The 56,008-nt window shown below is 71.2% G+C and carries 53 protein-coding genes and 1 tRNA gene (2 of these 54 only partly in view); 32 read left to right on the plus strand and 22 right to left on the minus strand.

Going from position 1 to position 56,008, the window contains the following annotated elements; translation table 11 throughout:
- The 3 genes from K6T25_RS07875 to K6T25_RS07885 all read left to right on the plus strand — a co-directional run.
- Positions 1-78: the 3' end of a hypothetical protein gene (locus K6T25_RS07875; protein ID WP_222912982.1), read on the plus strand. Its footprint begins 261 nt before the window's first position; 78 of the gene's 339 nt are visible here — the last part of the coding sequence; its start codon lies beyond the left edge, outside the window; it ends in the stop codon at positions 76-78.
- A gap of 86 nt (positions 79-164) precedes the next feature.
- Positions 165-2,153 (plus strand): ABC transporter ATP-binding protein, encoded by a 1,989-nt coding sequence (locus tag K6T25_RS07880; RefSeq protein WP_222912984.1) that lies wholly within the window; start codon positions 165-167, stop codon positions 2,151-2,153.
- Between the two features lie 370 nt (positions 2,154-2,523).
- Positions 2,524-3,876, plus strand: coding sequence for a cytochrome P450 (locus K6T25_RS07885; protein ID WP_222912986.1), 1,353 nt, complete (start codon positions 2,524-2,526; stop codon positions 3,874-3,876).
- 26 nt (positions 3,877-3,902) lie between these two features.
- On the opposite strand, the gene K6T25_RS07890 is transcribed toward K6T25_RS07885, so the two are convergent.
- Together K6T25_RS07890 and K6T25_RS07895 are read right to left on the minus strand one after the other, a co-directional pair.
- A complete protein-coding gene (locus tag K6T25_RS07890) occupies positions 3,903-4,481 on the minus strand; it encodes a 2'-5' RNA ligase family protein (RefSeq protein ID WP_222917942.1) in 579 nt (192 codons plus the stop codon).
- A 5-nt stretch (positions 4,482-4,486) separates the two neighbouring features.
- A complete protein-coding gene (locus tag K6T25_RS07895) occupies positions 4,487-4,669 on the minus strand; it encodes a DUF7554 family protein (protein ID WP_222912988.1) in 183 nt (60 codons plus the stop codon).
- Positions 4,670-4,730: 61 nt separating this feature from the next.
- Here K6T25_RS07895 and K6T25_RS07900 point away from each other — a divergent pair, with 61 nt between their 5' ends.
- From K6T25_RS07900 to K6T25_RS07915, 4 genes are all read left to right on the plus strand, one after another.
- Positions 4,731-6,032, plus strand: a complete 1,302-nt coding sequence (locus K6T25_RS07900; RefSeq protein WP_222912990.1) for a helix-turn-helix transcriptional regulator — start codon at positions 4,731-4,733, stop codon at positions 6,030-6,032.
- Positions 6,033-6,150: 118 nt separating this feature from the next.
- Positions 6,151-7,275 (plus strand): hypothetical protein, encoded by a 1,125-nt coding sequence (locus K6T25_RS07905; protein ID WP_222912992.1) that lies wholly within the window; start codon positions 6,151-6,153, stop codon positions 7,273-7,275.
- Positions 7,276-7,527: 252 nt separating this feature from the next.
- Positions 7,528-8,529 carry an SPFH domain-containing protein gene (locus K6T25_RS07910; RefSeq protein WP_225917842.1) on the plus strand — a complete coding sequence of 334 codons (1,002 nt, stop codon included), beginning with the start codon at positions 7,528-7,530 and terminating at the stop codon, positions 8,527-8,529.
- Positions 8,530-8,624: 95 nt separating this feature from the next.
- Complete coding sequence (locus K6T25_RS07915; RefSeq protein WP_222912994.1) at positions 8,625-9,755, plus strand: 60S ribosomal export protein NMD3; 1,131 nt, start codon at positions 8,625-8,627, stop codon at positions 9,753-9,755.
- An 84-nt stretch (positions 9,756-9,839) separates the two neighbouring features.
- Here the strand turns inward: K6T25_RS07915 and K6T25_RS07920 are convergent, their stop codons facing one another.
- Together K6T25_RS07920 and K6T25_RS07925 are read right to left on the minus strand one after the other, a co-directional pair.
- On the minus strand, positions 9,840-11,774 hold the full coding sequence (locus K6T25_RS07920) for a helicase C-terminal domain-containing protein (RefSeq protein ID WP_222912997.1): 1,935 nt from the start codon (positions 11,772-11,774) through the stop codon (positions 9,840-9,842).
- 103 nt (positions 11,775-11,877) lie between these two features.
- Positions 11,878-12,099 (minus strand): DUF7561 family protein, encoded by a 222-nt coding sequence (locus K6T25_RS07925; protein WP_222912999.1) that lies wholly within the window; start codon positions 12,097-12,099, stop codon positions 11,878-11,880.
- Positions 12,100-12,242: 143 nt separating this feature from the next.
- Here K6T25_RS07925 and K6T25_RS07930 point away from each other — a divergent pair, with 143 nt between their 5' ends.
- A complete protein-coding gene (locus tag K6T25_RS07930) occupies positions 12,243-13,121 on the plus strand; it encodes a YkgJ family cysteine cluster protein (RefSeq protein WP_222913001.1) in 879 nt (292 codons plus the stop codon).
- Positions 13,122-13,205: 84 nt separating this feature from the next.
- Here K6T25_RS07930 and K6T25_RS07935 read toward each other — a convergent pair whose 3' ends face one another.
- Positions 13,206-13,376, minus strand: a complete 171-nt coding sequence (locus tag K6T25_RS07935; protein ID WP_345778214.1) for a DUF5786 family protein — start codon at positions 13,374-13,376, stop codon at positions 13,206-13,208.
- 124 nt (positions 13,377-13,500) lie between these two features.
- Between K6T25_RS07935 and K6T25_RS07940 the strand changes: the two genes are divergently transcribed.
- Positions 13,501-14,541 carry a DUF5784 family protein gene (locus K6T25_RS07940; protein WP_222913003.1) on the plus strand — a complete coding sequence of 347 codons (1,041 nt, stop codon included), beginning with the start codon at positions 13,501-13,503 and terminating at the stop codon, positions 14,539-14,541.
- Between the two features lie 114 nt (positions 14,542-14,655).
- On the opposite strand, the gene K6T25_RS07945 is transcribed toward K6T25_RS07940, so the two are convergent.
- Positions 14,656-14,940: a DUF5789 family protein gene (locus tag K6T25_RS07945; RefSeq protein ID WP_222913005.1), complete on the minus strand. Its 285-nt coding sequence runs from the start codon at positions 14,938-14,940 to the stop codon at positions 14,656-14,658.
- A gap of 218 nt (positions 14,941-15,158) precedes the next feature.
- Between K6T25_RS07945 and K6T25_RS07950 the strand changes: the two genes are divergently transcribed.
- Both K6T25_RS07950 and K6T25_RS07955 read left to right on the plus strand, forming a co-directional pair.
- Entirely contained in the window at positions 15,159-15,974 is an 816-nt protein-coding gene (locus K6T25_RS07950) for a PHP domain-containing protein (protein ID WP_222913007.1), read from the plus strand.
- Positions 15,975-15,999: 25 nt separating this feature from the next.
- Entirely contained in the window at positions 16,000-16,173 is a 174-nt protein-coding gene (locus K6T25_RS07955) for a DUF6757 family protein (RefSeq protein ID WP_222913009.1), read from the plus strand.
- A gap of 37 nt (positions 16,174-16,210) precedes the next feature.
- On the opposite strand, the gene K6T25_RS07960 is transcribed toward K6T25_RS07955, so the two are convergent.
- Positions 16,211-16,708, minus strand: a complete 498-nt coding sequence (locus K6T25_RS07960; RefSeq protein WP_222917947.1) for a DedA family protein — start codon at positions 16,706-16,708, stop codon at positions 16,211-16,213.
- 149 nt (positions 16,709-16,857) lie between these two features.
- Between K6T25_RS07960 and K6T25_RS07965 the strand changes: the two genes are divergently transcribed.
- From K6T25_RS07965 to K6T25_RS07980, 4 genes are all read left to right on the plus strand, one after another.
- On the plus strand, positions 16,858-17,451 hold the full coding sequence (locus K6T25_RS07965; RefSeq protein WP_222913011.1) for a class I SAM-dependent methyltransferase: 594 nt from the start codon (positions 16,858-16,860) through the stop codon (positions 17,449-17,451).
- A 79-nt stretch (positions 17,452-17,530) separates the two neighbouring features.
- Positions 17,531-18,511: a porphobilinogen synthase gene (gene hemB, locus K6T25_RS07970; protein ID WP_222913012.1), complete on the plus strand. Its 981-nt coding sequence runs from the start codon at positions 17,531-17,533 to the stop codon at positions 18,509-18,511.
- A 275-nt stretch (positions 18,512-18,786) separates the two neighbouring features.
- The gene (locus K6T25_RS07975; protein WP_222913014.1) at positions 18,787-19,911 is read left to right on the plus strand and encodes a hypothetical protein; all 1,125 of its coding nucleotides are present in this window, start codon (positions 18,787-18,789) and stop codon (positions 19,909-19,911) included.
- A 27-nt stretch (positions 19,912-19,938) separates the two neighbouring features.
- Positions 19,939-20,304: a DUF5518 domain-containing protein gene (locus K6T25_RS07980; protein ID WP_222913016.1), complete on the plus strand. Its 366-nt coding sequence runs from the start codon at positions 19,939-19,941 to the stop codon at positions 20,302-20,304.
- Between the two features lie 25 nt (positions 20,305-20,329).
- On the opposite strand, the gene K6T25_RS07985 is transcribed toward K6T25_RS07980, so the two are convergent.
- Positions 20,330-20,830, minus strand: coding sequence for a DUF367 family protein (locus tag K6T25_RS07985; protein ID WP_222913018.1), 501 nt, complete (start codon positions 20,828-20,830; stop codon positions 20,330-20,332).
- Between the two features lie 129 nt (positions 20,831-20,959).
- Here K6T25_RS07985 and K6T25_RS07990 point away from each other — a divergent pair, with 129 nt between their 5' ends.
- Positions 20,960-21,319 carry a nuclear transport factor 2 family protein gene (locus tag K6T25_RS07990; RefSeq protein WP_222913020.1) on the plus strand — a complete coding sequence of 120 codons (360 nt, stop codon included), beginning with the start codon at positions 20,960-20,962 and terminating at the stop codon, positions 21,317-21,319.
- A 47-nt stretch (positions 21,320-21,366) separates the two neighbouring features.
- Here the strand turns inward: K6T25_RS07990 and serS are convergent, their stop codons facing one another.
- Both serS and K6T25_RS08000 read right to left on the minus strand, forming a co-directional pair.
- Positions 21,367-22,746: a serine--tRNA ligase gene (gene serS, locus K6T25_RS07995; RefSeq protein ID WP_222913022.1), complete on the minus strand. Its 1,380-nt coding sequence runs from the start codon at positions 22,744-22,746 to the stop codon at positions 21,367-21,369.
- 530 nt (positions 22,747-23,276) lie between these two features.
- On the minus strand, positions 23,277-24,434 hold the full coding sequence (locus K6T25_RS08000) for a thiolase family protein (protein WP_222913023.1): 1,158 nt from the start codon (positions 24,432-24,434) through the stop codon (positions 23,277-23,279).
- A gap of 148 nt (positions 24,435-24,582) precedes the next feature.
- Here K6T25_RS08000 and K6T25_RS08005 point away from each other — a divergent pair, with 148 nt between their 5' ends.
- The 4 genes from K6T25_RS08005 (at position 24,583) to K6T25_RS08020 (ending at position 29,707) form a co-directional block, all read left to right on the plus strand.
- Positions 24,583-25,962, plus strand: a complete 1,380-nt coding sequence (locus K6T25_RS08005) for an ATP-binding protein (RefSeq protein WP_222913025.1) — start codon at positions 24,583-24,585, stop codon at positions 25,960-25,962.
- 8 nt (positions 25,963-25,970) lie between these two features.
- Positions 25,971-26,795, plus strand: a complete 825-nt coding sequence (locus K6T25_RS08010) for an MBL fold metallo-hydrolase (RefSeq protein ID WP_222913027.1) — start codon at positions 25,971-25,973, stop codon at positions 26,793-26,795.
- A 78-nt stretch (positions 26,796-26,873) separates the two neighbouring features.
- Positions 26,874-28,256: a PQQ-dependent sugar dehydrogenase gene (locus K6T25_RS08015; protein WP_222913030.1), complete on the plus strand. Its 1,383-nt coding sequence runs from the start codon at positions 26,874-26,876 to the stop codon at positions 28,254-28,256.
- Positions 28,253-29,707, plus strand: a complete 1,455-nt coding sequence (locus K6T25_RS08020; RefSeq protein ID WP_222913031.1) for an aryl-sulfate sulfotransferase — start codon at positions 28,253-28,255, stop codon at positions 29,705-29,707. The genes K6T25_RS08015 and K6T25_RS08020 overlap by 4 nt, the downstream gene beginning before the upstream one ends.
- A gap of 180 nt (positions 29,708-29,887) precedes the next feature.
- Here K6T25_RS08020 and K6T25_RS08025 read toward each other — a convergent pair whose 3' ends face one another.
- Positions 29,888-30,853 carry a DUF5787 family protein gene (locus K6T25_RS08025; protein ID WP_222913033.1) on the minus strand — a complete coding sequence of 322 codons (966 nt, stop codon included), beginning with the start codon at positions 30,851-30,853 and terminating at the stop codon, positions 29,888-29,890.
- A 136-nt stretch (positions 30,854-30,989) separates the two neighbouring features.
- Here K6T25_RS08025 and K6T25_RS08030 point away from each other — a divergent pair, with 136 nt between their 5' ends.
- The 4 genes from K6T25_RS08030 (at position 30,990) to K6T25_RS08045 (ending at position 35,215) form a co-directional block, all read left to right on the plus strand.
- Positions 30,990-31,757: a DUF6517 family protein gene (locus tag K6T25_RS08030; RefSeq protein WP_222913035.1), complete on the plus strand. Its 768-nt coding sequence runs from the start codon at positions 30,990-30,992 to the stop codon at positions 31,755-31,757.
- Positions 31,758-31,848: 91 nt separating this feature from the next.
- On the plus strand, positions 31,849-33,075 hold the full coding sequence (locus K6T25_RS08035) for a threonine synthase (protein ID WP_222913038.1): 1,227 nt from the start codon (positions 31,849-31,851) through the stop codon (positions 33,073-33,075).
- Positions 33,076-33,429: 354 nt separating this feature from the next.
- Positions 33,430-34,185: a coenzyme F420-0:L-glutamate ligase gene (locus K6T25_RS08040; RefSeq protein ID WP_222913040.1), complete on the plus strand. Its 756-nt coding sequence runs from the start codon at positions 33,430-33,432 to the stop codon at positions 34,183-34,185.
- A 43-nt stretch (positions 34,186-34,228) separates the two neighbouring features.
- Positions 34,229-35,215 (plus strand): 5,10-methylenetetrahydromethanopterin reductase, encoded by a 987-nt coding sequence (locus K6T25_RS08045; protein WP_222917948.1) that lies wholly within the window; start codon positions 34,229-34,231, stop codon positions 35,213-35,215.
- A gap of 38 nt (positions 35,216-35,253) precedes the next feature.
- On the opposite strand, the gene K6T25_RS08050 is transcribed toward K6T25_RS08045, so the two are convergent.
- Positions 35,254-35,493, minus strand: coding sequence for a DUF8024 family protein (locus K6T25_RS08050; protein ID WP_222913041.1), 240 nt, complete (start codon positions 35,491-35,493; stop codon positions 35,254-35,256).
- A 119-nt stretch (positions 35,494-35,612) separates the two neighbouring features.
- Here K6T25_RS08050 and K6T25_RS08055 point away from each other — a divergent pair, with 119 nt between their 5' ends.
- Complete coding sequence (locus K6T25_RS08055; RefSeq protein ID WP_222913043.1) at positions 35,613-35,879, plus strand: DUF7573 domain-containing protein; 267 nt, start codon at positions 35,613-35,615, stop codon at positions 35,877-35,879.
- Positions 35,880-35,889: 10 nt separating this feature from the next.
- On the opposite strand, the gene mutL is transcribed toward K6T25_RS08055, so the two are convergent.
- A complete protein-coding gene (gene mutL, locus K6T25_RS08060; protein ID WP_225917709.1) occupies positions 35,890-37,578 on the minus strand; it encodes a DNA mismatch repair endonuclease MutL in 1,689 nt (562 codons plus the stop codon).
- The gene (mutS, locus tag K6T25_RS08065) at positions 37,575-40,436 is read right to left on the minus strand and encodes a DNA mismatch repair protein MutS (RefSeq protein ID WP_222913045.1); all 2,862 of its coding nucleotides are present in this window, start codon (positions 40,434-40,436) and stop codon (positions 37,575-37,577) included. The genes mutL and mutS overlap by 4 nt, the downstream gene beginning before the upstream one ends.
- Positions 40,437-40,729: 293 nt before the next feature.
- Between mutS and K6T25_RS08070 the strand changes: the two genes are divergently transcribed.
- From K6T25_RS08070 to K6T25_RS08090, 5 genes are all read left to right on the plus strand, one after another.
- The gene (locus K6T25_RS08070) at positions 40,730-41,749 is read left to right on the plus strand and encodes an AAA family ATPase (RefSeq protein ID WP_222913048.1); all 1,020 of its coding nucleotides are present in this window, start codon (positions 40,730-40,732) and stop codon (positions 41,747-41,749) included.
- Between the two features lie 2 nt (positions 41,750-41,751).
- Positions 41,752-42,873 carry a DUF58 domain-containing protein gene (locus tag K6T25_RS08075; RefSeq protein WP_222913049.1) on the plus strand — a complete coding sequence of 374 codons (1,122 nt, stop codon included), beginning with the start codon at positions 41,752-41,754 and terminating at the stop codon, positions 42,871-42,873.
- Positions 42,870-45,224 (plus strand): transglutaminase TgpA family protein, encoded by a 2,355-nt coding sequence (locus K6T25_RS08080; protein ID WP_225917711.1) that lies wholly within the window; start codon positions 42,870-42,872, stop codon positions 45,222-45,224. Before K6T25_RS08075 ends, K6T25_RS08080 begins: the two co-directional genes overlap by 4 nt.
- Positions 45,225-45,340: 116 nt before the next feature.
- The gene (gene yciH, locus K6T25_RS08085) at positions 45,341-45,634 is read left to right on the plus strand and encodes a stress response translation initiation inhibitor YciH (protein ID WP_073307091.1); all 294 of its coding nucleotides are present in this window, start codon (positions 45,341-45,343) and stop codon (positions 45,632-45,634) included.
- A 196-nt stretch (positions 45,635-45,830) separates the two neighbouring features.
- Positions 45,831-47,984: a CARDB domain-containing protein gene (locus K6T25_RS08090; protein ID WP_222913051.1), complete on the plus strand. Its 2,154-nt coding sequence runs from the start codon at positions 45,831-45,833 to the stop codon at positions 47,982-47,984.
- On the opposite strand, the gene K6T25_RS08095 is transcribed toward K6T25_RS08090, so the two are convergent.
- The 7 genes from K6T25_RS08095 to K6T25_RS08125 all read right to left on the minus strand — a co-directional run bounded on the left by K6T25_RS08095 (position 47,973) and on the right by K6T25_RS08125 (position 53,692).
- Complete coding sequence (locus K6T25_RS08095; protein WP_222913054.1) at positions 47,973-48,347, minus strand: rhodanese-like domain-containing protein; 375 nt, start codon at positions 48,345-48,347, stop codon at positions 47,973-47,975. The genes K6T25_RS08090 and K6T25_RS08095 overlap by 12 nt on opposite strands.
- A gap of 80 nt (positions 48,348-48,427) precedes the next feature.
- Positions 48,428-48,940: an NUDIX hydrolase gene (locus K6T25_RS08100; RefSeq protein ID WP_225917844.1), complete on the minus strand. Its 513-nt coding sequence runs from the start codon at positions 48,938-48,940 to the stop codon at positions 48,428-48,430.
- Positions 48,941-49,053: 113 nt separating this feature from the next.
- On the minus strand, positions 49,054-49,455 hold the full coding sequence (locus K6T25_RS08105) for a hypothetical protein (protein WP_222913057.1): 402 nt from the start codon (positions 49,453-49,455) through the stop codon (positions 49,054-49,056).
- A gap of 31 nt (positions 49,456-49,486) precedes the next feature.
- Positions 49,487-50,014, minus strand: coding sequence for a DUF5809 family protein (locus K6T25_RS08110; RefSeq protein WP_222913059.1), 528 nt, complete (start codon positions 50,012-50,014; stop codon positions 49,487-49,489).
- Between the two features lie 56 nt (positions 50,015-50,070).
- Entirely contained in the window at positions 50,071-50,517 is a 447-nt protein-coding gene (locus tag K6T25_RS08115; RefSeq protein WP_222913062.1) for a DUF5810 domain-containing protein, read from the minus strand.
- 101 nt (positions 50,518-50,618) lie between these two features.
- A complete protein-coding gene (locus K6T25_RS08120; RefSeq protein WP_225917712.1) occupies positions 50,619-51,209 on the minus strand; it encodes a GNAT family N-acetyltransferase in 591 nt (196 codons plus the stop codon).
- Between the two features lie 497 nt (positions 51,210-51,706).
- A complete protein-coding gene (locus K6T25_RS08125; protein ID WP_222913064.1) occupies positions 51,707-53,692 on the minus strand; it encodes an aconitate hydratase in 1,986 nt (661 codons plus the stop codon).
- A gap of 229 nt (positions 53,693-53,921) precedes the next feature.
- Between K6T25_RS08125 and K6T25_RS08130 the strand changes: the two genes are divergently transcribed.
- Positions 53,922-54,380: a deoxyuridine 5'-triphosphate nucleotidohydrolase gene (locus tag K6T25_RS08130; RefSeq protein WP_222913066.1), complete on the plus strand. Its 459-nt coding sequence runs from the start codon at positions 53,922-53,924 to the stop codon at positions 54,378-54,380.
- Positions 54,381-54,698: 318 nt separating this feature from the next.
- Here K6T25_RS08130 and K6T25_RS08135 read toward each other — a convergent pair.
- Positions 54,699-54,806, minus strand: a tRNA-Lys gene (locus K6T25_RS08135).
- A 111-nt stretch (positions 54,807-54,917) separates the two neighbouring features.
- Between K6T25_RS08135 and K6T25_RS08140 the strand changes: the two genes are divergently transcribed.
- On the plus strand, positions 54,918-56,008 hold the 5' portion of the coding sequence (locus K6T25_RS08140) for a M20/M25/M40 family metallo-hydrolase (protein WP_222913068.1). Its footprint extends 220 nt past the window's final position; 1,091 of the gene's 1,311 nt are visible here — the first part of the coding sequence; it begins with the start codon at positions 54,918-54,920; its stop codon lies beyond the right edge, outside the window.

Consider the following 56,008-nt stretch of genomic DNA (forward strand, 5'->3'; position numbering starts at 1 on the left):
TACTCCAACAACGGCACGAACGCGGGCGGACTCACGGCGGTTCCCGTCGACCAGACGCGCCTGCTCGACGACGGCTGAGACGGGTCGCGTGCCGACCTCCCGGCCGTCCTGTCGACGTTCCGACTCCCGTGGGCCTTTGTATCGGCGGCGTGTTTCGATTCGTAATGAGCGACGCGGAAGACGACCACGGCGACTTCTCCTCGATACGCGAGTCCGTGGACGGCAATCCGATGACGGGCTTGCTCCGGTACTGCGTGCCGTACTGGCCTCGGCTGTCGGTGGGGCTGGTGGCGGCGATCACCACCCGGCTCGCCCGGCTGCTCCCCTCGCTGTTGGTCGCGGCGGCCATCGACCGCGTCATCCTCGGGAGCGGCGAGCCGGGGCTGCTCGCGCAGGCGGGCCTGCTGCCGGGCGGCACCATCGCGGGCGACGCCGCACGGTTAGCGTTCCTCCAGCGCCTCGTCGTCATCGCGGCGCTGGCGTACCTGATCCGATCGGTGACGCGGTTCGCCTCGCGGTACCTGTTCCAGTCGACGGCCCAGAAGGTGCAACGGGACCTCCGGAACGACACGTACGACCACATGCAGCACCTCTCGCTGGGCTTCTTCGCGGACCACCAGACCGGCGCGATGATGTCGGTGCTCAACCAGGACGTGAACCGCCTGGAGCAGTTCCTCAACACGGAGATACGACAGGGGATCCGCGTCGTCGCGACCGTCGGGGGCATCGCGGCGATCATGTACACCTACTCGCCGAAGCTCGCGCTCGTGGCGCTGGCGCCGGTGCCGATCATCGGTCTCGCCTCCAGTCGCTTCCTCACGTGGATCGAGCCGAAGTATCGCGGCATCCGCGAGACGGTCTCGCGTCTCAACTCCCGGCTGGAGAACAACATCGGCGGCGCCCGCGTGATCAAGGCGTTCAACCGCCACGACTTCGAGTTCGACCGCGTCGCCGCCCAAAGCGAGCGCTACCACGACGAGAAGGTGGAGGCGATCCGCGCCCGCCGGGCGTTCTTCTCTGGGCTCCGACTGCTCACCGGCGTCGTCTTCGTCGCCATCCTCTGGATCGCCGGCAGCGACATCATCCGCCACGGCCTCGGCAACACCGACCCCGCGACGCTCACCGCCGGCTCGGTCGCGCTGTTCTTCCTCCTGCTGCGCCGGCTGTACTCCCCGATGCGCCGCGTCGGCAAGACCGCGAACAAGTACCAGCTCGCCAAGTCCAGCGCCGAGCGCGTGTTCGGCCTGCTCGGCTACGATCCCGAAGTGACCTCGCCCGAGAACCCCTACGTCCCCCAGTCGGTCGAGGGCCGGGTCACCTTCGACGAGGTGCGGTTCGGCTACACCGACGACGAGGAGGTCATCTCCGGCATCGATCTGGACGTGGAGCCGGGCGAGACAGTCGGCCTCGCGGGCACCACCGGCGCCGGGAAGTCGACCCTTCTCAAGCTCATTCCCCGCTTTTACGACGTGGATTCGGGCGCCGTCGAGGTCGACGGCGTCGACGTGCGCGAGTACGACCTCACGGAGCTCCGCGAGCACGTCGGCATCGTCGAGCAGAACCCCTACATGTTCTCGGGGACCGCCGCCGAGAACATCGGTTACGGCGACCTCTCGGCGCTGGACGAGGGCAGCGAGGCCGCCGACGGCGACGCCGAGACCGGCACGGACGTCGGCGGCACCGACACCGCCGACGACGCCGGCCCGAGCGAACGCATCGTCGAGGCGGCGAAGGCAGCGGAGGCCCACGAGTTCATCACGGACCTCCCGCACGGCTACGACACCCAGATCGGCGAGCGCGGTGTGAAGCTCTCCGGCGGCCAACGCCAGCGCATCGCCATCGCGCGCGCCCTGCTGAACGACCCGGAGATCATCGTTCTCGACGAGGCGACCTCGGACGTCGACACGGAGACGGAGGAGCTGATCCAGCGCAGCCTCCGCCGGCTCATCGCCGACCGGACCGCGTTCGTCATCGCCCATCGGCTGTCGACCATCCGCGACGCCGACCGCGTCGTCGTCATGGAGGAGGGCCGCGTCGCCGAGCAGGGCACCCACGACGACCTCGTCGCCGCCGACGGCGACTACGCGGCCCTGTGGGCGCGGCAGGCGGGCGAAGACGAGGAGACGGAGGCGTTGGCGGCGGCCGACGATTAAGCCGAGGTCGGCCGAAGTCCTCGTGAGCGGAGTCGTTCGAAAGGCGCGACGCGCCTTTCGTGATGCCGTCAGGTCCGACGGATCTGACTGCTGACCAGACGTCTCCGGCGTCTGGTAATGACGAGACGGCTTCGCCGTCTCGAACCACGAACGAGGGCACGCGAGACGAGCGGAGCGAGTCTCGCGGAGGGGGACCTCGGCAGAACGGCGTTCACAAATCGCTGCGCGATCTGTGTGCTCACGACACCGCAGGTCTCGTGAACGGCGTACGTCCCCACGGAGCCGGAACACGAATGGCCGGAGACACTGCCTCGCACGCGCGCCCGCGCTCGCCCGAGGGTATTTCCGGCTCGCAGCCGTGTCTCCCTTCATGAGTACACGACCCCCGGGTCCCCGCGGCGAACCCCTGCTCGGCAACGGCCGGCGGTACGCCCGGGACCCGTTCGCGTTCATGACCGCCGTCGCCGACGCGTACGGCGACGTCGTCCGCCTCGATCTGGGTCCGCGGGAGACGTACATGCTCACGAACCCCCGCGACGTCGAGCGCGTGCTCGTCTCCGAGTGGGCGGCGTTCGGCAAGCCGGCCCTCGACGACGCCGTCGACGACCTGCTCGGCGACGGCCTCCTCATGAGCGGGGGCGACCGGTGGCAACGCCAGCGCGACCTCGCCAATCCCGCCTTCCACGCGCGCCGTATCGCGGGCCTCGACGACGCGATCGTCGGCCACACGGAGGAGGCGATGGCCGGCTGGAGCGACGGCGACCGGGTCGACGTACAGCTCGAGCTCGCCCGGCTCACCGTCCGGGTCATCGTCACCGCGATGTTCGGCACCGACATCACCGAAGAGCGGGTTCGAACCGTCCAGGAGAACCTCGAGCCGCTCGGCCAGCGGTTCGAGCCGGATCCGATGCGCGCGGTGATCCCCGACTGGGCGCCCACCCGGGAGAACCGCCAGTTCCACGACGCCGTCGCGACGCTGGAGGGGGTCATCGACGACCTCGTCGCGCGCCGGCGCGGCACCGAGGAGACCGCCCCCGACCCCGCCGGCGACGCCGTCGACTCGCCGATGCCGATGGACCTCCTCTCCATCCTGCTTCGCGCGCACAACCGGGGTGAGCAGAGCGATCAGGACCTGCGCGACGAGTTGATGACGATGTTGCTGGCGGGCCACGACACGACCGCGCTCGCGCTCACGTACACCTTCTACCTCCTCTCGCAACACCCCGATGCGAAGGCGCGCTTCCGGCGCGAGGTCGACGCCCTCGACGGCGCTCCGACGGCCGAGGACGTGCGCGGGCTCGAGTTCACCGACCGCGTGCTCTCGGAGGCGATGCGGCTGTACCCGCCCGTCTACACGCTGTTCCGCGAGTCGAAGGTCGATACCCGGATCGCCGGCTACCGGATCCCCGAGGGGTCGCTGATCATGCTTCCGCAGTGGGTGATCCACCGCTCCGACCGGTGGTACGACGACCCGCTGGCGTTCGACCCCGACCGCTGGGCGCCCGATCGAGCCCGTGAGCGCCCGCGATTCGCGTACTACCCGTTCGGCGCCGGCCCCCGCCACTGCATCGGCAAGCAGTTCTCGCTGTTGGAGGCGAAGCTCATCCTCGCGACGGTCGGGCGCGCGTTCGACTTCGAGTACGAGGGTCCCGACCTGGATCTGCGCGGGTCGCTGACGATGCATCCCGGTCACCCGATGCCGCTGCGACTCTCCGAGCGCTGAAAAGGGGACGGACGCTCGCCCCCGACTCACCCCCGAAGCGGCACCCGCGCGGCGATCTCCTTGTACTCGCGCGTCCAGACGCCCAGTTCGTCGACCGTCCAGCGCACGTCCTCGAGCTCGCGATCGCGCAGATACGCGATCGCATCTCCGGGGTCGCTCACCCCGTCCCACCCCCGCGCGAGCGTGACGTGGGGCACGTAGTCCGCCTGCTCCAGTCCCTCGACCGGGCCGAACTCTCGGACGAGCCGGTCGTGGATCGCCCGCAGCGGGTCCGCCCCGCCGTCGCCGACGCCGCTGCCGTCGCCGGTTCCGTCGGTACCCGCGGCCACCGCCTCGACCCCGAGGTAGACGACCGGTGCGTCTCCCAACGGGGGATCCTCGAACGCGTCGACGCCGGTCACGCGAACCTCGAACGGCGCGACGCCGCGGAGGGCGGGGCGGAGGCGCTCACGGATCCGATGGAGGTCGTTCAGGTCGCGGCCGTCGAGGCGCTTCACCACGAGCGTGTGTCGGTCGCGGATCGACGCGAACTCGGTGAGATCGGGTTCCAGCGACGCGGCGAGCCGCTGGACCGCCCAGGGGACGGGGACGTTGACGCTGTACACGTCGCTCAGAGGTTGTCGGTCAGCCACAGGACGATGAGCACGACGATGACGATCCCGATGACCCCCTTCAGCGGCCCGGCGACCAGTCCGAGTGCGAACCCGAGCACCCCCGTGACGATCTCGACGATGAGCCAGACTACCACGAGCAGCAACACGATCTTCAGCAGATCCTCCACGTCGAGTTGCATACTCCCGGTTGACTCGCCGCCGACGAAAACCGTTTTGGGCGCCCCGGCGGTGGAAGTGGGTATGCGACGCCCCGCCGCGGCCATCGCGCTCGCGTTTCTCCTCGCGCTCGCCGGGGTCACCCCGGCGCTCGCGGCCGCGACGGCGTCCGGCGCCGGTTTCTCCCCCGCCACTGCTTCCCCGTCCGCCGCTGTCACTCCTCCCGCCGCGCTCGACTCCGCCGCCGCGTCCCCGACCGACCTCGGCGACGGGTTCGCCCAGACCGGCGACATCGCCGCCGACACCGTCGTCCTCCGGGCGGAGATCGCTCCCGACGGGGACGCCCGGTGGCGTATCGCGTACCGGATCGAGTTGAGCGACGAGAACAGGACCGCGGCGTTCGAGAGCCTCCAGGCTGACATTCGCGAGAACACGTCCGCGTACGTCGCCCGCTTCGAAGGTCGGATGGGAACGACCGTCGCGGCCGCCGAGAACGCCACCGGACGGGAGATGGCCGCCTCGAACTTCTCGGTGACCGCCCAGCGCAACCCCTTCCCGACCAGCACCGACTACGGCGTCGTCGCCTACACGTTCACCTGGGAGGGGTTCGCCGCGACCCAAGGGCAGCGCGTCGTCGCCGGCGACGCGTTAGCCGGCTTATACCTCGACTCGGGGACCGTTCTCACGATCGCGTGGCCCGAGGAGTACGACGCCCGCTCGGTGTCGCCGCCGGCGGACCAGCGCTCGGAGACGGCCGTGACGTGGCGCGGCGAACGAAACTTCGGGCCGGACCAACCCCGCGTGACGGTCGCTCCGGCGTCGGCGCTGCCGGTTCGTCCCGTCTACCTCGCGGCCGCGGCGGTCGTGCTGGCGGGCATCGCCGGCGCCGTCCTCCTCCGTCGCCGCGGGGACCTCCCGATCGGCGCCGGCGACGACCTCGGGTCGCTCGCGAGCGATGAGAGAGACGCCGCGGCGACGGACGGCGCTGCGGACGACGACCGGAGTGCGGGCGGCTCGACCCGGGACGCGGACGACTCGGCGTCCGTCGAAGGGGACGCCGACGACGCCGAGGGGGTCGCGGTCGACGAATCCGCTGCGGGAGCCGCCGCCGCCGACGCCACGACTCCACCGGACGAACTCCTCAGCCCCCACGAGCGGGTGCTCCGGCTCGTGACGGACAACGGCGGGCGGATGAAACAGGCGGACGTGACCGACGCGCTCGACTGGAGCGCGGCCCGGACCAGCCAGGTCGTGGGGGACCTGCGCGACGAGGGTGACATCGAGAGCTTCCGGCTCGGGCGCGAGAACGTTCTCCGCATCCCGGACGCGGACGACGAACCCCACCCCGGGGAGACGGACCCCGGCGGCGACGAACCGGGCGAGTGACGGATCGCCCGGGTCCGCGAAGAACTGCCGGACTGCGGCGACTTAACGTCGCTTAAGCGGGGTGAATCCGAGGCGAGCGAGTGGACGGTATTAGTGGGTGGACCCCGTTGCCGAAGACATGAGTCGGACCACCGTGCTCCTGATGGCCGCACTGCTCGTCGCGGCGGGGGTTCCCGCGACGGCCGCGTTCGCACAGGAGTCGTCGAGTGAGCGGCCGGGGGCGACGTTCGCCGGCGTCGTGGGGGTGCAGGGGGCGGAGGTCGAGGGCGAGATCGCTCAGCGATCGCTCGATCGGCGCCTCGCCGACGCGGAGTCGAACGCCTCGAAGGCGGCCGTCGTCGCCGGAGAGACTGAGGACGTCCGCCGACAGCTCTCGGACCTCCGCGAGCGCCGCGAGACGCTGGACCAGCGGTACGAGTCCGGCGAGATCACCCGCGGCGAGTACCGCTCCAGGCTCGCACAGATCGGCGCCCAGATCCGAACGCTCGAACGCCGCCTGAACGCCACCGCCGCGGCCGCCGAGGGGATCCCCGAGGAGACGCTGCGCGAGCGCGGCGTGAACGCCTCCGCGATCGACGAACTGCGACGGAACGCCTCGGAGATGTCCGGTGGCGAGGTCGCCGAGGCCGCGCGTGGCATCGGCGGCGCCGATACCGGACAGGGACTCGCCGGCGACCCGGGCCCGCCTGAGAACGCCGGGCCGCCGAGCGACGCCGGCCCGCCGGGAAACTCCGGCAACGGAACCGGCGGTCCGCCCGCAGACGCCGGGCCGAACGACGACGAAGACGGGGAGGACCGCGGCGAGGGCGCCGCCGGTCCACTCAACGACGACCGCGGGAACGCGAACCGAACCACAGGCGCCGGCGCGGGCGCCGAGAACGGGACCGACGGGAGCCCGCCGGGTGCCCGGGGCGACACGAACGGGTCCGACGACGACCGCGGCAACGCCGGCGACGCCGCCGACGGCGCGAACGGGTCGGAGAACGCAAGCGACGGGTCCGCCGGGAGCGCAGATACCGGGAACGCCCCCGGCGACGCGGGCGACGGGACCGGCTCCGAGAACGCCGATACCGGGAGCGGGTCGGAGAAGGCGGGCGACGGGAACGGCTCCGGGGACGCGAGCGACGGGAACCGGGGGAACGGAACCGGCTCCGCCGACGACGGCGCCGCGACCCCGACCGAGACGCCCGAGGACGGCGGCGCCCGTCGCCTGGGCGACGGGCGGTATCTCACGATTCGGTGAGATCCTCCACCCCGGCGCCGACTCCCTCCCGACCGTCGGGATCGACCCGACGCCGTTCGGTTCTACGAAACCTGTAAGTAGCCTGTCGTCCAACTCGAAGGCATGAACGACGCCGGCGGTCGGTTCTTTCGAACCTTGGGTCGCATGAGCGCCGGCGAGGTCGGTCTCCCGGACCTGCTCCCCGACGACGGCCGGTTTCAGATCGGCCTCGGCGTCGTGCTCGCCGTCCTCGCGTGGATCCTCCTCCCGACGATGTACGCCGTCGGGGGGATGGTGCTCGTCCTCGCGCTGGTCACGCTGCTGTCGACCGTCGAGATCGTCCAGGCCTACGAGCAGCGCGCGCTCACCGTGCTCGGCTCCTTCCGCGGGCTCCTCGACCCCGGGATCCACCTGGTCCCCCCATTCGTCTCCCGGACCTACCGGTTCGACAGGCGCGTCCAGACGATCGACGTGCCGACCCAGGAGGCGATCACCCGCGACAACTCGCCGGTCACCGCCGACGCGGTCGTGTACATCCGCGTCGTCGACGCAGAACGGTCGTTCCTCAACGTGGAAGACTACCGTCGGGCGACCGCGCTGCTCGCGCAGACCTCCCTCCGGGCGGTCATCGGCGACATGGAACTCGACGAGACGCTCTCGCGGCGCGAGGAGATCAACCGCCGGATCCGGACGAGCCTGCAGGGGCCGACTGACGACTGGGGCGTCGACGTCGAGATGGTGGAGGTGAAGGAGGTGTTGCCCACGCGGGGCGTCCTCGACGCCATGGAGGAGCAGACCTCCGCTGAGCGCCGCCGCCGCGCCATGATCCTGGAGGCGCAGGGCGAGCGCCGCGCCGCCGTCGAGTCCGCCGAGGGCGAGCGGACGGCGAACGTCCTCTCCGCGCAAGGCGAGAAGGTCGCCTCGGTGCTGGAGGCACAGGGCGACGCCATCTCCACCGTCCTGCGCGCCCGGTCCGCCGAGTCGATGGGCGAGCGCGCCATCGTCGACAAGGGAATGGAGACGCTGGCGTCCATCGGACAGGGCGAGTCCACCACCTTCGTCATCCCGCAGGAGCTGACGAGCCTGCTGGGTCGCTACGGCCAACAGCTCTCGGGGTCGGACGTGCAGAACTCGGCGGCGCTCGACTCCCTGGAGTTCGACGACGACGAGCGGGAGCTGCTCGGGCTGGACTCCGTCGCAGAGATGCTCGAACCGGAGGCCGAGCGCGGCGCGGAGACGGCCCCGGAGTGGGAGTCGACCTACGAGGGGGAGTGACGGGGTCGGGAGCTCGCCCGGACGTGCCCCGCCCGCGGCGGGGCCCGGAGCGCCAGTCGCGCCGCTTAACCGGCTCTGTCGACAACTGCGGAGCAATGAGCGAGACACGCGACACGCGGGACTTCTGCCCGCGCTGCGGCGACTCGGTTCCGGAGCGCGAGGAACCGCTCCCGGGCGAGCCGCGCGAGCGCGACCGCGTGCTCTGTAACGCCTGCTACTTCGAGGACTTCGAACTGGTCGACGCGCCCGATCGCGTCGAGGTGACCGTCTGCTCGCACTGCGGCGCGGTCCACCGCGGCAACCGCTGGGTCGACGTCGGCGCGCGCGACTACACCGACGTGGCCGTCGACGAGGTGTCAGAGGCGCTGGCGGTCCACCTGAAGGCCGAGCAGATCCAGTGGGGCGTCGAGCCCGAGCAGGTCGACCGGAACACGATCCGGATGCACTGCACGTTCACTGGCGTCGTTCGCGGGACCCACGTCGAGGAGGAGGTCGTCGTCCCGGTGAAGATCAGTCGCGGCACCTGCGACCGGTGCGGGCGGATCTCCGGGGGCAGCTACGCCGCGGAGGTACAGATACGGGGTCGCGACCGCGTCCCCGACCCCCAGGAACAGTCGACGGCCGTCGAGATCGCCGAGTCGCTCGTCGCCGAGCGCGAGGCCGACGGCGACCGCGAGTCGTTCGTCACCGAGGTTATCGACCAGCCCGAAGGGACGGACGTGAAGCTCTCCACCAACAAGCTCGGGAAGGCCGTCGCGACCCAGATCACCGAGGAGTTGGGGGGAAGCTACTCGGAGGCGCCCACCCTCGTCACCGAGGACGGCGACGGCAACGAGGTGTACCGCGTGACGTTCGCGGTCCGTCTCCCGAAGTTCCGCCCCGGCGACGTGATCGACCCAGGGGACGGCGAGGGGCCGGTGCTCGTGCGCTCGGTCCAGGGGAACCTCAAGGGCGTGCGCATGGCGACGGGCGAGCCGTACGAGGCACGCTTCGAGGAGGGGGAGACGCCGGACGCCGAGACGGTCGGACACGTCGACGACGCCGTCGAGACGACCGTCGTGGCCGTCGAGGACGCCAACGCGGTGCAGGTGCTCGACCCGGAGACGTACGAGGCGGTGACGGTGGCGCGCCCCCCGAGCGTCGACGAGGGTGCCGCGACCGTCGAGGCGGTGAAAACCGACACGGGGCTGTACGTGGTACCGTCGGAGTCGACCGCGGCGGAATGACCGCTCCTGACGGACGGCGTCGCCGACGGCTCGCGGCTCACGTGATATACGGACGTACTCGGACCGTCGCGCGGATCGACGGGGCTACTCTCCCCACACGTCCGACAGCGGGTGGTCCGCCATCGGGTCGTCGCCGTCGCCCCCGTCGTCGTCCCCAGTGGGTCCCGAGGACCGCGTCGACTCGGACCGCGAGGAGGCGGACCCACGCGATCCGCCGGACCCGCCGCTGAACCCCTTCGACGTGCTCGACCCGCCGCCGGTTCGGTTCGACCCGCCGGACCGGTTCGCGCCGTCGGCCGCGCTCGATCGGCCGCGACCGACGCCGTGGCCCGCGCCGGAACTGGGGCCGGGGTCGGCGTCCATCCCGGCCATCGCGGCGTCGGGGTCGAACTCGGGCAGATCGGGGGTCGACATCCGGTCGATCTGGTCGCGGAACCACGGCGGCGTGTCGGCCTCGGCGCGCTCGAAGAGGTCCAAGAGGCTCGAATCCGCGAGGTAGGTCGCGCCGTGGTCGTCGGGCGCGCGGACGACCCGGCCGCACGCCTGGATGACGGTGCGGAGCGCGGCGCGGTGGTACCACGGCCACTGGCCGTCCTCCAGTCTGGCGGCGACGCGGGAGTCGCCGGTGTTGAGATACGGCGCCTTACACAGCACCTGCCAGCGACACAGGTCGCCGTGCAGGTCCAGCGCCTCCTCCATCTTCACGGAGACGAACACCTCCGGATCGTCGCTGGCTTTCCACGCCTCCAGTTGCGCGTCGCGGTCGTCGCTGTCGTGGCGGCGGACGCGCGCGGCGACGCCGAACCGGTCGAACCGCTCGGCGAGCTGCCGCGCGATGGCGTAGCTGTGGGCGTGGATCAGCCCCTTCTCGTCGGGGTGGCGCGCCATCAGGCGCAGGCACAGCCGCGCGACCTTCGGGAGCGTCTCGTCGCGGTGTTCGTACGTCATCTTCCCCTGCGTCACGTCGTACAGGGGGCGATTCTCGACCGGGAAGGTGTGCTCCACGTCCACGAGCGCGACCTCGTCGGGGTCGAGGCCGACGCCCCGGCAGAACGACTCCTTGCTGAGGATCGTTGCCGAGAGCAGGGCGAAGCGGTTGCCGCGGTCCCAGACGGTGTGTTTGAGGTACTTCTCGGGATCCAGCGGCTTGATCGTCACCGCCCCGCCCTCGCCGTCGGGCTGGTCGACGACCCACGTCGTCGCCGACTGCGTGTCGCGGTAGTCCTCGAGGAACCACTTCAGCTCCGAGATCAGCTCCTGGAGGCGGTCGCGCCGCGCGGCCTCCTCGGGCGTCAGGTCGCCCTGCCGGAGCAGCTCGTCCTTCTCGTCCGAGCAGACGCCGAGCAGCGCCTTCGCGAACCGAGCGGTGCGTTCGAGGGGGCCCACCTCGTCGTTGTGGACGTCCGGTACCCCCACGTCGTCCCACACGGGGACGGTCTCGGGCGACAGTTCGATCGTCGCGTACATCTCCGCCCACTCTGCGAGGCCGTGCGCCTCGTCGACGACGACCACGTCCCGCTTCCGAAAGACGTCCGAGCCGGCGGTCTGCATGAAGTACGCCAGCGTCATGGCGGCGATGGGGCGGTTCGAGGCGATGGCGCGGTCGGAGTAGTACGGACAGCGATGCTTCACCGAGCAGTCGTAGCCGCGCTGGCGGGCACACGGGGCGCGGTTGACCGGCGTCTCCTCCTCGCCGGGGAGGATGCAGGTGTAGTTGGACTTCCCCCGGATCACGTTCAGGTCGTCGAGCAGGCCGTCCTCCGCCACGTCGTCGAGTTGGGACACCTGCGGCGTCGTGTAGTACGCGCCCGTCGCCTCCGAGGGGCTCGCCTCCTCGACGCTCCGCCCTGCGCCCGCGATGGCCCGCGCGAGCAGCGACTTCCCGCTGCCGGTCGGGGCCCGCACGAGAACGACGCGGTTTCCGGCGGCGAACGCGTCCGTGATGTCCGACAGCGCCCGCTCTTGGGCGCCGCGAAACGAGGGCGCGGGGAACTCGGAGCCGATCCGGTCGGGGTCCACGGTCGTCAGACCGGATCGGCGGCCGGCGGGTAAGCGTGTCGGATGGTAGTACCGTGGTGATCCGATGCCGATCGCGACCCGGGCGACCCGCCGGTGCGGACGGTCACTCGTCGTCGTCCTTCGGGAGCGCCTCGACGTGCGCCCGCGTGACCTCCTCGTCGTCGGGCAGGGCCTCGATGCAGTCGTAACACAGGAAGTGGTCGGAGCCGTCCGCCAACTCCAGCGTCAGGCCGTCGGTGCTCCCGGTCTGGAACGACCAGAGGTCGCCGATGCCCCCGCCGAGACGGACGCGCCGGTCGCAGCCGTCACAGCGCTGTTTGCTCATGACATCGCTCGGAGGGCCGCGGCGATAAGCCCCCGGCTCCGGCGTCGTTGGGCGGATCCCTGCGTCCCGTTCGCGGCCGCGTCGCCGACGCGGTGCCGGCCGGGGACAGCTTCTTGCCCGGTGGCGGCGTCGCTAGCGCTGTCATGGAGGTGAACTGTGAGGGCTGTGCCGGCTGCTGTCTCGACTGGCGGCCGCTCGGGGCGCCCGACGACCGCGAGCGCGAGGGCCGCTACCGCGCGCTCGACGACACGTATCACCTCGTTCCGCTCTCGCGCGACGAGATCCGCGAGTTCGTCGAGTCGGGGCTCGGCGACGCGCTCGTCCCGCGGCTGTTCGCGGCCGAGGGCGACCGGACGGCGACGATCGACGGACACGAGGTCGCCGCGATCGGCGGTCGCCCCACCTTCCTCGTCGGTATCCGCAAGCTCCCGAAGCCGGTCGCCCCGTTCGACGGCGAGCGCGTCTGGCTCGACACGTGCGCCTTCCTCGACCCGGACACGCTGAAGTGCCGGATCCACGGCACCGACCGCTATCCGGACCGCTGTCGAACGTACCCCGGACACAACCTCGAACTCGACGCCGAGACCGAGTGCGAGCGGGTCGAGCGCGTCCACGGCGACGCGGGCGAGCGCCTCGTCGACGACGCGGTTCCCGAGGAGCTCCCGCCGCCGCCGCTGGGCCGGGGAGCCCTCGGCTCGACGGTGTTCCTCCATCACGACCCCGACGCCCTCGCCGACTCCGGCGCGGTCGGTCGACTCGTCGACGGCGCGGCGACGCCCGCCGACCGCGCGACGTTCGTCGCCGCCGCCGCGGCGTCGGCGCCGGGGACGGCCGCGGTGAACGCCGATCGCTACGATCGGGCCCGAGCGCGCGTGCTCGCGGCCGACTCGTGGGTGGGTGCAGCCGACGACGAGTGGCGAGCGGCCGCGGAAACCCGCGGCGCCGCGGTCGCCGATGCGCCCGATCCTGACCGGGTGGAAGTCGCTCGCGGCGCGCCCGAGACCACCGACTGGAACGAGTGAGCGCGAGCGTCGCGGGCGACTCGGCCGTCGCTGGCGGTCGGACCGCACGGAGAAGTCGACACGGTAGACGGCCGCAGGAAATCGTTAGTCGCCTTTGATCGTCTTGAACTGGTCGAGGAGTGCCTCGGTCGACTCGCCGGAGTCGTAGGTGACCCTGCCGCGGTACTCGCTTCGTTCCTCCGCGAAGTCACCGTCGACGCGCGTCTTCTCCTCGCGGCGTTCGTGCTCCTTCTCGTCGTAGGCACCCATTGACATGGTACAGTGTCACATAGCAAATTCTGTGTAATATATGTATCGGTTGTTCACGGATCGCGGCATCCTGTCGTTCGTTCGTCCTCGCGAGCGGTGGGTTCAAACCGGTCGGCGGTCGATATCCGATGTGGCACGCCCCTTACGGTTCAGATACGCGCCCGGTTCGTGGTCCGCGTCCCGGGTCCACGACGACCTCTACCGGCCGCTCGACTCCAACCTCGGGGCGACCGAGCGCGACCCGTGGTTCGCGCCGCCGGCCGGCTACGAGGGCCGGCGCTTCGACATGGACGACGGGAGCCTCGCGCTGTTCTGCTGGACGGACGACGGCGACGGGCCGGCGGGCGTCGACGGCGGCCCCGGCGCCTACTGGCTCGGGAACACGGAGACGCCGTCGACGCTGTGGCGCACCGAGAAGTACGCCCTCGCGGACGTGCCGTTCCCGGTGACTCGGTGGGCCGAACGCGAGTTGACAGCCGTCCTCTACGAGGAGGAGCCGTGGCTCGAGGACTTCCCGCACCTCGCGTGGTACTTCCTTCCGGTGCTGTGCTCGAAGGACGGCGCGGAGACGACGCGCGAGTTCTTCCGCGAGCACGCGGCGGGGTTCCCGGACGCCGACCGGTTCGACGCGCTCGGCTTCTACGAGCAGTTCCTCGCGACGGGCGTGCTCGACGACGACCGCGAGGAGATGGCGAGCAAGCTCGGCACCAGCGAGTACATGGACCTCACCCGGATGTTCGCGACGATGGGCGAGTTCGACGTGGCGCGGCTGCTGGTGAACGCGGGCTACGACATCGAGCCGGAGATCGAGGTGTCGACCGACCACGTCATCGACTTCCGCGCGACCCACGGAGACGGTCGCTCGACGCTCGTGGAGGTGACCCGGCCGGTCGCGCCGAACAAGCGCTCGGCGGGAACGCCCTCCGCGGCCGTGCGCGACACCGTCCAGACGAAGACGAGCGGACAGCTGGAGGCCCACGGCGGCGGCGTCACGCTGTTCGTCGACTGCTCGTCGTTCCCCGACGACGACTGGTTCGCCGTGCGCGGGGAACGGCCCGAGGTCGGCCACCGCCCCGCGGTCGTGTTCCGGTCGCGCCCGGACGGGTCGACGGAGGCGTACCGCAAGGGGAGCGTTCCGCTGGACCTGGACGCGGCGCTGGAGTGGGTCTGAGGCGACGATTCTCAGAAAGTACGGCCCCGGAGTACGGGTGACTGAGCCGGCCCGGAGCCGGCGGCATGGCAGCGATAGGTGTCGCGGCGGTGGCGGACCGCCGCGGGGATCCGGTCAGAACGAGATCTGGTCCGGTCCGTCCTCGCCGACCGTCGGCGCGTCGCGGTCGCTGTAGAAGCGCCGGCCGACGGCCTCGTGTCCGACGCCGCCGCGGAGAGTCATCCACACGTCGTCGGCGGAGTGGAACGTCTCCGAGCCCAGGCGGCCGAGTACCGCGCCGATCGTTTCGCTCCCGTCCTGCAGTTCGATACGGGTGTCGCCGTACGCGTCGATGAGTTCGTCGCTCGTCGCGGGGTACTCGTGGGCGGATAGCTCGTCTTCCGTGCCGTTCAGGCGCATCAACAACTCGAACGGGAGCCGGGTATGTAACGATTGTCCATGTACGACCTTCCTGAGAACGGTAGAATATAACGTATTATAATAGCCTTTCATCACGCGGTCATCGTCGCCGATGGAGCCGTCGTCGCCGGCGTCGCGGCCGGCATCGTCGCCGTGCCCACCGTCACGACGCGTGGCCGACCGGAACGCCCTTGCGCGCTGCGGCCCCCGATCCGGCAATGGTAGTCGCGGACCTCCACGCGCACACGACCGTCTCCGACGGGACGTTCACGCTCGACACGCTGATCTCGACCGCGCGAACGGCCGGCCTCGACGCGGTCGCCGTCACCGACCACGACCGGATCCACCCCGAACTCGAGGCGCCCGTCGTCGACCGCGACGGCCTGACGGTCGTCCGCGGCATCGAACTGCGGGTCGAGACGGAACCGGGCGACGGAGGCGGCGAACGCGTCGATCTCCTCGGGTACGGCGTCGGCGACGACCCGGATCTGCGCGCCGAGTGCGACCGATTGCAGGCGGACCGGCGCGAGCGCGGCCGGCGGATCATCGAGCGCGTCGAGGAGCGCCTCGGCGTCGATCTGGGTCTCGAACCGCGGGCGGGCCTCGGCCGGCCGCACATCGCCCGCGCCATCGACGAGAGCGACGCGGACTGCGACTACGAGGGCGCCTTCAGGGAATTGATCGGGCACGACGACCCGTGCTACGTGGCTCGCGCCGTCACGCCCGTCGAGCGCGGCGTCGACCTCCTCCGGGGCGCCTGTGCCGTCGTCGGGTTGGCACACCCGTTCCGCTACGACGATCCGGCGGCCGCGCTCGACCGCTGTGTCGAGTACGATCTCGACGCTGTCGAGCGATTCTACCCGTACGCCGACGCGGTCGACGACGACCCGGAGGCGGTCGAGGCGCTGGCGAGCGAGCACGACCTCCTGTTGACGGGCGGGACGGACGCCCACGGCGAGGACCTCGCGGTCGACGGGCTCGACGCCGCCCACTGGACCGCGGTGCGCGAGCGCCTGCCGGAGGCGCGGGATTAAGTACGAGCGAGCCCCCCGATCGGGTATGCAGTGTCACTACTGCGATCGGGATGCGGCGTACGGCGCCGAGCGCGGCGGCGTCACGGTCGGCCTGTGCGAGTCACACTTCCGCGACCGCGTCGAGGAGCTCGCCGACAGCGAGGGCCTCGACGCCCTCCGAGAGCAGGTCGACGTGACACAGACCGACCGGGAGTCCTGAACCGGGCGCCGGTCGATCCCCGCGACTCGTTTCCTCCTCACCACAGCAGGTCGACGCCGAACACGTACAGCCCCGCGAGCGCCGACTCGAACACCAACGTCCCGAGCGCCGACAGCACGACGAACTGCCGGCGGTCCATCTCCGCCAACCCCGCGGGGACGGTGAGCATCCCGCGAGTGAACAACAGCGCGTTCGAGACGGGCACGACGAGCGGCCCCCAGCGATCGAACCACCCGTCGAAGCGGTCGAGGCTGTCCTCGCTCACGCGGAACCACCGCTTCCGCAGGAGCCACTCGCGACCCCCGCGCTGGGCGAGCGTGAACAGCGCGACCTGCCCGACGGTCGCGCCCAGTACGGCGATCCCGAGCACGAGGAGGACGGTGTCGGGCGAGTGCCCGAACAGGATGAGCGATCCGGGGACGATCAGCTCGCTCGGCATGAAGTACATCAGCATCGCGCCCTCCAGCACGAAGACGGCGAACAGCGCGAGGTAGGCGTACTCCGAGGTCAGCATCGACTCCAGCCACGGGGGCATCGCGCCGACCTGGAGGGGCGACAGCGTCACGGGAGCGGATTGCCCGGCTCCGGATATATGGCTTGTGTCATGATCCGTTCGCCGCCGGAACCGAGGGTCGCCGGCGGCCGGGTCGAACCTGTTTTCGGTGCCGGATACGGAGACGGGATATGGATCGGTTCCGGAACACGGGCCAGCCGGATTGGGACTGGTGGGGCCGACTGTGGCCGACGCCGGGAGAGACGCTTCGGGATCTGGGCGTCGCTTCGGGGGACTCCCTCGCCGAGATCGGCAGCGGAAACGGATACTTCGCGCTCCCGGCCGCCCGGATCGTCGACCCGGCGACGGTGTACGCGCTCGACGTCGATGAGGCGTTGCTCGCCGAGCTGTCGACGCTGGCCGACCGGGCGGGGATCGCGAACGTCGAGCCGATCCACGGCGACGCCAGGAGGCTCCACGAGCACCTGCCCGGGCCCGTCGACGTCTGTCTGCTCGCGAACGCGTTTCACGGGATCGCGGAGCCGGACCCGTTCGTCGAGGCGGTCGCGGACGCGCTGGCTCCCGGCGGGCGGTTCGTCGTCGTCAACTGGATGGACCGCCCGCGCGAGGAGACGACCGTCGCGGGCGAACCGCGCGGGCCGCCGACGGAACTCCGGCTCTCCCCGGCCGAGACGGAACGACGTATCGCGGGCGCGAGCGACTTCCGTACGGCACGCCGAGTCGACCTCCCGCCGTACCACTACGCGCTCGTCCTCGAGCGATAACGGCGCCGCTGCGGGTCCGCCGCCGGCGGGCCGCGCCGCGAGCGTCGGCTTTACCTCCCACGCGGGCCGACGCTCACGCATGTTCCCAACCGACCGTCCGCGTCGCCTGCGAACGGACGGCGTCCGACCGCTCGTCTCCGAGACGGAGCTCTCGGCGTCCGATCTCATCGCGCCGGTGTTCGTCGACGCGACGACCGACGAGCGCGTCGCCATCGAGTCGATGCCCGGTCACGACCGCGTGCCCGTGAGCGAGGCGGTCGACCGCGTCGAGGAGGTGCTGGCGACGGGCGTGGAGGCGGTGATGGTGTTCGGCATCCCCGAGTCGAAAGACGACACGGGCTCGCGAGCGTACGCCGAGGACGGCGTCGTTCAGCGTGCCGTCCGCGACATCACGGCCGAAACCGACGCGTACGTGATCACCGACGTGTGTCTCTGTGAGTACACGGACCACGGCCACTGTGGCGTGCTGGAGGAACACGCGGCCGACGATCCGACGCTCACCGTCCGCAACGACGAGACGCTGGACCTCCTCCGGAAGACGGCGGTCTCCCACGCCGAGGCCGGCGCCGACATGGTCGCGCCCTCCTCGATGACCGACGGGATGGTCGGCGCCATCCGCGAGGGACTCGACGATGCGGACTTCGCCGAGGTGCCGATCATGAGCTACGCGGTCAAATACGAGTCGGCCTTCTACGGGCCGTTCCGCGACGCCGCCGACGGCGCGCCCGCCTTCGGCGACCGGCGGCACTACCAGATGGACCCCGCGAACCGCCGCGAGGCGCTCCGGGAGGCCCGCCTCGACGTCGAGGAGGGCGCGGACGTGTTGATGGTGAAGCCCGGCCTTCCGTACCTCGACATCGTTCGGGACGTGCGCGAGGAGTTCGACCTCCCGGTGGCCGCCTACAACGTCTCCGGCGAGTACGCGATGCTCCACGCCGCGGCCGACCGCGGGTGGCTCGATCTGGAGGCGACGGCCCACGAGTCCCTCCTCTCGATGAAGCGTGCCGGCGCGGACCTCATTCTCACGTACTTCGCGGAGGACATCGCCGAGTCGCTCTGAGCCGGGGACCGAACCGATCCTCGACACCCCGCCGCGGCACGGGGGGTGTCCGTGACGCGACGGACTTGGAGAACCGCCGGGGCGACGACGCTCGACAGGGGATGGGGTGGGACTGAAAGGGGCCGTCCGCTCGCGGGGGCTTTCGGGGTAGTTGTCGACGTCGTCACGGCGTCGCGGTTGCTGCCTCCGTACTCGTCAGCAACGACGACCCACACGGATCGAACCGATCGAGAGAACACGAACCCTTAACCCGGAAACCGACCCACCCACCCACAATGCACCGCCCGGCGGTTCCCGACGCCTACATCGAGGAGGTCGCCGAGCGCACGGACTTCGCCGTCGACGACGTGCGCATCGGGCTGCGCGTCCTCCACGACGCCGTTCAGGAGCGACTCGTCGAGCAGTACCGCCGCGCCCGCGACGAGGCGACGCCGAACCACCTGCTGACCGACGGCGCCGAGTCCGCGTGGTTCGCGTTCGCCTTCGCCGACCTCCGGTCGGAGTTGGAGGCCGCCGGCTACGAGATGGACGCCGACCTGCTCGCGGCCGTCGCCGCCGTCAACATGACTGTCTTCCAAGAGGTTTACGACCGGACCGTCTCGTTCCCCCGCGACCTGGCGGACGCCAGCGACACGCCGTTCTTCTACCCGATCTACGTCGAGAAGCCCGACTGGTGGCGCGAGTCGGAGACGAGCACCCTGCGCTCGCTGATCGGCCTGTTGGAGTCCGGGTCGTCGCCGGCGGCCGCGCTCGATGCGTGGGCCGTCGACGCCGCGGGCGCCGACCCCGACGAGTGGGCGGCCGTTCGAGGGGTCGACCCCGATCGCGTCCGGTCGAACGCCGCCGCCGCGCCCGATCCGGCGCCGGAGGCGGCCGACGGGCTCCGGGCGGAGGCGCGCGACGGCGTCCCCGACGGGCCGTACGACCCCGAGACCGACCGGCTGTTCGTCCCGACGACGGACCAACTGGCGACCGCGCGGGAGGTCCGCGCCGACGACGAGGGCCGGACGGACGAGGCGGTCGAACCGAACGGCGACACCGACAGCCCGGACGCGGGCAGCGACACCGCAGATCCGGATACTGCCGGTGACGCCGACGGCAACGCGGCCGGCGACGACACCGACGACTCGGACCCCGACGACTCGGATCCCGGCGACGACACCACTGTCTCGGATCCGGACCGGCTCGCGGAGATCGACCCCGACGATCTGCTCTCGGGAGACATCGAGGCCGCCGACCTCCCGGAGTACGCAGTCCAGGGCAGCGACGATACCGATTCTGACGGCGACGAGGACGGTCGGTTCATCGACGGCGCGGACGCCTTCGACCGGGGAACCGACCGCGCCGACGGCGATCGGAACGACGACCGCGACCGGGAGACCGATGCCGACGACAAGTAGATACCGCCGTCGCGCGTACGTCCGGGCATGACAGACTGGCGTGCGGTCGCGTGGGGGGCGGCGGTGTTCCTCGTGATCGCGGCGTTCGGCACGGCCATCCCGATCGTCGGGCAGCTCGGCGCCGGGCTCGTCGGCGGCGCCGTCGCGGGTTACCTCGCCGGGGGTGGACTCGGTAGCGGCGCGTACCACGGCCTGCTCGCGGGGTCGGTGACGGGGATCGCCTACACGCTGCTGTTCGCGCTGGTGGGCGGCGCGCTCGGACTCGCGGGGGGCGGTCCGTTCGGCGGGCTCGTCGGCGGCGTGGGGATACTCGTCCTCGGCGTCGTGATCACGCTGGTGTTCGCGCTCGAATCCGCCGTCGCCGGCGCTATCGGGGCCGTGCTGGCAGAGTAGTTCGAGGCGTCACGGTTGCCGGCGGTCAGCGGTCGAGATACTCCTGCTGGATCGCGACCACGTCCGACGAGTCCTCGCACTCGCTGTACCGGCGGAGCGGCTCCTCGTTGAGTTCGAGGAACGTCTCTCCCCAGGTGAACTTGGAAAGCACTCGGTTCGCCCGCTTCGGTTCGCCGAGGATATGGAGCGCGGCCGCGAACGCCTCCACCGTCGTCAACTGCATCGGCCGGCCGAAGTTCACGGGATTGGCAGCGACCAAGTACGGGAGCGCGCGATGCTCCCCGGGGAGCGAGAACATCGCCTCCCCGGCCGACTCCCACGAGCAGTCGAGCGCGACGAGCGTCTCCCCGTCGGCCACCTCCCGGTCGGCGGGCGAGAGCGCGCGCTCGGCGTGCGGGTTGAGCACGACGCCGTACGGCGTGGCCGCGTCCGAGCGGTGCAGCTCCGCGAGGTCGAAGCGTGCGAGCTTCCGCGCCGTGCACTTGTCGGGGTCGTCGTCGCCCTCGTACCGGACGTGCAGGTCCACACCGTATCGGAGTCCGCGCGAGCGAATAAGCGCCCCGGAGCGGCGGCGATACTGTGCCGCGCCGACGGTGTCGACGCTGGGACCCCACCGGCCGACCGATTCAAGCCCGTCGGCGCTCGCGGGTGAGGCGTGTCACACGAGGCGACCGCCCGAGCCTACTACCGCGCCATCGACGCGGCGGACGACGACGCGCTCGCGGACCTGCTCGCGCCCGGATTCGCCCACGACCGGCCGGACCGGACGCTGTCGGGGCGGGAGACGTTCGTCCGGTTCATGCGCGAGGAGCGACCGCGGACGGACACTGAACATCGAATCGACGCGGTGTACGTCGAGTCGGCCGACGCGAACGCGGAGCCGGAGGTCGCCGTCCGCGGGCGACTCCTCGGCGACGACGGCGGGGAGCTGTTCGGTTTCGTCGACGTGTTCGAGTTCGCGAACGGCGACGACGCGGACGCGACCGTCGATCACCTCACGACGTACACCGACTGAGGGACGGGGCCGAGGGCGACGATCGGATGCTCGTCGTGGCTCGCCGACTACTCCTTCTCCCCGGCGCCGACGGCGCTCTCGCCGACCTTTTCGCTGCCCTCGATGACTTCGCACCCGCCCATGTACGGCCGGAGCGGTTCGGGCACGTCGACGGTACCGTCGTCGTTCTGGTAGTACTCGAGGATCGCGACGACGACGCGCGGAACCGCAACACCCGAGCCGTTGAGCGTGTGTAGGTACTCCGCGCTCTCGTGGCGCTCGGGGCGGAAGCGCAGCCCGGCCCGCCGCGCCTGGAAGTCGCGGAAGTTCGACACCGACGAGACCTCCAGCCAGCGGCCGCCCCGCTCGGGGCCGCCGTCCATGTCGTCGCCGGGAGCCCACACCTCGATGTCGTACTTCTTGGCCTGCGTGAACCCCAGGTCGCCGGTACACATCTCCAGGATGCGGTACGGAAGCTCGAGGCGCTTGAGCACCTCCTCGGCCTCCTCGACGAGGCGCTCGAAGCGCTCCTCGCTGTTTTCGGGGCGTACGAAGTTCACCATCTCCACCTTGTTGAACTGGTGGACGCGGACGATCCCGCGCGTTTCGGTGCCGTGTTCGCCCGCCTCGCGGCGGAAGTTCGGCGAGTACGCCTGGTGTTTGATCGGGAGGTCGTCGTCCAGCAGGATCTCGTCGCGGTACATGTTCGTCACCGGAACCTCCGCGGTCGGGAGGAGCCAGAGGTCGTCGTCGTCGATCTCGTCGACGTTCTCGTCGCCGACGCGGTAGGCGTCCTCGACGAACTTCGGGAACTGGCCGGTGCCCTCCATCGACTTCGAGTTCACGGGGATGGGCGGGAACACGTCGGTGTACCCCTGCTCGCGGTGGATCTCGAGGAAGAACTGGATCAGCGCGTGCTCCAGCATCGCGCCCTCGCCCTTCGCGAAGTAGAAGCCCCCGCCCGACACCTTCGCGCCGCGGTCGAAGTCGAGGATGTCCAGGTCCTCGCCCAGATCGTAGTGGGGGATCACGTCCTCGGGGAGGGCCCGGAGGTCGTCGAACCCCTCGCGTCGGACCTCGACGTTCTCAGACTCGTCGGCGCCGACGGGCACGTCGTCGTCGGGGATCTGTGGGAGGTGGAGCATCGCCTCGTTGAGTTCCGCCTCCAACTCGTCGGCGCGCGCTTCGATCTCTTGAAGCTCGTCTTTGAGGTCCTGGCTCCTGTCGATCGCGTCCTGTGCCGCCTCCTCCTTGCCGTCCTGTTTCAACTGACCGATCTTCGACGAGACCTCGTTGCGCTCGTGGCGCAGCGTGTCGCCGCGGCCCTTCAGGTCGCGCCACTCCTCGTCGAGTTCGAGAATCCGGTCGAGGTCGACGTCGACCCCCTTGTTCTCGATCCCCTCGCGAACCTCCTCGGGGTGCTCGCGGAGGTACTGCCTCGAGATCATTGTCTGTCGGTTCCGGCGGTTCCGCCTAAACCGTGTCGGGTCCGTGTGATGGATTGGCTGTGCCCGTGGTGGGTACTTCTGTCGGCGAGGCGGTCGGGACAGCGACGGTCGGGCCACAGTTCCCGAAAGCCCCCGGCCCCTTTCAGTCCCACCCGAGGCTCGGACGGGACCAGCGTCGAGCCTGTTTTCCCGGTGTGTGCGATACCGCTGTCGCGGTGGCGCGCGTCGGCGGGCCTCCGTGCCCGCCGACCGCGCGAGGGGCGAGCGAAGGAGCGAAGCGACTGAGCGAGACGGTTGGGGAGGGCGAGGTCTTGGGTGGACTGAAAGGGGCCGCTTCTCTCGGCGATGGCGCGGAGCGGTGAGCACCGCAGCGTGAGCGGAACAGAGTGGAGCGAACGCGAGGAGCGCGCCGCCCGCACCGAGTCGAGAGAAGCGGGGGCTTTCTGGGACTGTTTCCAACGGACTCTCTCACGGGTCAGACAGCTATCCCCGGGCAGCCGTCCGGATAAAACAGCAGATCGAATCGCGACCTATCGACTGAACTCGATCGCCGCGCCCTGCCCGAAGCCGACACACAGCGACGCCAGCCCGCGGTCCACGTCGCGCTTGATCATCTCGTGGATCAGCGTCACCGGCAGGCGCGCGCCGGAGGCCCCCAGCGGGTGCCCCAGCGCGATCGCGCCGCCGTTGACGTTGAACTTGTCCTCGTCGACGCCCAACTCGCGACGCGAGTACTCACACTGGGAGGCGAACGCCTCGTTCACCTCGACGAGCCCGTAGTCGTCGATATCGCTCTCGGCGCGCTCCAGCAGGCCCCGCGTGGCCGGGACCGGGCCGATACCCATCACGGTCGGGTCGACGCCGGCGACGTTGTTCGTGCCGACCTCCGCGAGCACCTCCAGTCCGTGCTCGTCGGCGAACTCCTTCGAGCAGACCAGCGTCGCCGCCGCCCCGTCGGTGAGCTGCGAGGAGTTGCCCGCGGTGACGCTGCCGTCGCCGGTGAACGCCGGCGGAAGCTCCGCGAGCGCCTCCGCGGACGTGTCCGGGCGGATCCCCTCGTCCTCGTCGACGACGCCGTCTTCGCGTTGCGTCTCCGACGCAACGCCCGTCTCGACCGGGACGATCTCGTCGTCGAAGCGGCCGGTCTCGGTCGCCTCCGCGGCGCGGTGGTGCGAGCGCGCGGCGAACTCGTCTTGTGCCTCGCGGGACACCTCGTACTCCTCGGCGACCTTCTCGGCGGTCATCCCCATCTGGAGCTGGAAGACGTTGTACTGCTCCGACAGCTCGGGATGGAGGTGCTGGTAGGAGTCACCGTCCATCGGCACCCGGCTCATGTTCTCGACGCCGCCGGCGATGATGCAGTCGCGGTTGCCCGCGGCGACGGCGTCCGACGCGGAGATGATCGCCTGCATCGAGGAGGCACACCAGCGGTTGATGCTCGTCGCGGGCGTCCCCTCGCCCAGTTCCGAGAGGAGCGCGATGACGCGGGCGACGTTGTTGTCCTGCTCGCCGCGCTGCTGGGCGACTCCCCACATGAGGTCGTCCACGTCGTCGGCCCCGAGGTCGTGTTCCTCGAGGATGTGGTCGATGAGCGTGACGGAGAGGTCCTCGCTGCGCGTGTCCGCGAAGACGCCGTCCTGCTTCCCGAACGGGGTCCGACATGCGGCCGCGATGACGGGTGTTGCCATGGTACTGACTCGGCGGTCCTGCCTGATAAATCCGGGAGAACCGATCGGACGTGGTCGGCGGTTGTTCCCGTCCCGTGTGTGCGTTCCTCAATGCGGCGCGTCCGGCCCTTCGACGGGCTTAACAGCCTCCGCGGGCAAGCCATTGGGGATGAGTGACCCGGCAGAGGACGTGGTCGAGCTTCTCGTGACCGTCCACCGCTACAACGAGGACCGCGACCTCGACGCCGACGATTTACCGCCGCGGTACCGCCGCGTCTTCTGGAGCGAGTCGTCGGAGGACGAGGAGAGACCGGGCGGCGTGGACCGCCCGCTCCACGTGACCGAATCGACCGCAAAGACCGCAACCGGAGTCGAACGCCCGTGGGAAGCGATCTCGGATCTGCTGTTCACGCAGCGCAAGGAGTTCTCCGGGGAGGTGTCGCTGTCGCAACCCGAGATGGCCGTCGAGTGGCTCCTCGACCGCGTCGACGACGACGACCTCCTGAGCAACCCCGTGCTCGCGGCGATCGCCGAGGATCCCGAGGTCGACCACGACGCCGACTTCTCCGTTTCCCACGAGGAGGCGCGCGGGGAGAACCGCCCCGTCCGCGCCGACCGCGTGTGGATCGACGCCCTCCTCGGGGAGTACTTCGACGAGGAGGAGGACGCCGAGATGCTCGATCTCGTCACGGTGAAGGCGCCCGAGGAGATCGAGATGACGCTGCACGACCTGGTGCTCACGACCGACCAGGAGGGCGAGATCCGCAAGCTGATGAAGGCGATCGAGCACCGCCAGTACCTCGCGGACATCGGCCTGCGCGAGATCGGCAAGCTCCTGTTCGTCGGCCCGCCCGGCACCGGGAAGACGACCGCCGCCCGCGCGCTGGCACACGAGCTGGGCCTCCCGTTCGTCGAGGTGAAGCTGTCGATGGTGACGAGCCAGTACCTCGGCGAGACCGCAAAGAACGTCGAGAAGACGTTCGAGGTCGCCAAGCGGCTCGCGCCGTGTATCCTGTTCATCGACGAGTTCGACTCCGTCGCCAAGACGCGCAAGTCGGACGAACACGCCGCGCTCAAGCGCGCCGTCAACACGCTGCTCAAGAGCATCGACGAGGTGTCGCTGGTGCGCGACGAAGTGCTGCTCATCTCGGCGACGAACCACCCCGACCAGCTCGACGCCGCCGCCTGGCGCCGCTTCGACGAGATCGTCAACTTCCCCAAGCCGGACCGGCAGATGCGCTCGGACATCCTCCGGGTCATCACCCGGCAGATGGAGATCGCCAAGTTCGACCCCGACGAGGTCGCCGATCGCACGGAGGGGCTCACCGGGAGCGACCTTCGGCTCGTGCTCCGGGAGGCCGTCCTCGAGGCGCTTACCGACGACCGCATGGAGATCACCCAGGAGGACATCATGGACGCCGTCCAGGACTTCGAGGAGCGCGACAACCTCAAGAACATGGACATGATCGACGGCGAGGGCGCGGAGGTCGTCGGCGACGGCGGCGACGGGCACGATCACGACCACGATCACTCCGACCACGAGCACTGACCCGCCGGATGCGCGTCACCCTCCTCGGCACGGGCGACACCACCGGCACGCCCACCGTCGGCTGCGACTGCGACACCTGCGAGGAGGCCCGCGACCGCGGGATCGAGCGCTCGCGCTTCTCGGTGCACGTCGAAAACGAGCGTACCGGCGAGTCGCTGCTGATCGACTGCTCGCCGGACTTCCGCCAGCAGTTTCTCACCCACGACGTTGCGCTGCCGGACGCCGCGATCGTCTCGCACATCCACTTCGACCACCTCGACGGCCTCGGCAACGCCTACCGGCTGTTCGACGACCTTCCGGTGTACGCCGCCGACGAGGTCGACCCCCTCACCGGCGAGTCGGTCGCCGACACGATCCGCTCGAAGTACGACTACCTCGACCGGGTTACCGTGGAGGACGTCACGCCGTTCGAGCCGGTCCGCGTGTGCGGCCTCGACGTGACGCTCGTTCCGGTCGACCACCCGCCGCTCGTCTGCTACGGACTCGTCGTCGAGGACCCCGAGACGGGCGCGACGCTGTCGCTGTCGGGCGACACGAGCTACGACGTGCCCGCCGACTCGCGGGCGGCGCTGGCGGATCCGGACCTCCTGCTCGCGGACGGCATCGTCCCGGCGGCGTTCTGTGAGTACCACCCGATGGGCGGGAAAGACGAGGGCCCCGACGGCACGCCGTACACCTTCGGGACGAAGCACATGACTCGCGAGGGGGCGCTGGCGCTGGCCGAGGAGCTCGACGCCGCCGAGACGCGGCTGGTCCACCTCGCACACTACTACCCGCCCGAGGAGGCGTTCGTCGAGCCGCTGGCGGTCGACGGCGAGACGTACGACCTGTGAGCCGCCGGGGCCGCGGCCGTCCCCGTGGACACGAAAAATACCCGAAGACACTTGCGGACGTGTTCGCTTCCCACGGACATGACGAACACTTGGTCCCGCCGTCGGGCCCTCGCGGCCGCCGGTGCGGCGCTGCTGGCCGGCTGTAGCGGCTCGCCTCCCTCCGACGGTTCGCCCGGCGGCGACGCCACCGACGATCCGACCGACGGAACGACGAGCGGCACCCCGACACCGGAGCCGACGCCCGTCCCCGACCCCGACGCGTCGTTCACGCCCGAGGAGTGGAGCGCCCCGGCCGACGCGCCGACCAGCGAGGTGGAACGGACGGTCCTCGTCGAGAACCTGGAGGTCCCGTGGGACGTCTCGGTCGCATCCAACGGCGACCTGTTCGTCACCGAGCGTGTCGGCCGCGTCAGCCGCGTCGCCGGCGGCGACCTCGACACGGTGTTCGCCCCCGAGGACGCGATCGACGCCGGCTCGATCGCCGCCGAGCCGCAGGAACAGCAGTGGTGGGTCAAGGGCGGTGAAGGCGGCACCCTCGGGGTCGCGGTCCACCCCGACTACCCGGACGTGGAGGTGCTGTACGTCTACTACACCGCGGGCGTCGGCGACGACGAGCGGGTGAACCGCGTCTCGCGGTTCGACCTCTCGGCCGACGACCCCGCCGCGACCGAGCGCCTCGTCGTCGGCGACATGGCCGCGAACAACTACCACAACGGCGGCCGGATCGCGTTCGGTCCCCGGGGGTACCTGTGGATCACTACCGGCGACGCCGGCGAGGAGGCGATGGCGGCCGACCCCGGGGAACTCCCCGGGTCGGTGCTGCGCGTCACCGTCAACGGCGAGCCCGCGCCCGACAACCCAGACATCCCGGGCGGCGACCCGCGGGTGTTCACGTACGGTCACCGCAACCCGCAGGGGCTCGTCTGGCTCCCCGACGGCACGCCCGTCGCCACCGAGCACGGCCCCGCCGGCCGCGACGAGGTCAACCGGCTGGTTCCCGGCGGAAACTACGGCTGGCCGGACGTTCGGAACGCCGACGAGTACCGCGGGCTGTCCGAGGACAGCGACGTTCGCCGCCCGCTGGCCAACACCGGCGGGAGCACGTGGGCGCCGACCGGCGCGCTGTGGTACACCGGTGATGCCGTCTCCTCCTGGCGCAACCGGCTGATCATCGGCGGGTTGGGCAGCCAGCAGCTGATCGTCGTCACGCTGTCGCCCCCGGAGGCGGAGGTGCCTCCCCTGGGCGAGCGGGGGCGACGATTCGACGCCGACTGGCTCGACGACGCGTTCACCGCCACCGCCCACCCGATGTTGACGGACGAACTCGGCCGGATCCGCCACGTCGAGCAGGGCGTCGACGGCGAGCTGTACGCGATCACGTCGAACCGCGACGGGCGATCCAGCGAGCAGTTCCCCAAGGAGAACCACGACGTGCTCGTGAAGTTGGAGGCGAGCGAATGAACCGCCGCCGAACCGGCGGGCTCGCGCTCCTCGCGGCGCTCGTCCTCGTGATCGCGGGCGTCGCACCCGTCGTCGGGGCGGCGGCCGCCGGCGGTGCGACCGACGGCGCCGACGCCGTCGGCGAATCCGCCGCACCCGCAGCCCAGTCGGACGGCCTCAACCCCTGCGTCGGCACGATCGACGAGGAGCGCCGTCCGGAGACGACGACGCTCGTGTCGATCCAGGGCGCCCGCGCCGGCGACAAGACCGCCGCGATGCTGGTCGGCTTCGCGCCGAACGGCTCGGTCCACGGCGTCCACAACGACACCGCCGACGGGCGCTGGTGGTCCTACGACGTGGACCCGCTCCCGAACGGCGAGCTGCTGATGGCGACGACCGAGCCCGGCATCTCCGTGATCGAGCGGATCGATCCCGCGACCGGCGAGACCACCGACGTGACCCGCCTCGAGAACGTCGAGGACGCCCACGACGTCGACTACCTCGGCGACGGCGAGTTCGTCACCGTCGACAAGGGCGACGAGCGCAACCGCGTGGTGATATTCGACGACTCCGGCGAGATCGTCTGGCAGTGGCGCTTCGGCAACCACACCGACCGCTTCCCCGAGAACGGCGGGGGTCCGTACGGAAAGGACTGGACCCACGTCAACGACGTGGACCCCATCGGCGACGACACGCTGCTGGTCTCCGTCCGCAACTTCGACCAGGTGATCGCCATCGACCGCGACACCAAGGAGGTGAAGTGGACGCTCGGGGAGGACGACGACTACGACATCCTGAACGAGCAGCACAACCCCGACTTCATCGAGGGCGAGGACGGCCGCACGACCGTCATCGTGTCCGACTCCGAGAACGACCGCGTCGTCGAGTACAGCCGGACCGACGGCGGCGAGTGGGAGCGCACGTGGTCGCTCTCGGGCGGCGGCCTCCACGAGCCGCGCGACGCAGACCGACTCCCCAACGGCAACACGCTCGTCACCGACCGCCGCGGCCACCGCGTGCTGGAGGTCACTCCCCGCGGCGAGGTCGTCTGGGAGGTGTACACCCCGTGGCAGCCGTACGACGCCGAGCGCGTCGGCACCGACCCCGGCTCCGAGGGCCCGACGATGCGACAGGTCGGCGCCGAGGGCGACCGGACGATGACCGGCGGCACGGTCTTCGACACCGAGGAGATCGAGTCGTGTTACGCGCACCTCACCGGCGTCGAACGCGACCGGCTCGTCCCCGAGGACGAGCTGTGGGGCGACGGCGGCGAGCTGGGCGATGACGCGACGGCGACGCCCGGCGACGGCGGCGGTTCGGACACCGCCGACGGCGACGCGGACGACGGCACCGACCGCCAGTGGACGACCGTTCCCGACGAGTCGATCGTCGAGACGCCCGGGTTCGGCGTCGGCGCGGCGCTGACGGCGCTGGCGGCGGCGCTCGCGTTCGTGGCGGTTCGGCGGCGCTGACCCCGACCGCTGCGATCGTGTGACTGTAGGATTAAATGCACCGCATCACTCGTTGTTCGTGACGCAGGCTGCCAGTTCTGGTCCCAACCTCGCTGCAACCCCGCGCTGATGACTTCTCGAGCGCGATCGGACGTGGTACTCCGATCTTCACAGTCTTCGCCCGCGACGCGTCGCGGGCGGCTACCCGAACCGGTCCAGCCCGGTCTGTCGCCGAACTACTCCCGGCGGGTCACGGACCCACGGCGTGCGCTCGGCGCGGAGCGCGTCTCTCTCTTCGGCCGTCGCGGCCGCGTCGTCCGCCTCCCACCCGGAACACGATTCCCTGCAGTCGCTCGCGGGGTCGACGACGCGGTCGAAGTGCGCGCAGCGCGGCCGTCCGTCGTCGGTCGCCTCGCAGTTCCCGCAGCCGGGGAACTCGTAGGTTCGCCAGCCCTTCCCGTAGGCTCGCTCGGCGATCCGGCGACGCTTTCGGGCTTTCTCGTCGGCGCTTACGAGCGCCACGTCGGTCCGGCCGGGGTGCTCGGCGAGCAGCTCCACACCGGGGCCGTCGGTGTCGAGGGGCGTCGCCTCGCGAACCACCTCGCGGTCGCCGGCGTCGGGGTGGAAGCGCCAGACGCCGACCGCCTCGGGGATCCGGTTCAGGTGTGCGCCGGTGACGTGGCTCTCGGTCGCGAGCACGACGCGGTCGAACAGCGCGAGGCTCGTGTCGACCCGGAGCTGACGCTGGAGGTCGCCCGGTCGACCGAGGTCGGGCTTGTTCTCGATGGCCACGAGTTCGTCGACCCAGTCGTCGGGGTAGCGCGTCGCCTTGCGGACGTAGCGCGTGCCGCCGCGACGCTCCTCGCTGAAGAAGCCGCAGTCGACGGCGGCGTCGGCGATCCCGCGGGCGCGGTCGGGATGAGCGTCGATCGCCTCGGCGACGGGGACCGCCTCCCCGACGCCGGCCGTCGACTCGACCGCAACCGGCGGGATCGCCCGGTCGGTGATGCGGGCGCGGTCGTCGAACGCCGGCCCGGGAACGAGCCCGACGACGTCGACGACGCGGCTGCCCGGCGCCGCGACGGCGCCGCCGAGCTGGCGCGCGAGCACCCAGTCGGTCGCGCGCTCGAGATGGGCACACAGCGCCAACTCGAAGGCGAACTCCATACCGGGGCGCGGGACCGAACGGGCAAAAGCGCTCGCACGCGCCACGGGCGCCGCGCTTCGAGGGCCCGAACGCGCCGCTATCGGGGGTGATACGCGCGACGACGGGCTTTTCAGTCGGACGGTCGCTTCGCTGTCCATGGACAGACGAGGATTCCTCGCGGGGGCGGCGGCCGCCGGTATCGCGGGGGTGGCGGGCTGCGGGACCGCGTCGGGAACGGTTCGCCCGCCGCGGGTTCCCGAGAACCGGCTCGAAGAGGGGGGATGGGAGCGAACGCGCGCGGACACCGAGGAGGTGCTCTCGCGGACGGTCGCCGGCGTCGACGTGACCGCGACGGCGGTCACCCGCGTGTACGACGACGCGGCGCTTCGCGCCGCAGTCTCCAAGAAGACGCTCGGGGCGCTCGACGCGCCGCTCTCGAACGTCTTCGCCAGCCGGATCGCCTTCTCGCCGAACCTCGCCGACATCCCGCTGGAGTCGGCGCGGGAGGAACTCGCCGAGCGCGCGGGCGAGGTCGCCCGCGGCCAGTTCGAGTCGCAGCTCTCGTCGGCGGGGCTCACGGACATCTCGGCCACCGACGCCGGAACGCTCACCGTCGAGACGGGCGAGGCGGCCTCGCTCACCGAGTACAGCGCCGCCTTCGCGTTCGACGAGCTGTCGTTCGACGTGCGTGGCGAGACGATCACCATCGAGGAAGGCAGCGTCGCCGTCGAGGGACTGCTCGCGTCGTGGATCCACGACGGCGGCCTCCTGATCGCCGGCGGGGCGTACCCCGCGGAGAACTTCGCTCGGACCGTCGATCGGGACCTCTCGGAGGCGATCACCGTCACGGTCGACGTGGATCTGGGTCTCACGCCCGACGCGTACCGCGAGGAGGTCCGCGGGATCGTGCGGCGTGTCGAGTAAGATCGAACCCCCTGGTCCGCTCACGACCTGGAGTCACCCGCGGACCGCCGGATGCACAAGCGGTTAGTCGCGCCCCGCCGAGTCGGCGCGTGTGCGAACCACCGACGCCTTCGTCGCGTTGCGCTGTATCGACTGCGACGCCCGCCACGACCCGAGCGAGGTGACCCACCGCTGCCCCGACTGCGGCGGCATCACCGACCCCGAGTACGACCTCGACACAGTCGATCTCTCTCGCGAGGACCTCGAGTCGCGCCCCTTCGACTCGCTGTGGCGCTACGAGGAACTGCTCCCGTTCCCGAGGGGGGCGGCCGTCTCGATGGGGGAGGGAGCGACGCCGCTGGTCGAGTGCCCGACGCTGGCCGAGCGGATGGGCGTCGGCGCCGTCTACGTCAAAGACGAGGGACGGAACCCGACGGGGACGTTCAAGGACCGTGGCCAGACGGGCGCCGTCACCGCCGCCGTCGAACACGGCGCCGAGTCGATCGCGCTCAACAGCGCCGGCAACGCAGGGCAGGCCGCCAGCGCCTACGCTGCCCGGGCGGGACTCGACTCGCACGTGTTCCTCCCGGACCGCGCCGGCTTCACGCAGAAGGCGATGACTGAGGTCCACGGCGGCGACCTCCGGATCGCGAAGGGGGAGATCACCGACGCCGGCGCCGAGTACGCCGCGGCGATGGAGCCCGGCGCCGAGGGCGACGAGGCCGGCTGGTACTCGACGAAGACGTTCGTGACGCCGTACCGCCACGACGTGAAGAAGACGATGGGATACGAGACGATCGAGCAACTGGACTGGGACGTGCCCGACGCGATCGTCTACCCGACCGGCGGCGGCGTCGGCCTGATCGGAATGCACAAAGCCGCCCTCGAACTCCGCGAGCTTGGCTTCACCGACGAGTTGCCGGGGATGTACGCCGCGCAGGCGGAAGGCTGTGCGCCGGTCGTCCGCGCGTGGGACGACGGCGCCGAGGCGCACGAGGCGTGGACGGACATCACCACGGCGTGTAACGGCATCGCCGTCCCGGACCCGGGCGCGTCGCCGTGGATCCTCGACGCGATCGAGGAGTCGGGCGGCGGGGCCGTCGCTACTGGCGACGCGGCGATCCTCGACGCGGCGATCGAGGTCGCACAGGCGGAGGGGATCGAGGTCGGCGCGACGTGTGCCGCCGCGGTGTCGGGGGCGTTCGAGCTCGCCGAGCGCGGCGATCTCGGCGCCGACGACACGGTTGTGCTCCTCAACACCGGCGCGGGCAACAAGGACGTGGACACCCTGCGGAGCCACCTCGGGGCGCGGGAAGAGGCGGCGCAAGTGACCGAGTAGCGACCGACGGCGGAATCGCTGCGAGCGTTTTTGTACGGGGACGGAAGCACTCCTCCTCGATGTAACGCCGCGATCGGTCCCATACGTGTCAGCCACACAGCCCCGGCTCACGGGTCGGTATCGGGCGGCTCGGGTGAATCCCTCGTCACACGGGGCTCGGTGGGGGTAACCCTCGTCACGGCCGCCCGGTCGAGTGTATCCGGTCGGCGCGTATCACTCCTTCCCATCGTCGTCGCCGCGTCGTTCGTCGCCGACGCGTCGCGGGCGCGAGTGTCGGCCACGTTCGCCGACGCGAACACCGGACACGTGTACCCCCACCGGCGCGCTTTTGCGGGGGACGGCCGCAGGTATCGTATGGAGCTATTCGCCGTCCCCGATCTCCCCGAGATCCGGGAGGGGGACGACCTCGCGGCGCTGATCCGCGACCGGGTCGATCTCCGCCCGGACGACGTGGTCTGCGTCGCCTCGACGGTCGTCTCGAAGGCCGAGGGCCGCGCGTTCGACCTCGACGACTTCCCCGCCGGCCCGCGAGCGCGGGAGGTCGCCGCTCGACTGGAGGAGATCAGCGGCGAGGAGAAGGACCCGCGCTTCGCGCAGGCCGTCCTCGAGGAATCGACCGAGGTGATCATGGAGGCGCCGTTCCTGCTCACCGAGTCCCGGTTCGGGCACGTCGGCGTCAACGCCGGGATCGACCGCTCGAACGTCCCCGAGCACGACCTCCTCCTCCTGCCGACGCGACCGTCCGATTCCGCCGAGCGCATCAGCGAGGGGCTGCCCGCCGACCGCGTGCTCGTCACCGACACCTGCGGCCGGCCGTTCCGCCACGGCCAGCGCGGCGTCGCCGTCGGCTGGGCCGGCATGGCGCCGGCTCGCGACTGGCGCGGCGAGTCGGACAGGGACGGCCGCGAGCTCGGCGTGACCGTCGAGAGCGTCGCCGACGAACTCGCCGCCGCCGCGAACCTCGTCGCCGGCGAGGGCGACGGCGGAACGCCGGCGGTCGTCGTCCGCGACTTCGAGTGGGGCGACCACGGGGACAGCGACGCGCACTTCCGCGACGTGGACGGCGACCTGATCCGGCAGGCGATCCGGGGGTGGGAGTTCGATGAGTAGCCCGACCGACGCCGACGGCGAGCCGGCGGACGCGACGGCGCCGATGCTCGGCATCGAACTCGCGCCTGAGCACCCGGTCGACCGGATGGTCGAGCTGGGGACGCTCGCGGAGGAGTCGGGCTTCGATTCGCTGTTCGTCTCTCACCACTACAACAACCGCGACGCGTTCTCGGTGCTCTCGCGGCTCGCCGCCGCGACCGACGACGCCCGCCTCGGCCCCGGCGTCGTCAATCCGCTGGAGTTCCACCCGGCGACGCTCGCCTCGAAGGTGGCGACGCTCGACGAAGCCAGCGGCGGCCGCGCCGTCTTCGGCGTCGGCCCCGGCGACCCCTCGACGCTGCGCAACCTCGGGCTCGGCGACGGGCGGGGCCTCCGTCCGGTGCTGGAGGCGTTCAAGACCGCACGGAAGCTGTGGGCCGGCGAGCGCGTCGACGGCGCGTCCACCTTCGACGCCGACGACGCCGGACTGAACTACACACCACCGCAGGGCGCCGACATCCCGGTGTACGTCGGCGGCGAGGGGCCGCACATGTGCCGGATGGCGGGCAAACACGCCGACGGCCTGCTGTTCAACGGCTCACACCCCGACGACCTCGCGTGGGCGCGCGAGCAGGTCGAGCAGGGGAAATCCGACCGACCGGACTCGCGCGGCGAGTTCGACCTCGCGGCGTACGCCGCCGTCAGCGTCGCCGCCGACCCGAACGAGGCGCGGGAGGCCGCCCGGCCCCCGGTGGCGTTCATCGCCGCCGGCGCGGCCCCGCCGGTGCTTGAGCGCCACGGGATCGACGTGGACCTGGCCGGCGATATCGGCGACCACATCGCAGCCGGCGACTTTTCGGAGGCGTTCGACCTGGTCACGCCCGCGATGGTCGACGCGTTCTGCATGGCCGGCGACGCCGCGGCGGTCGCCGACCGGATGGCGGCGGTGCTGGAGCACGCCGACTCGCTGGTCGTCGGCTCGCCGCTGGGCCCGGATCTCGACGCGGCGATCGAGCTGGCGGCCGAGGCGGCCGCTCGGGCGACGGAGTAGAACGGCGGAGAAGTTCTCTTGGTCTTCGAGCGGCCGGTTCAGCGCTGGCCGCGGACGCGCTGGCTCTTCGCCGGGAGGTTGCCGATGCCGAACTCGTAGCCGAGCGCGCCGAGCGCGAGGTAGCCCAGCGCCAGCGACGCCCCGCCGACGAACGTGGCGCCGAACAGGAACGAGACGAACGACAGCGGGTCCCGAAGCGCCACGTCCGTCACGAAGATGACGATCAGGTCGATGACGCTGGTGACCAGCCGAGCGACGAAGTCGATGACGGTTACCATGCTCGGCGCTCGGTCCCGCGGGGACTTGAGCGTTGATGTGTCGGCGCCGCGCCCACGGGACGGACGCGTCGCGACCGGCCCGCGCCGGAGTTATGCTCCGGGCGCCGCTCGGTCGAACCGTGTCCGAAGACCGATCGCTGGAGGAGTTCGCCGGCGCCGACGAGGATGCCGACGTCGACGCGGACGCCACGAACACCGACGCCACCGCGGACGCCGACGACGAGGGAGGCTCGCCCGAGGGCGACCACCTCGACGCCGTCGACCCCGCGGAGCCGACGTACGATCACTCGCCCGACGGCGCGCCCTGCGCCGCCTGCGGCGAACGGGTGACGCGCCGCTGGCGCGACGACGGCGACTACGTCTGCGACGACTGCAAGGTGTGGTGAGACGCGGGGTTCACCGCGAGCCGTGGCGCTCGAACCCCTCCGCAAGCGTCGACGCCGCCACCGACAGCACCGTCGGCCGACCGTGCGGGCAGGCGTACGGCTGCTCGCACTCGCCGAGTCGCTCGACGAGCCGAGTCGCCGTCTCGCGGTCGAGCGCGTCGCCGGCCTTCAGCGAGGGGTGACAGGCCAGATCCGCGAGCAACTCCTCCCGGAGGGAATCGGCGCCGCCGCGGCCGCCAGACTCCCGGAGGTCGGCCGCGACCCCCCGAAGCGCGTCCGCGTCGGCGACGCGCCCCAGCGGCGCCGGCACCGCCGTCACGCGGTAGGTCGTCCCGCCGAACGGGTCGACCGAGAAGCCGAGCGTCGACAGTTCCCCGCGGTTCTCCTCGACGGCGGCGGCCGTCGGCGGGTCGAGCGTCACCGTCTCCGCCGGGTCCAACTCGGCCGACGGCACCGCTTCCTCGGCCAGCGCCGCCCGCAGGCGCTCGAAGTTGACGCGCTCGTGGGCGGCGTGTTGGTCGACGACGAGCAGGTCGTCGCCGGACTCGCAGACGACGTACAGGTCGCGGAGGACCCCGAGTACGGTCGCGTCGGCGAAGTCCGACTCGGCCGCCTCGACGGGGGCGAGCGAGGTGTCCAGGTCCATCGCCACCTCCCCCGACCGCCGGAGGTCGGCGGTCGTCAGCGCCTCCCGGACCCCGGCCTCGACGGCGTCGACGACGGCGTCGCCGCCGCGGATCGCGACGCGCTCTTTCGCGGGGTGGACGTTCGGGTCGACCGCCCACGCGGGGAGGTCGAGGTGGACGACGGCGACGGGCTCCCGGGCGCTCGGGAGCAGGCTCCCGTATCCGCGGGCGACGGCCCGCCGGATATCGTCGTCGCGGACGGGCCGTCCGTTCACGGCGACGTGGACGTGATCCCGCGTCGAGCGCGTCGTGGAGGGGTAACAGAGCCGCCCCTCGACCGCGAGGTCCGCAGCGCGGTCGGCGAGGTCGATCCCGGCACGGTGCGTGACCGCCGTGGACTCGCCGCCGGTCTCCCGGCCGTACAGCGCGACGAGCGCGTCGCGGAGCCCGGTGCCGGGGGTGGACGCCGTCTCCCGGTCGTCGTGTTCGAGCGAGAACGCCACGTCGGGCCGGGCGAGCGCGTACGAGGTGAGCAGCTCTGTGACCCGGCCGAACTCCCGCGCGGGGGACGCCAGCGACTCCCGGCGCGCGGGCCGGTCGCCGAACAGGTCGGTCACGACGACCGTGGTGCCGCGGGCGCGGCCGGCATCTTCGACCGCCTTTTCGCTCCCCGTCACTGCCACTCGTGTTCCGACGGCTGAGCCGTCGTTCGTCACCAGCTCCAGTCGCCCGGCGTCCGCGACGGCCGCGAGCGCCTCGCCGCGGAAGCCGAGCGTCGTCGCCCCCCGGAGGTCGTCGGCCGCCCGGATCTTGCTCGTCGTGTGGGGGTCGACCGCGCGGACGGCGTCTTCCCGGCCCATTCCGCGCCCGTCGTCGGCGACGCGGATCCGGTCGGTGCCGTCGCCGTCGACCGCCACCTCGATCCGCTCGGCGTCGGCGTCGAGCGCGTTCTCCACGAGTTCGGCGACGACGCGGGCCGGCCGGGTGATCACCTCGCCGGCGGCGATGCGCTCGACGGTCGCCTCGGACAGTTCGCGGACGGCGGGAGCGTCGATCTCGGCGTCGCGGCTCACGATCGCTCACCGCCGGCGCCGGTGTCGCCGTGGTCGGTGCCATCGTCGTTGCCGTCATCGCCCGCCTCCTCGGCGCGCCGCTGGAGCTCGTGAAGTCGGTTCAGCGCCTCCAGCGGCGTCGTCTCAGCGAGGGGGAGGTCGCGGAGATCCGCGAGGAGATCGGCGATCTCGGGGTCGGCGCGAGGCGATCCGGACGCGGTCGGTCGCGACGACGTATCGTGCCCGTTCGTCGCGACCTCGTCGAGCGTGCGCTGGGGGGTCGCGTCGGCGGGATCGGAGTCGGCGGTCGACCCTTCCCCGTCACGCTCGGCGGCGACGAGGTCGTGCGCGCGGGCGACGACCGATTCCGGGACACCCGCCAACGCCGCGACCTCGACGCCGTACGACGAGGAGGCGGCGCCCTCGCGGACTCGATGGAGGAACGTGATATCCCCGTCGCGCTCGGTCGCCGCGAAGTGGCGGTTGACGACGCGGTCGTACTCGTCGGCGAGATCGGTGAGTCCGTGATAGTGGGTCGCGAACAGGGTCGTCGCGCCCGTCTCGTCGTGGAGGAACTCGACGGCGGCGCGGGCGATGGCCCGACCGTCCGTCGTCGAGGTGCCCCGTCCTACCTCGTCGAGCAGGACCAGCGAGTCGCCCGTCGCGTCGTGGAGCACGTCGGTCAGCTCGCGCATCTCGCGCATGAACGTCGACTCGCCGCCGGCGATGTCGTCGCTGGCGCCGACGCGGGTGAACACCCGGTCGACCACCGGAAGCCGGGCCGCGTCGGCGGGGACGAACGACCCCGCCTGCGCGAGCACGACCGCGAGCGCGACCTGACGCATGTACGTCGACTTCCCGCTCATGTTCGGTCCGGTGATCAGCGCGACGGTCCCCCGCGGGAGGTCGGCGTCGTTGGGCACGAACTCCTCCGCGGTCTCCTCGACGACGGGGTGACGGGAGCGATCGAGAGAGATGCCGTCGGCGCTCATCTCGGGCCGGACGTAGTCGCGCTCGACGGCGGCGGTCGCGAGCGCCGCCAGCGCGTCCACACGAGCCATCGCGTCCGCGAGCGCGCCGATCCGGTCGGACTCGCCGTGCTCACGGCTCGCGTCGCTCGCCGTTCGCTTCGAGGGCTCACTCCGTTCACCCTCGTCCTCGGCGATCCGATCGCGGAGGTCGGCGAACAGCTCGTACTCCATGGCGTCCGCGCGCTCCTCGGCGCCGAGGATCTCGTCCTCGCGACGCTTCAGTTCGGGCGTGTAGAAGCGCTCGGAGTTCTTCAGCGTCTGACGCCGGGTGTAGTCGTCGGGCACCTTGTCGAGCTGTCCGTTCGTCACCTCGATGTAGTAGCCGTGGACCTGCGTGTACCCCACTTCCAGGTTGTCGATCCCGGTGCGTTCGCGCTCGCGTTCCTCCAGGTTCGCGATCCACTCGCGTCCCTCGCGGGCGGTCGACCGGGTCTCGTCGAGTTCGTCGTCGTAGCCCGCGCGGATCACCCCGCCCTCGGTGATCTCCTGTGGCGGCTCCTCGACGACGGCGGCGTCGATCAGCTCGCGGAGGTCGTCGAGCGGATCGAGATCGGCGCGCACCCCGGCCAGCGCCTCTACGCCCGCGATCGCGTCGCGGATCCCCGGCACCGCCGCGAGCGTGTCGTGGAGCGAGCGGAGGTCGCGGGCGTTCGCGCGGCCCCGGGAGATGCGGCCGGCGAGCCGTTCGAGGTCGTACGCCGCCGAGAGCGCCTCGCGCACGTCCTCGCGGACGAGCGTGCGCTCGGCGAACGCCGCGACCGCGTCGTGTCGCGCCTCGATGGCCTCGCGGTCGACGAGCGGCCGCCGGAGCCACGCGCGTAGGCGTCGCCGCCCCAGCGCCGAGCGCGTCTCGTCGAGCGTGTCGAACAGCGTCCGTCCGGACCCGACGTGGTTCTCGAACAGCTCAAGCCCCCTGAGCGCGGTCGCGTCCAGCCGCAGCGAGCGCCGGGGGTCGTACCGTCGGACGCGGCGGACGTACCCCAGCGGCCCGTCGTCACCCTGGGTATACTCGGCGTACGACAACAGTGCGCCGCAGGCGACGCGCTCGGCCGCGCCGAAGCGGTCGGGGTCGGCGTAGCGGTCGAGCACGGCGCGGGCGGCGTCGACCTCGAACGTCTCCGGGTCGCGCTCGGTGCGCATGCAGTCGGCGCTGTCGACGACGGCGGGGTCGACCCCGGGGCCGCACAGCAGCTCGGCGGGACCGATCCGTGCGAGTTCCTCCTCGACCGCGGCGGCGTCGCCGGCGGTGACGGCGCACTCGCCGGTCGACACGTCGACGTGGGCGACGCCGTACGTGGCGTTCGTGTCGTCCTCACTGGTCGCGTCGCTCGCGGCCCCCTCCGATCGCCGCTCGCCGTCCCGGTCTCGCCGTGCTCGATCGCGCTCGCTCCCCGTTCGGTTCGAGGCCTCGGTCCCTTCGCTCGCTACGCAGGCGACGTAGGTGTTCGACCCCTCCGCGAGCAGCTCCTCCTCGACGACGGTGCCGGGGGTGAGCACCTGCGTGACCGCGCGATCGACGAGCCCGGACGCCTCCTCCGGGTCCTCGACTTGGTCGGCGACGGCGACGCGGTACTCGGCGTCGAGCAGCCGCTTCAGGTACTTCGGGGCGTTGTCGACGGGGATGCCACAGGCGGTGTAGGTACCGGTGGAGTCCTCGCGCTCGATCCGGGTGAGCTCGCAGATCCGGGCGACCTCGTCGGCGGCCTCGCAGAACGCCTTGTAGAAGTCGCCGACGCGGAAGAGGACGATCGCGTCGTCGTACCGCTCGGCGACCCCGACGTACTGCGCGAGCATCGGCGTCAGCTCCTCCCGGCGGTCGAGCATCGTCGCCGGCGCTCCCGTGACCATGTGCTTGGCTGTGAGAGGGGCGGGCGAGCGGCGAAAGGGTTTCGCACCGGCTCGGTCCGCTCGGCGTCGCCGGTGTCCGTCTCGGTCGCTCCACCCGAAGCGATCGGGGTCGCTCCGATCGGCTCGTCACCTCTCCGTTCTGGTCCGGAGCGCTCGGGATCGCCCGGCGTCGCCCTGGCGTGACATACGTCCGCATGCGGCAGAGTTAGGTCAGTCCGGCCCTTGACGTGGTCTGTGAACGGCACCCAGACAGCCCGCATCCGGGTGTACTCTTCCGCCGGGGTGTGCGCCGCGTGAGCGACGCAGAGGCGGAACCCGAGACCGAGCCGGATGTCGACGAGGAGGCGGACCCCACCGCCGCGGAACGGGACGGCTCGGCCGGAGCCGCCCCGCTTCCCGTGTCGGAGGCGGCGGACCTCGTCGACCGCGTCGCCGACAACGTCTCCCGGGTCATCGTCGGCAACGACGCCGCGATCGAGCACATCCTCGTGACCGTCCTCGCTCGGGGCCACCTCCTGTTGGAGGACGTGCCCGGCGTCGGCAAGACGATGCTCGCGCGATCGCTTGCGACCTCGGTCGACTGCGAGTTCAAGCGCGTCCAGTTCACGCCCGACCTCCTCCCGTCGGACGTGACCGGGATCAACGTGTACAACCAGAAACGCGGCGAGTTCGAGTTCCGTCCCGGGCCGGTGTTCGCGAACATCGTCCTCGGCGACGAGATCAATCGCGCGCCGCCGAAGACGCAGTCGGCGCTGCTGGAGGCGATGGAGGAGCGACAGGTGACCGTCGACGGCGTCACCCGCGAGCTCCCGGACCCCTTCACCGTCATCGCGACGCAAAACGACGTGGAGCCCGGGCGCACCTACGAGCTCCCGCTGGCGGAGGTCGACCGCTTCATGAAGAAGCTCCGGCTGGGCTACCCGGACCGGACCGACGAGACGGAGATGCTGGGCCGCACGGCCGGCGAGCATCCGATCGAGTCGCTGGAGTCGGTGGCGACGACCGGGGAGCTGCGTCGCGCCCGCGCGACCGTCGGCGAGGTCGGTGTCTCCGAGCCGGTCCGCGAGTACGTCACCGATCTGGCGACGTACACCCGCGAGCACGCCCAACTCGGCGTGAGTCCCCGCGGCAGCATCGCGCTCGTGCGCGCCGCCCAGGCTCGCGCGGTCATCGACGGCCGCGACTACGTCGTCCCCGACGACGTGCAGACGGAGGCTCGGTCGGTGTTCGCCCACCGCGTCCGCCCCCGGACCGGCAGCGAGTCCGGCCTCGACGTGGTCGAGGACGCCCTCTCGTCGGTGGCCGTCGAGTAATTATGCGGCTCACCCGACGCGGGAGGGTCGTCGTCGCGGTCGCCGTCATCGCCGTCGTCTCCGGGCTCGCGTTCGGTCCGCGCTCGCTCAACGCCGTCGTCGTCCCCGCGATCGTCGCGTTGAGCGCCGCATACCTCCAACTGCGCTGGGTCGAGCCGCCGGCGGTCGCGCGCGACGTGCCGCCGGACGACCACGTCGGACGGACGTACCCCGTCCGGCTGTTCTTCGGCGACCGCGACGGCCCCCGCCCGAGCGCCGGGGCGGGGATGGACCGCCCGTTCGCCGGCGTCGTCCGCGAGCGCGTCGCCGACGGGGTCCGACTCGCCGGCACGGACGGCGGCGACGCCGACGGCGGGCTCGCCGTCTTCGAGACGGTCGTCGGCGCGGTTCCGGTCGAGTACGAGGTGACCTACGAGTCGCGCGGTCGCCACCGGTTCGGCCCGGCGGACGTGACCGCCCGCGACGCGCTCGGACTCGCGGAGACCGACCTGTCGACGACGGCGACGAGCGAGGTGCTCGTCTACCCCACGGTCCACGCCATCGCCGGCTGGGCCCGCCGCGACCTGCGCGCGCTCCACGAGACGGGCGTCCACGAGGAGCGCCGCGAGTTCGACCGGCTCCGCGAGTACGCCCGCGGCGACTCGCTGCGGGACGTCCACTGGAAGTCGACCGCCAAGCGGGAGGACCTCATCGTGAAGGAGTTCTCCGCGGAGGCGGAGACGGAGGCGGTCTCGGTCGCGGCCGGCGCCGCCGCGGCGCCCGGCGCCGCCGACGGGATGGCCGAGGCGACCGCGAGCCTCGCGCTCGCGCTCGTCGAGGACGGCGTTCCGGTCGACGTGTCGCTCCCGGACGGAACCCTCACGGTCACGGGCGAGCGCGGCAGTCAGGTCCGCCTGCTCGAACGGCTCGCGGTGATCGGTCCCGGCCGCGTCGCCGACGCGGACGCCGACGTGACGGTGTACGGCGAGGCGGACGGCGTGCGCGTCTCCGTGGCCGGGGAGGACCACGAGTTCGCGGACTTCCGCTCGGACCGACCCGCGACATACGGCGTCTCGCGGCCCGACCCGCGGACTGGCTCCGAGCGCGGAACCGGCTCCACAGCGGACGGGGAGGTGGCCGCGTGAGTACCCCCGTCGGCGACCGCTTCGGCGGCATGGGATCGGGAGGCTCCGGAGACGCCGACGACGCCGCGAACGCCCACCGCCGGAGCGGCGACGCGGGCGGAGGCGACTCCGGCCGCTACTCGGTCGCCGCGGCGGTTCGCTCCCCCGCCGCGCTGGGCGTGGGTCTCGCCGCCGCGTCGTTCCTCGCGGTGTTCTACCACGTCGTCGACGTGGTCGGCGGCGCGACGTTCCTTCTCATGGAGGTGGCGGTCGTCGTGGCGGCGGCGGCGTGGCTCGGGGGCTTCCTCCGCGAGCGGACCGCCGTCGGCCTCGCCGCCGCCGGGTTCGCGCTCGCGCTGATCGGCTACTTCCTGTCGGTGCCGCCGTCGGCGCGCGCGCTGTTCACCGTCGGCCGCGTCGCCGCCGACGTGCTCGCGCTGCTCACGGGGCTGTCGGTGCTGCGGCTGCTCAACGCCGGCGCGTGGGCGCTGTTCCTCGTTCCGGTGCCGACGTTCCTGTCGACGTATCTCCTCGTCCGCAGACGCCACGCCGCCGCGGGAACCGTCGCCGCGGCCACGACGGGCTTTTTCGTCCTCACCGGCGACGCGAGCGCCGGCGTCGGCCTCGCGGCCGCGGTCGGACTCACGCTCGCGGTCGGCTTCTCGCAGCTGGCCGCGGCCGGACGAGCGGGCGTGCTCGCACAGTGGGACACGATCGCGGTGGTCGTCGCCGCGATGGTCGTCGTCACCTCCGTCGTCAGCGTCGTCCCCGGGAGCGCGTCGAACCCTGTGCTCCCCGGCGGCGACTCGCCGACCGTCGAGTCGAGCCTGGTCGCGAACACCGACTCCGTCGGCGTCCTCGGGAGCATCCGTCTGTCTCCCGAGGTTCGATTCACCGTTCAGGCCGACGAGTCCGCGTACTGGCGCGTCGGCTCGTACGACCGCTACACCGGCGGCAGGTGGGTCAGAACGGGCGATACCACCCCCTACGCGTCCGGGTCGCTCGGCGAGCCGCCCGGCGAGAGCGAGCGGCTGGTCCAGCGGGTGACCGCCCGCGGGAAACTCGACGCGCTGCCGGCGGCCTGGAAGCCGGTCGAGCTCCGCGGCCGCGCGGCCGACACCGCGCAGGTGACCGACCACGACGGGCTCAAGCCGGGCACGACGCTGCTGGAGAACGACACCTACACGGTCGTCAGCCAACGGCCGACCGCGACGACCGGGCAGCTCCGGCGTGCGGGGACCGACTACCCGTCGTCGGTCTCGGCGCGGTACACCCAACTCCCCGAGAGCACGCCCGACCGCGTCGGCGAGCGCACCGCCGAGGTGCTCGAGCAGGCCGACGCGTCGAACCCCTACGAGGCGGCGGCCGCCGTCGAGCGGTACCTCGAACGGACGAAGGAGTACTCGCTCGACGTGCCGAGTCCGCAGGGGAACACCGCCGACAGCTTCCTGTTCGAGATGGACGCGGGCTACTGCGTCTACTACGCGACGACGATGGTCGCGATGTTGCGCACGCAGGGGGTGCCTGCGCGGTTCGTCACCGGCTACACGTCCGGCCAGCAGGTCAGCGAGGACACGTACGTCGTCCGCGGGCTCGACTCGCACGCGTGGGTCGAGGTGTACTTCCCCGGCCACGGCTGGGTCCAGTTCGACCCGACCCCGTCGGGACCGCGCGAGAGCGCAGAGCAGGCGAGCGTCGAGACGGCCCGCGAGGAGGGAGCCGAGAACGTCGACGCCGCGGGCTCCGAGAACGGGAGCTACGAGACGCCGACCGCGACGCCCGGCTCCGGATCCACGGCGTCGGCCGGGTCGACGCCCGATATCGGCGCGGTCAACCCCGGGGTCGACGAGTTCGGCAACGCCACGGTCGCCACCGCCGCCGGCGGGCTCACCGCGGACGCGACGCCGGCCGGGAGCGGGTCCGGCGCCGGCGATGACGGCGACGGCGACGGCGACTGGACACCCACCGGCGAGGACGTGGCCGTCGGGGCCGCCGCGCTGGTCGGGCTCGTCGCCGGCGCGCGCCGTCTCGGGCTGACGGGGCGAGTCCGACGGACGGTCTGGCTGCTCCATCAGTCGAGCACGGACCCGAACACGGACGCCGAGCGGGCGTTCCGACGACTGGAGTATCTCGCGTCGATCGTCTACCGGCCACGCCGGCCGGGGGAGACGCCGCGCCAGTACGTTGAGGCGATCTCCCGCGACCGGTTCGGCGATCGCGTCCGCGCCGTCGCCGACGCGTACGAGCGCGCCCGCTACGGCAACGGTGTCGACGAGGCGGAGGCCCGACGGGCCGTCGAGACGGTCGACGACCTGATCCGCCAGCACGCGCCCGTCCTGCGGCGGCTGGGCGGCGCCGGCGCACCGAGATAACCGGTTCGGCCACGTCCCATCGCTCGATTCTCCTCGACCGCGCGCCCGTGGCATCCCGATCCGAATCCGAACACCCGACAGGATTTAATACGGCGCTCTTGTACGTTCGACCGGAAATGTCCGAGGTATGCTCGACGTGCGGACTGCCTGAGGAACTCTGCGTCTGCGAGGACGTCGCCAAGGAGTCCCAGGAGATCTCGATCCGTATCGACGAGCGCAGGTACGGCAAGGAGGTAACGGTCATCGAAGGATTCGATCCCAAGGACGTGGACATGGACTCGCTGTCGAGCGATCTGAAGTCCAAGTTCGCCTGCGGCGGCACCGTCGAGGACGGCGCCATCGAGCTGCAGGGGAACCACAGCGGCCGCGTCGAGGGGTTCCTCCGCGACAAGGGGTTCAACGTCGCGTGACCATCGGGCCGACCTGACACCCGCACTCGAGCAGTCGCGATTCGTTCCTTCGTTTTCCGCGTCGCCAGCGACTGGACCCCCTCGCACGCGACGGCCGGCGTTCCCGGGTCGTCGCTGTGGGTCGTCGCCTGACCCGGTGTCGCTCCCGTCACACGCACGCCAACGGCTTTAGGTGGCGTCGACCTACTCCCGGCAGATGCAGCAACGAGGCCTCGCCGTGGTCGCCGTCGTCGTGCTGATCTCGTCGCTCGTCGCGCCCGCAGTCGCGATCGATCCGGCGTCGGCGACCGGGCAGCCGACCGCAGTCGGCAGCTTCACCGGGCCTGCCGATATCGACGCGCCTGCGACGACTCCCGCCGCCTCGCTCGCCGACGGCGACGACATCCGCCTCACGACGACGCTCGCGCTCACCCCGGACAGCCCGGGGTCGGTCGCGGTCACGCTGCGGTTCGACGTTCCCGACCGCGTCACCGCGGTCGAGGCGACGATCGCCGCCGACGCCGAGGCGGTGACGACCGAGGGCTTCTCCGCGACCGAGGGCGACACCTACGAGTGGGACGGGGAGACGGCGACGCCGACGATCCGGTACCGGCTGCCGGCGAACCGAACCGCGGCCACCGGACGGCTCGACCGGCTCGGACCGCGATCGGCAGGACCGAGTCCGGACGGCGTCTCGGGCACGGCTGCCGGCGATACGGGGTACCTGTTCGTCGACACCGGTCCCTGGGCGCTCGTGTCGCTGCCGGGGACGAGCCTCTCGTGGCGCTACCGCGGCGAGACGGTGGGGCTCTCGCGCGAGGCGACGACCGCCGGCCCCGGCGCCGTCGGCGACCGCGTCGCGTTCCTCGGCGAGCACGCCGTCCGCGAGCGAACCGCCAACGGCCAGACGTTTCGGCTGGTCGTCCCCGCGGCGTCGGACGGCGCGATGACGGTTCGGCCCGAACGGGTGCTCGACTCGTTTGCGGCGGCGTCGGGCGACCTCCGCGTCGGCGACCGCGACGAGTCGGTGTTCGTTGTCGCCGCGCCGACGGGCGTCGACTGGGCGGTTCGCGGGCTCCAGACGGGCGATTCGGACGCGTGGGTGCGCGCGGACGAACCGCTCGATGACCCGCAAAGCGCGTGGCTCCACGAGTACGTCCACACGCGCCAGTCGTTCGCGACGACCGCCGAGACGCGCTGGCTGACGGAGGGGTCGGCCGATTACTACGCCGCGCTGCTCGCGCTGCGGCAGGGGCTGACCGACTTCCCGGCGTTCGCCGACCACCTCGAACGCGGCGCCGAGGCGCCGTACGGGGACGACGTGCTCGCGGACCCGGGCACGTGGACGACGGGGACTCCGTACCGGAAGGGCTCGCTCGTCGCCGGCGAGACCGACCGCCGGATCCGGCTGGCCAGCGACGGCGGCGCCACCTTCGCGACGGTGGTCGCGCGCCTGAACGCCGAGTCCGAGCCGATCTCCGGGGACCGATTCCGGGCGCTCGTCGCCGACGCGGGCGACGAGTCGGTCGCCGACGAGACCGGGCGATACGTCCGGACGGACGCCGCGCCCGGCATGTGGTCGGCGTCGGCCCACGAGGCGGCGTTCGGGACGCCCGTGGCCCGCATCGCGGTCGACCCGCCGGCGCGGGTCGCCGTCGAGGGTCCGTTCCGGAACACGAGTCTCGCGCCGCCCGTCACGGTCGCCGTCGGGGAGTCGCTGACCGTCCCCGTCGCCGTCTCGAACGTCGGCGGCGCCGCCGGCGACTACCGGGTCGCGCTCGCGGCGAACGACCGGACGGTCGACGCCGCGAACGGCACCCTCGCGGCCGGCGGGAACGCGACCGTGCCGCTGTCGTGGACGCCGACCGAGCCCGGGACGTACGCGGTGACTGTGCGCGGGCGCACCTACGAGGTGTTCGTCGAGGAGCCGTCGACGCCCTCGGTCGCCTCGGTGTCGGTGAATCGCACGACCGTCCCGGCCGGGGACGGCGTGTCGGTGACCGCCGAGGTCGTCGCCGAGGGACCGGTCCCCGCCGAGGGCGACCTCGCCGTTCGCGTCGACGGCGAGACGGTCGCGACCGAGCGCGTCCGCGTCGGTCCCGGCGAGGCCACGACGCTTCGCGTCACGATCCGCGTCGACGAGCCGGGCGCTCACACCGTGTCCGTCGGCGACGCGGGCGCGTCGTTCACCGTCGAGTCCGCGGACGGTGGAGACGGCACTGAGAGAACCGATTCCACGAACGGGGCCGACGACGGGCGAGCGGGCGGGACCGCCGCCCCCGTCCCGGGATTCGGATTCGGCGCGGCCGCGGCGTCGCTGGCGGTCGCACTCGCGGTTGCGCTCCTGACGAGGCGCCGATCAGAAGGGTGACTGCGGGCCGTCGTCGGCCGCGGCGGCGGCGCCGTCCGTGTCCGACGCGCCGGCCTCCAGTTCGCCGCCCCAAGCGTTCAGTCCCCCCGCCATGCTCTCGACGACCGCGTCGGTCGTCCCCTCGAAGGAGGCGATGAGCCGGGCCGCCTGGACGCTTGACTCCCCGTGCGGGCACACCGTCACGATGCGCTCGCTCCCCGAGAGCGACGCCACTCGGGTCGGGAGCTGGTTGAGCGGGATGTTCTCGGAGCCGGGGATGTGGCCGCGCGTGTACGCCCCCGGCGAGCGGATGTCGACGACGCGGATGTCCGCGTCCTCGGCGAGGAGTCGCTCGACCTCCTCGGGCGTGATCTCGCCGTCCATGTCCATGGGGTGCCGTCGCCCGGGGAAAAGCGCTCCGCCGGCGGCGATCCGTGGCGCTCCGTCGCGGTCGCGACGCTCCGCTACAGCAACCCCTCCTCGCGAGCGAGCAGGACACCCTCCAGCGTCGCGTCGTTCGTCGGCGGCGAGCGAACCACGCCGACCGCCTCGTCGACGGGGACGGTTCGCGGGACGAGGTACTCGTTGTCGTCGAGATCCTGTCCGACGGGCTCCAGCCCCTCGGCGAAGACGAACCCGCGGGTGTGCCTGAGCAGCCCGGTCGTGCACTGCACCTCCCCGAGCAGCGAGAGGGAATCCGCCTCGAACCCGGTTTCCTCGCGGAGCTCTCGTCGGCCCGCGGCGGTGTACGACTCCCCGCTCTCGACGATGCCCGCGGGGAGCTCCAGCTGCGTGTTGCGGACGGTCGGCCGGTACTGTTCGACCAGCAGGAGGTCCTCGCCGGCGCGGGCGACGACGACCACCGCCGTCGCCAACTCCGACCAGTAGTACCGCTTCGTCGAGCCGTCGGGATGCTCTACCAGGTCGTAGCCGGCGGTCTGCCAGCCGGTCTCGTACTCCACCACCGTCTCCAGCACGGGCCAGTCGGGCTCGCCCGGCCAGTCGTGGCGGCGGCCGTCGTCGAACTCGGGCTCGTCGCTCGTCCACGTCGCATCGGATCCGCGCGTCTCGTCGGTTCGTGTCTCGTCGCTCACGGGTGGACGACGGTTACGCGGTAGCGGGTATCGTTGTACCGGACGAGGACGGCGTCGCCGTCGACGGCGTCCGGCGGCGCGAACTCTCTGAACGTCGCCAGTTCGTCGAACGGCGAGTGCGTGAACTCCTCTTTCAGGCCGTACGACCCCCGCCGGTACGCTTCGGAGCGGCCGTCGCTCGACTCGACGGCCGAGAGGAAGTACTGGAACCGCCGCTCGGCGACGCCGCCCTCGGTCGCGTTCAGCTCGTAGGCCGGGCCGTCGGCCTCGGCCACGGGGGTCGCCTCCAGGTAGTACGGGTCGCCGGCGCCGAGATACGAGGGGAGCGCCCCGAGCGCGAGCAGTCCGACGAGCACGACGAGGACTGCCGCGAGGAACGTCCGCGTAGCCGGTCGCATGGACGCGGTAGGGGCCGACGGCGAAAACCCGTTACGGCTCCCCCGACCCGTCGTTCGTTCCCGGCTCGATCCCGGCCTCGTCGTCACCGTCGCGTTCCCCACTGTCCACGACCGGTCGGTACGCCCGGCCGAACGCACGCCGCCGGAGCGTTCCGAGTGCGGCCTCGCGCTCGGCCTGCCACGTCGCCGCGACGACGGGCTTGGTGCGCTCGCTTCGCTCGCCCTCGCCTTCGCCGTCGGGCGCGAACGCGACCGGGTGCCAGACGACGTTGTCGACGTTGTCGCTGCCGGCCACGTCGGACTCGTACTCCGGATGGTCGTCAAGCCACGCCTCGTACTCCTCGCGCGTGCCGACGTGAACGCGAAGCAGCGACGCGAACAGGGCGTCGCGGACGGTCTCGATCACCTCGCCGGTGACGCGCTCGGCGTACTCCTCGCGGTCGAACGCCATCGCCCTCGTCGCCTCGCGGACGGCGACCTTCGCGGCGGGCACGAGCGTGTCGTACTCCTCGCGCGCGGCCGCCGGCGTCGCCGGCGCGAGCGTCCCTTCGGTGTCCATACCCGCCGCTGGGAGCGTGCGAGTCAAGAGTCGTTCCCTTCTCGAACCGAGAGCGGCTACTCCTCGTCGGCGGGTTCGTCGCCGCCGGTCCCGCCGCCGCCGTCCCCGTCCGCGCTCTCCTCGTCGAGCCCGTACATCTCCTCGGTCAGCTCCTGCGCCTCCTCCAGAACGGACTCGACGGCCTCGTCGACGACCGCCTCCGCGGCGCCGCTCGTCGAGTCGCCGGTCACGTCGGGACGCGCCGCGTCGTCGTGTTGGTGGTCGCGATGGCCGTGCCCTCCGCCGGTGGTGTCCTCGAACACCTCGTCGTACTCGGTCTCCTCGGCGAACTCGGTCACCGAAGACGCCAGATCCGCCGGGGTGCGGTCGCCCCAGTCGTCGACGCGCTCGTCCAGCCAGCCCTCGTGCTCGTCGCCGTGGAGCATGGCCGTGAACGCCAGGTGGTTCGCGAGGTGCTCGCCGTCGCGCTGGGGCGTCTCACACACCGGACAGGCGTATCCCATATCCCGGATGGGGCGCCGAGCGTGAAAACGGCTGCCGTCCGCGGCCGTCGCTCGAAGCGCCGCCGAAGCGCTGTCGGCCGGGATCTCGCCCGATCGAAGGCTTACGGCCCGCCCGCGTTGCGCTCGCGGACCCACTCGCCAAGATCCAGCCGCATCACGAACGCCGCCTCGCCGTCGCCGTAGTACCGCGGGATCCGCCGCGCCGGCCGGAACCCCTCGTCGGCGTACAGCGACTGCGCCCGGTGATTCGTCTCGCGCACCTCCAACTTCACCACACTCGCGCCCGCGGCCGCCAACTCCGACAGCGACGCCCGGAGCAGGCGGCGGCCGAGCCCCTCTCCCTGCATGCCGGGGTGAACGGCTACGTCCTTGATGTGGCCGATGTCCCGGCCGTGGTTCGGCGTCACGTCGCCGACGACGTAGCCGAGCACGTCGCCGGCGTCGATTCCCGCGGTTCCCCCGCTCCCGGTCGCAGCATCCCGACCGCCGTCGTGGCTGCCCTCGGTGTCACCTTCGGCGACGAGGAACCCGGGGGCATCGAGCAGTCCCTCGAACGCGGCGTACGGCCACGGCTGCGTGAACACGGCCTTCTCGATGCGGAACACGCCGAGCAGGTCCGCCCGGTCGGCCGGGCGGATCCGGACCCCGCTGTCAGCGTTGTCGCCGGTGGCCGAGCCGCGCGAGGTGGTCACGGACGCCCCTTTGGAAGTGGTAGGGATAAGTGGATTGGCGGATCGGCGGTCGAAACTGGCGAAGAAGGGACTGTTTCGGTCCGGTGTGGTGCGGTCGACGTATCGTCCCGCGAGCGAGGCCGGAGGCCGAGCGAGCGGCCTTTTGATCATCATCAGAGCCGCGGTGCGGTTCCGATCCGCAGTCGGATTCTCCGAATCCGGCCGCATAAACGAGTTTTGCGGGGGTTTGGTTGCAGTCGCTCGAGAGGCTCGAAGCGCCTCTCGTGATGCCCCCAGATCCGACGGACCTGGCTGCTAACCAGACGCCAACGGCGTCTGGTAACGACGAGAGACGACTCCGCCGTCTCTCGAACCACGCGCTGCTTCGCGGCGTGCGAGGAAATCTCTCCGAAAACGTGGTCGTTCGTGGGCGACTCGGGCCCCGCGGCCTCACTCCGTTCGGCCGCGGACACCTCATCGTCGTTCTTCGGAGACGCTCGCTTCGCCCGCGTCTCGCCTCAGTCGTCGGCGGGCGCCGCGCCGCTGCCGGTGTCGTGCTGCTGTTTCGTCCACGAGAGCTTCCCGCCGGCCGCGAGGATCTCGCGCTCGCGCTCGGAGGCGTCGAGGTGCGCCGTGGCCTCCCAGTCGTCGTTCACGCGGACCGTGAACTCGGTGGCGCCGTTGCGGACGCCCTCGCCCACGTCGTCGACGATCTCGATGTCGTCGCCCTGGTCGATGTTCTCGTACGTCTCCTCGTCGATGGTGAGCGGGACGAGGCCGAAGTTGAACAGGTTCGCCTTGTGGATGCGGGCGAAGCTCTCCGCGAGCACGCCCTCGACGCCGAGGAACATCGGGCACAGGGCCGCGTGTTCACGCGAGGAGCCCTGCCCGTAGTTCTCGCCGGCGACGAGGAAGCCGCCGTCGGCGTCCAGCGCGCGCTGTGCGAACGTGTCGTCGACGCGCGAGAGCGTGAACTCCGAGAGCTTCTCGATGTTCGAGCGGAACTTGAGGATGTCCGCCGTCGCCGGGATGATGTGGTCGGTCGTGATGTTGTCCTCCATCTTCAGGAGCGCCTCGCCCTCGATGTCGGAGGCGAGCTCGTCCTTCAGGGGGACGTCGCCGATGTTCGGCCCCTTGATGAGGCCGTCGTCGACGGACTCGTCGGGGCTGATGATGTCCGGGTCGGACTCGCCCATGCCGGGGCCGTACTTCGTCCCCATCTCGAGGCCGGGTGCCTCGAGGTCGCCGAGCTCGTCGGCCAGGTCTCGCGGGTCGACGATCTCGCCGGTGATGGCCGCCGCCGTGGCGACCTCGGGCGAGCACAGGTACACCGAGTCGTCCTCGATGCCCGAGCGGCCCTCGAAGTTGCGGTTGAACGTCCGCAGCGAGACGGAGTCGGAGGCGGGCACGTGGCCGATGCCGATACAGGCACCACACGTCGCCTCCGAGAAGTTGACGCCGGCGGCCATCATCTCCGCGGTCCAGCCCTCGCGGGCCAGCATCTCGGAGGCCTGCTTGGAGCCGGGCGCGACGATCATCTCGGTCTTCTTGGCGACCTCGCGGCCCTCGATCATCTTCGCGCCGGGGAGGATGTCCTCGTAGGCGCCGTTCGTACAGGAGCCGATGATGACCTGCTCGACGTCCTCGCCCGCGACCTCGCGGACGGGCACGACGTTGTCGGGCATCGACGGCGTCGCGATGAGCGGCTCGAGATCCGAGAGGTCGACCTCGATGGTCTCGGCGTACTCGGCGTCCTCGTCGGGCGTCAGCTCGACGTACTCCTCCTCGCGGTCCTGGCGCGCGAGCCAGTCTTTCGTCTTCTCGTCGGTGCCGAAGATCGAGGAGGTCGCGCCCAGCTCGGTGCCGAGGTTCGTGATGGTCGTCCGCTCGGGGATCGTGAGGTTGTCGACGCCGGATCCGGTGTACTCGAGTACCTTGCCCACGCCGCCCTTGACGGTCAGCTCGCCCAGCAGGTGGAGCGCGATGTCCTTCGCGGTCGCCCACTCGGGGAGCTCGCCCTCGAGCTGGACGTTGACAACCTCGGGCATCTCGACGTAGTAGGGGCCGCCGCCCATCGCTACGGCGATGTCGAGGCCGCCCGCGCCGATGGCGAACTGGCCGAGACCGCCGGGGGTCGGCGTGTGCGAGTCCGAGCCCAGCAGGGTCTTGCCGGGCGCCGCGAAGTTCTCCTTGTGGACCTGGTGGCAGATGCCGTTCCCGGGCCGGGAGAAGTACGCGCCGAAGGTTCCCGCCGCCGAGCGGAGGAAGCGGTGGTCGTCGGTGTTCTTGAAGTCGAACTGGTACGTCTGGTGGTCACAGTACTGCGCGGCCAGTTCCGTCTGGACCTCGTCGAGGTCGAGCGCCTCGAACTGCAGCCACACCATCGTCCCCGTCGTGTCCTGCGTAAGGACCTGGTCGATCTCAATTCCGATCTCCTCGCCGGGTGTCAGCTCACCCTCGACGAGGTGATCGTCGAGAATCTGCTCCGTGATCGTCTGTCCCATATCGTCCGCATATCCTCGCTCGGCGGATATAAATCCGGCGAGTTTCCACCCCGACGTTCGTGATAGACCGACGCTCCCTCCGGTAATTTTTGCACAGTCGACGCGAGTATTGCCTCGTATTCTGTCCGAATGATCCGTCTACGGATCTGTTCGTGGACAACCGAAACCCGGTCGTACCAGTCGGTTTCCGACCGGCGGGCTTTTCGGTCGGCCTGTCTCTCCCTCGGGTATGTTCGAATCGGGACCGACCGTCGCCGATCACGTCGACCCCGTCGACGACGACCAGATCCAGCCGAACGGCGTCGACTTGACGGTTGCCGCGCTGTACGACCAAGCGGAAGCCGGGCGGATCACACGCGACGGGAAGCACGTCGGCGACCGGCGGGAGATCGACCCCGAGGACGGCCTGTACCGACTCGACCCCGGAACATACGTCCTGCAGTACGGCGAGCGCCTGCGGATTCCGGACGACCACGTCGGCTTCGTCTACCCGCGGTCGACGCTGCTTCGCAACTCCTGCATGCTGAACACCGCAGTGTGGGACGCCGGGTACGAGGGTCGCGGTGAGGGGCTCCTCCAGGTCGGCCACCGGATCGAGATCGAACCCGGCGCCCGCGTCGCGCAGTTCGTCCTCGCGGCCGCCGACCACGAGGGTCACTACGACGGCATGTACCACGGGGAGGGATAGGCCCCGGCGCCCCGGACTCCCCCGAGTCGTTCACTGCTTACCTGATGTTCTCAGGAATAGCGGGCTGGAAGGGATTCGAACCACGTCGCCGGCTCGCCCCGCTCGCCGTCGTCTACTTCGAATTCCTCGGACGCGGTCTGCTCGGCGGAGACGACTCGCTCCGCTCGTCGTCTCGGGCGCCTCACAAGAACGGGCTGGGAGGGATCCGAACCACGCCGCCGGCTCGCTCCGCTCGCCGTCGTCTACTTCGAATCCCTCGGACGCCGTTCGTGCGCCGCGGCTCCTCTCTTCGCTCGTCGCCGGTGCGGCGCACAGAAGCGGGCTGGGAGGGATTCGAACCCCCGACCGTCCGGTGTCTTCCCCGCACGCACGCGCCGTCCGAACGGGTTAAAAGCCGGACGCTCTCCCTAACTGAGCTACCAGCCCTCACCCGGTCTTACTGTCGTGCGCGCATAAGCGTTTACGAATGGCGACACCGACGGCGACCCGACCGCCGCCACCCACACGCCCTTGCCACCGGCGGTCGATCGACACCGCATGACCGTTCCGGCCCTGCGGGACCTCACGACCCGGCTGTGCTCGTTCGAGACGACCGACGGCAACGAGGCGGCCGCCGCCGAGTGGCTCCGAGACCGCCTCGCGGACGCCGGCCTCGAGACGTACACGTGGGAAGCCGACCCCGAGCGACTCGCCGAGCACCCCTCGTTCCCGGACGACCCCGCGGACATCGACGCCGCGGGCCGCCCGAGCGTCGCGGGCGTCCTCGAGTTCGGCGACCCGGACGCCGGCCGAACGCTCGTGCTCAACGGCCACCTCGACGTGGTGCCAGCGGACGACGACCTCTGGACGAGCGACCCGTTCGACCCCGTGTGGGGCGAGGCCGGGGACGGCGCGGAAACGCTCACCTGCCGCGGCGCCGCCGACATGAAAGCCGCCGTCGCCGCCTGCGTCCACGCCGCCGTCGACCTCCGGGAGGGGGTCGAGTCCGGCGATCTCGATCTCGACGGTCGGGTCGTCGTCGAGGCGGTCGCCGGGGAGGAGGAAGGCGGTATCGGCGCGGCCGCGGCAGCGCTCGACTCGCCGTACCCGTTCGACCGCGACGCCGCCCTCGTCGCGGAGCCGACGGAGCTCCGCGCCGTCACCGCGACGGAGGGAACCGTCATGAAGCGCCTTCGGATCGCGGGCCGGAGCGCCCACGCCGCGACGCGGTGGAACGGCGTCGACACGCTCCCGCTGTTCGAGACGATCAGGCGGGCGTTCATGAAACTTGAAACCGAGCGGTGCGAGCGCGTCACCCATCCGCTGTACGAGTCGTTCGACGTGCCGTGGCCGATCGTCTGCGGCCGGGTCGAGGCGGGGTCGTGGGCGTCGACCGTGCCGGGAACGCTGACCGCCGAGTGGCGGATCGGGGTCGCACCCGGCGAGACGGTCGACGAGGTGGAGGCGGAGTTCGAGGCCCGACTCGCCGAGGTGGTCGCGGACGACGAGTGGCTCTCCGAGCACCCGCCCGAGTTCGACCGCTTCTCGATCATGTTCGAGCCCGCCGAGATCGGCGCCGACGAGCCCGTCGTCCGGTCGTTGCAGGCGGCGATGACCGACGCCGGTGTGTCCGACACCGCTCCCGCGGG

Origin of the sequence: Halobaculum rubrum, from assembly GCF_019880225.1 — an archaeon.
Classification (GTDB): Archaea; Halobacteriota; Halobacteria; order Halobacteriales; family Haloferacaceae; genus Halobaculum; species Halobaculum rubrum.

What these genes read in the sequence shown, in the direction of transcription:
- K6T25_RS07880 (WP_222912984.1), top strand. Translation starts at nt 165, where the DNA reads ATGAGCGACGCGGAAGACGACCACGGCGACTTCTCCTCGATACGCGAG.
- K6T25_RS07885 (WP_222912986.1), top strand. Translation starts at nt 2,524, where the DNA reads ATGAGTACACGACCCCCGGGTCCCCGCGGCGAACCCCTGCTCGGCAAC.
- K6T25_RS07895 (WP_222912988.1), bottom strand. Translation starts at nt 4,669, where the DNA reads ATGCAACTCGACGTGGAGGATCTGCTGAAGATCGTGTTGCTGCTCGTG.
- K6T25_RS07900 (WP_222912990.1), top strand. Translation starts at nt 4,731, where the DNA reads ATGCGACGCCCCGCCGCGGCCATCGCGCTCGCGTTTCTCCTCGCGCTC.
- K6T25_RS07905 (WP_222912992.1), top strand. Translation starts at nt 6,151, where the DNA reads ATGAGTCGGACCACCGTGCTCCTGATGGCCGCACTGCTCGTCGCGGCG.
- K6T25_RS07910 (WP_225917842.1), top strand. Translation starts at nt 7,528, where the DNA reads ATGTACGCCGTCGGGGGGATGGTGCTCGTCCTCGCGCTGGTCACGCTG.
- K6T25_RS07915 (WP_222912994.1), top strand. Translation starts at nt 8,625, where the DNA reads ATGAGCGAGACACGCGACACGCGGGACTTCTGCCCGCGCTGCGGCGAC.
- K6T25_RS07925 (WP_222912999.1), bottom strand. Translation starts at nt 12,099, where the DNA reads ATGAGCAAACAGCGCTGTGACGGCTGCGACCGGCGCGTCCGTCTCGGC.
- K6T25_RS07930 (WP_222913001.1), top strand. Translation starts at nt 12,243, where the DNA reads ATGGAGGTGAACTGTGAGGGCTGTGCCGGCTGCTGTCTCGACTGGCGG.
- K6T25_RS07935 (WP_345778214.1), bottom strand. Translation starts at nt 13,376, where the DNA reads ATGTCAATGGGTGCCTACGACGAGAAGGAGCACGAACGCCGCGAGGAG.
- K6T25_RS07945 (WP_222913005.1), bottom strand. Translation starts at nt 14,940, where the DNA reads ATGCGCCTGAACGGCACGGAAGACGAGCTATCCGCCCACGAGTACCCC.
- K6T25_RS07950 (WP_222913007.1), top strand. Translation starts at nt 15,159, where the DNA reads ATGGTAGTCGCGGACCTCCACGCGCACACGACCGTCTCCGACGGGACG.
- K6T25_RS07955 (WP_222913009.1), top strand. Translation starts at nt 16,000, where the DNA reads ATGCAGTGTCACTACTGCGATCGGGATGCGGCGTACGGCGCCGAGCGC.
- K6T25_RS07960 (WP_222917947.1), bottom strand. Translation starts at nt 16,708, where the DNA reads ATGCCCCCGTGGCTGGAGTCGATGCTGACCTCGGAGTACGCCTACCTC.
- K6T25_RS07965 (WP_222913011.1), top strand. Translation starts at nt 16,858, where the DNA reads ATGGATCGGTTCCGGAACACGGGCCAGCCGGATTGGGACTGGTGGGGC.
- hemB (WP_222913012.1), top strand. Translation starts at nt 17,531, where the DNA reads ATGTTCCCAACCGACCGTCCGCGTCGCCTGCGAACGGACGGCGTCCGA.
- K6T25_RS07975 (WP_222913014.1), top strand. Translation starts at nt 18,787, where the DNA reads ATGCACCGCCCGGCGGTTCCCGACGCCTACATCGAGGAGGTCGCCGAG.
- K6T25_RS07980 (WP_222913016.1), top strand. Translation starts at nt 19,939, where the DNA reads ATGACAGACTGGCGTGCGGTCGCGTGGGGGGCGGCGGTGTTCCTCGTG.
- serS (WP_222913022.1), bottom strand. Translation starts at nt 22,746, where the DNA reads ATGATCTCGAGGCAGTACCTCCGCGAGCACCCCGAGGAGGTTCGCGAG.
- K6T25_RS08000 (WP_222913023.1), bottom strand. Translation starts at nt 24,434, where the DNA reads ATGGCAACACCCGTCATCGCGGCCGCATGTCGGACCCCGTTCGGGAAG.
- K6T25_RS08005 (WP_222913025.1), top strand. Translation starts at nt 24,583, where the DNA reads ATGAGTGACCCGGCAGAGGACGTGGTCGAGCTTCTCGTGACCGTCCAC.
- K6T25_RS08010 (WP_222913027.1), top strand. Translation starts at nt 25,971, where the DNA reads ATGCGCGTCACCCTCCTCGGCACGGGCGACACCACCGGCACGCCCACC.
- K6T25_RS08015 (WP_222913030.1), top strand. Translation starts at nt 26,874, where the DNA reads ATGACGAACACTTGGTCCCGCCGTCGGGCCCTCGCGGCCGCCGGTGCG.
- K6T25_RS08020 (WP_222913031.1), top strand. Translation starts at nt 28,253, where the DNA reads ATGAACCGCCGCCGAACCGGCGGGCTCGCGCTCCTCGCGGCGCTCGTC.
- K6T25_RS08025 (WP_222913033.1), bottom strand. Translation starts at nt 30,853, where the DNA reads ATGGAGTTCGCCTTCGAGTTGGCGCTGTGTGCCCATCTCGAGCGCGCG.
- K6T25_RS08030 (WP_222913035.1), top strand. Translation starts at nt 30,990, where the DNA reads ATGGACAGACGAGGATTCCTCGCGGGGGCGGCGGCCGCCGGTATCGCG.
- K6T25_RS08040 (WP_222913040.1), top strand. Translation starts at nt 33,430, where the DNA reads ATGGAGCTATTCGCCGTCCCCGATCTCCCCGAGATCCGGGAGGGGGAC.
- K6T25_RS08045 (WP_222917948.1), top strand. Translation starts at nt 34,229, where the DNA reads ATGCTCGGCATCGAACTCGCGCCTGAGCACCCGGTCGACCGGATGGTC.
- K6T25_RS08050 (WP_222913041.1), bottom strand. Translation starts at nt 35,493, where the DNA reads ATGGTAACCGTCATCGACTTCGTCGCTCGGCTGGTCACCAGCGTCATC.
- mutS (WP_222913045.1), bottom strand. Translation starts at nt 40,436, where the DNA reads ATGGTCACGGGAGCGCCGGCGACGATGCTCGACCGCCGGGAGGAGCTG.
- K6T25_RS08075 (WP_222913049.1), top strand. Translation starts at nt 41,752, where the DNA reads ATGCGGCTCACCCGACGCGGGAGGGTCGTCGTCGCGGTCGCCGTCATC.
- yciH (WP_073307091.1), top strand. Translation starts at nt 45,341, where the DNA reads ATGTCCGAGGTATGCTCGACGTGCGGACTGCCTGAGGAACTCTGCGTC.
- K6T25_RS08090 (WP_222913051.1), top strand. Translation starts at nt 45,831, where the DNA reads ATGCAGCAACGAGGCCTCGCCGTGGTCGCCGTCGTCGTGCTGATCTCG.
- K6T25_RS08095 (WP_222913054.1), bottom strand. Translation starts at nt 48,347, where the DNA reads ATGGACGGCGAGATCACGCCCGAGGAGGTCGAGCGACTCCTCGCCGAG.
- K6T25_RS08105 (WP_222913057.1), bottom strand. Translation starts at nt 49,455, where the DNA reads ATGCGACCGGCTACGCGGACGTTCCTCGCGGCAGTCCTCGTCGTGCTC.
- K6T25_RS08110 (WP_222913059.1), bottom strand. Translation starts at nt 50,014, where the DNA reads ATGGACACCGAAGGGACGCTCGCGCCGGCGACGCCGGCGGCCGCGCGC.
- K6T25_RS08115 (WP_222913062.1), bottom strand. Translation starts at nt 50,517, where the DNA reads ATGGGATACGCCTGTCCGGTGTGTGAGACGCCCCAGCGCGACGGCGAG.
- K6T25_RS08125 (WP_222913064.1), bottom strand. Translation starts at nt 53,692, where the DNA reads ATGGGACAGACGATCACGGAGCAGATTCTCGACGATCACCTCGTCGAG.
- K6T25_RS08130 (WP_222913066.1), top strand. Translation starts at nt 53,922, where the DNA reads ATGTTCGAATCGGGACCGACCGTCGCCGATCACGTCGACCCCGTCGAC.